The sequence below is a fragment of the Ammonicoccus luteus genome, from assembly GCF_050880385.1.
Taxonomy (GTDB): domain Bacteria; phylum Actinomycetota; class Actinomycetes; order Propionibacteriales; family Propionibacteriaceae; genus Enemella.
The window spans coordinates 115,344-170,561 of the sequence record NZ_JBNZCI010000003.1 but is presented as its reverse complement, the minus strand read 5'-3'; the positions used below and the strand labels follow the sequence as shown (position 1 = coordinate 170,561).

Genomic DNA, 55,218 nt, shown 5'->3' with positions numbered 1-55,218 from the left:
GGACGACCCGCTCGCGGCCGCTAACGCCATGACCGCTCTCCACGCGACCGAGCCGCCCTCCGTGCACCTCGCGGTCGCAGCGCGGGTGCAGGGCGCCACCGTCGAGGCAGTGGAGCAATCGCTCTATGCAGACCGCTCGATCGTGAAGCAGCTCGCGATGCGGCGCACCCTGTTCGCCGTCCCCCGCGACCTCCTGCCCGCGCTGCTCGGGAGCTCCTCTGCGCGGGTCGCCGCGCAACAGCGTGCGGTCATCACGAAGGACCTCGAGAAGCACGGGGTCGCGGTCGATGGCGCCGCGTGGATCTCGCGCGCGTCGGCCGCAGTGCTGGACCGGCTCGCGGACGGCACGGCACTGAGCGCCAAGCAGCTGCGCGCGGAGTTGCCCGAGCTCGAAGGCCGCACGACCCCGGACCCGAACGCGAAGCGCTGGGACGTGCCGACCTCGTTCGCACCGCGCCTCCTCACGCTGCTCGGGGCGGAGGGGCTCATCGTGCGGGGCGGGAACGAGGGGCACTGGCGCACCTCCCGCCCCACGTGGACCCGCATGGAGCGGTGGCTGGGTGCCGCGCCTGAGCGGCTGACAGCGCGCGTCGGCTGGGCGGAGTTGGTGCGCCGGTATCTCGCGTCGTTCGGCCCCGCGACGGAGGCGGACATCGTCTGGTGGTTGGGGTCGACGAAGGGGGCGGTGCGCCAGGCGCTCGCCGACATCGCCGCGACGACGGTCGAACTGGAATCGGGATCGGCCGGCTTCGTGTTGCCCGGTGACGAAACCGAGGACGCCGACACACTGGACGAGTGGGCGGCACTGCTTCCGGTGCTCGACCCGACGGTGATGGGCTGGAAGGAGCGCGGCTTCTATCTCGAACCGGCGCACGCGCCCTATCTTTTCGACACCAACGGCAACGGCGGCACCACCGCCTGGCTCGACGGGCGGATCGTCGGGTGCTGGGTGCAGGCGGACGACGGTCGGGTCCGCGTGATCCCGACGGAGGCGCTGACCGCCCGCGACCTCTCCCGGCTCCAGGTGGAGGCCGACCGGTTGACCGAGTTCTTCGACGGCGTCGTGATCAGCTCTGTGTACAAGTCTCAGCAGATGAAGGGCCAGCGCCTGCCCTGAAGCGCTGTTCGCCCTGCCCCGCGATCAGGCAGCTGCCATGCCCTGCTTAACTGGTTTGTCGACAAAGGAGACACCATGGCCAAGAACGGCAGCGGCACCCGACGCGTCCTCGCACTCGTCACGAACACCGCGGACTACGAACAGGTCGGCTATCGCACCGGGCTCTGGCTCGGTGAACTGACCCACTTCCAGGACGTCCTCGAGGAAGCGGGCTACGAAGTCGAGATCGCAAGCCCCCGGGGCGGCTACGTCCCGATCGATCCGGTGAGCCTGTCCACCATGATGCTCAAGATGGGCGGAACGGAGAAGCGGTACGCCGACCCGGCGTACATGGCCACGCTGCAGGAATCGCTGTCGGTGACCGAGATCCGCGTCGAAGACTATGACGCCATCTATCTCACCGGCGGCCACGGCACGATGTTCGACTTCCGCGAACCGGAGGTCGCGCAGCTGGTCGGCCAGTTCGCGGATGCCGGCAAGGTCGTCGCGGCGGTCTGTCACGGCCCCGTCGGGCTGCTCGACGTCACTCTTGCGGATGGCACTCCGCTGCTCGCGGGCCGCAAGGTCACCGGATTCTCGTGGCGTGAGGAGAAGATGGCCGATCGCCGCGACGCAGTGCCCTTCAACCTGGAGAAGGAACTGGGTCGGCGGGGGAAGTACGACAAGGCCGCCCTCCCGATGAAACCGAACGTGGTGGTGGACGGCACTCTGGTGACGGGTCAGAACCCGACCTCCGCCAAGGGCGTGGGCAAGGCCGTCGTCAAACTGTTGAAGAAGGCCGCCAAGAGAGGCTGACCGGGCGGCCCGCTCGCTGCCTGTGCCACAGTGGCCTCGTGAGGCAGGGACCGCAAGACGACTGGACGATCCGTCCCGTCACCGCAGCAGACGGTCTGATCGGATCGCTCGGCCGCGCGGGTTTCCTGCTGGCCGCCGAGACCGCCGACGGCACCCCTCTCGGCATGGCGCGCGTCCTGGAGTCGGATGGTCTCTATCACCTGCTCGACGTCTCGGTCCTCCCCGGACGGCGCCGTGGCGGCATCGGCACAGCGCTGGTGGCGGCCGTCGAGTCAGAAGTCGTCGAGCGTGGCGCTTCGGCGCTGACGCTGGCGGCACCCACACCCGAGGATGTGCGCTTCTTCGCACGGCTCAGGTTCACCGAGGTCCCCCGGCTGCCCGTCGCCCTGCGGTCGTCGGCTTGGGACCCCGGTGGAACCGGCACGTCGACGTCCCCCCACCGCCTCGTGGCCATGGGCAAATCATTGGCGCCCGACGTGACACCCCGACCGGCGGTGAGCGTGATCCCGCTGCGGGACGGCGCCGATGGGCTCGAAGTGTTCGCTCAGCACCGCGTGGCCACGATGGACTTCGCAGCCGGGGCTGTGGTGTTCCCCGGTGGGCGAGTCGACGAGGAGGATTACGCAACAACACTCAAACCACCCACCGACCACCAGGAAGCCTGGGCGCAGACGTTCCTCCCCTCCGCGAATGCGCTCGTCGCGGCCGCCATCCGAGAGGTCGCCGAGGAGTGCGGCGTGGTGCTCGATCCAGTTGCACTCGTCCCCTGGGACAACTGGGTCACCCCACCCGGTGGCCGGCGGCGCTTCGATGTCGCGTTCTTCGTCACCGCGGTCGGGGCTGCGGATTCCGAACGCTGGGGCAATACGACGACCGAGGCCGTTCGCTCCGTCTGGGAGCCGGTCGCCGGCCTGCTCGCCGCAGAAACGACCGGCACGATCCGGCTCATGACACCGACGAAGGCCCTGCTCACCGAACTCGCGGAGTTCGCGACCAGCACCGATGTCCTGGCCCATTCACCACTCATCACCGCCGTGCTGAATGACGAATCGCCAAGGCCACGCCCGCCGGGACGTCCCAGCGCAGACCGGTGACTGTCGCCGGTTCGGACGCGTCATCGCGACGCGTGGGAGGATGCCGCTCAACCTACGGAGGCGAGAAACGTGAAGATCACCATCATCGGCGGATCGAGGGGCACGGGTGGGAAGCTGGCTGAGATCGCACGCGATGCCGGCCATCAGGTCACCGTTGTCTCGCGGAGTCATTCCGAGCTCGACGGTGTCGAGCGAGTCATCGGCAGCGCGCTGGCCCCTGCGATCGCCCGGCAGTCCGTCGCCGGCGCGGATGCCGTGGTGGTGACCGTCGGAGGGGCGAAAGGCGTACCGAAGCAGCGGGCGGAGATCACCCGGAACGTGATCGCGGCGATGCAGGCGGAGGGCGTGCGTCGACTCGTCGTGCAGTCATCGGTGGGCGCAGGCGACTCGGCATCACAATTGCCCGTTCCCCTGCGCCTGCTCATGTCGGTCCTCCTCGCCAAACCGGTGGCCGATCACACCGAGCAGGAGGCCGCCGCGAATGCGTCCGGCCTCGACTGGACCATCGTTCGGCCGACGGGTCTGACCGACAAACCAGGCGCCGGCACGTGGCGCGCGCTCGAGGTCTCCGATGCCGGCCACCTGCGCGGCTCCATTCCGCGGGCGGATCTGGCCGCGTGTCTTCTCAGAGTGCTCGAGGATGACGCGACGATCGGCAAGGCGATCGGCGTCAGCAGCGCATAAGTGCGCTAACTCCCACTCCCACGTCGGGTGCCCGCGCTGGTTCGTCCCCTCAGCAGGAGTCGGACCAGGATCACGAGACCGATGACGGCGGTGATGAGCCCCAACCCACCGAAACCGGGCGAATCATCCGCTTCTCCGAGCAGAATGACGAAGCCACCGAAGACGACCAGATACAACCCCGCGAGCACCGACAGAACGACCCACCAACGATTCAACCTTCATCCCTCCACCTGTACGCCGCCCTTGTCCCGGACTGGTGCTCGGGCCGCGCGGATGTCTACATTCGCCCCATGGCACCCGAACGCAACAAAACAGCACTGCTGACCATTGTGACCGGAGCGCTCGGTGCCGCGGCGCTCGGTCTGTGGCTCGGGAAGATGAACCTGTGGCTGGGCATCGTCGCGGCGCTCCTCGTGCTGCTGGGTGTGGGCGCCCTGGTGCGGCGGGTCCTGCAGCCCGGCCGGCACACCCCTTGGGCCGAGGCCCGGACCCGGTTGGCGCCCGGCCACGCGGTCGTGCTGTGGAAGCCGACCTGCGCGTACTGCGAGCAACTCCTCCGCGCCGTCGGTGACGATTCCCGTGTCACCTGGGTCAACGTCTGGGCGGATCCCGCGGCGAATCGAGCAGTCCGGGACGTCAACGACGGCAACGAACTGACCCCGACCGCCCTCGTGGGATCCGGGGTCATGCGCAATCCATCCCGCGCCGAGCTCATGACCGCACTCGCCGACCATTGCTAGATTCCGCCCGGGATCGGTCAACGGGTTCGTCTGGGCCCGGACCTTGTCCGTCGTCCCGGCTGCGGTCCACGCTGTTGCTTGCCCTTGCCCCGGTTGTCGTCCCGTTGCTGCGGTGCGCGAGCATCACGTTCGCGGGTGGTGCGGGAACTGTTGGCGGTGCGCCCACGCACGATGCCGATGAACTCCTCGATCAGCGGGTGCTCGTTGTCCTGGCGCCAGGCCAGCACCATCTGAGCCGGCTCCGCGTCACTGACCGGTCGATGCACCAGGTCCCGCCGGCTGGCTTCCCTGGCCACGGACAGCGGGACGAGCAGCACCGCCCCGGCGTTGACGCGGTCGATCGCGACCTGGTCCACCTCGCGCAGCACGGTCTCGTCCGCCAGGTCCGACGACGTGATGGCATCGAAGGCGGCGATGGGATGGTCCTTGCTGACCCACGCGACCATCACCTCCTCGTACAGCGGGATGGCGTGCAAACCCTCGCGCTCGAACGGCAGCCGGACGAAACACAGGTCCACCTCGTCAGCGTCGAGAGAGTGACGGGCGTCCGCCTGGGCGACCTCCGCCACCTCGAGGCGGGCGGTGAGGCGTTCGGCCCACCGCGTCCGCCACTTCGTCAGCGTGACACCGGGGACGTGCCCGACGCACAGAACGTCGGGGGCTGAGGAGTCGCTCACCCCGGCACGCTATCGCGGAGGGCTACGCTGCGTCTGTGAGTCAATCGATGAAGCCGGCAACCGCGGCGAGCAAACTGGGCATCCTGCTCTCGGCGGCCCCGGACGAGTTCCAGTCCACGCCGATCACCCGCGCAGAGTTGGACGCCCTTCGAGCCGACCCACCCGAATGGCTCGTCGAGCTGCGGCGCAACGGCCCATTCCCGCGCGACGTCGTGGCCGCCAAGCTGGGCGTCTCCAAGTCTGGGTTGGCGCGTGGTGGTCTGACCGACCCGCTCGACGCGGATCAGATCGGTGAGCTCCTCACCGATCCGCCCGAGTGGCTCGTCCGCGAGCGCGAAACCCAGCGCAACACCATCGCGGAGAACCAGCGACTCAAGGGCCGCGCCGATCAAGGCTGACCGTCGGCGGCAACGCACGCGGCCGCAGCCGCCCGGTCGTCCCCGGCCGGATGGCCCTAAGTTGGAGGCATGATCATTCGGCCCCTCCTCGCGCGAGGGTTCTGGGCGTTGGCCCGCTATCGGTTGCGATCCGAAGGGCCACCCGCTACGGGGTCCGCGGTGTTGATCGGAGCGCCGCACACCTCCAACTGGGATTTCGCCATGATGCTGGCGATCGCGTGGAGTCACCGGTTCTCGCCGCGATGGCTGGGGAAGCACACCTTGTTCAAGTTTCCGTTCGGGGCCGTCATGCGCGCGTTGGGCGGCATCCCCGTCGATCGTGCGAATCCGGCGGGCTTGGTGGATGAGATCGTACGCCGCATCGGCGAGGGCAAGCGGCTCCTCCTCGTCGTCACGCCAGAGGGCACCCGGCAGCGTGGCACCCACTGGAAGTCCGGCTTCTATCGCATCGCCCGAACTGCGGGCCTCCCTCTGGTGCTCGGGTATGTCGATTCAGCCACCCGCACAGCAGGGTTCGGCCCGACGATCCATCTCACCGGCGATGTCACCGCGGACATGGACAAGTTGCGAGCGTTCTATGCGGACAAGCGCGGGCTCCGACCCGGCGATTTCACTCCCCCGCGGCTCCGGGAGGAGCAGGTGCCGGACGGAACCGAATAGCGCGAGCCATGGGCAGTTCAAGAACGGTGTGGGCGTGGGGATGAGCTCTCCACTGGATGCGCGCCTGACTGCCGCGTACCAAACGTTTCTCGACCAGCGGCCGCCGGGCGCCGATGAGGACGTGCACATGCTGCCGGCGGTGGTGGACCACGTCATCGAACGGTGCAGCAACCCCGGTGATGTGGTGTTCGACCCCTTCGCCGGGTTCGGCACCACCCTCAGCCGGGCGCTCACCCTCGGGCGGCGGGCCCTGGGCATCGAGTTGCTGCCGGAGCGGGTCGACCACATCCGGCGGCACATCCCCGGAGCGGACATCATCGAAGGCGATGCGCGCGAGCTCCGGCGGATCCTGGCCGGGGTGGCCAGCCAACCGGTCGATCTGGTGCTGACATCGCCGCCCTATATGACCGCCACTCATCACCCGGCCGATCCGCTGACGGCATATGAGCAGGAGGGCGGGGATTACGCCCGCTATCTGCACGAACTCGGGCAGGTCGCCGCGCAGTGCGCGCAGGTGATCAAGCCGGGCGGGTTCGTGGTCTGGAATGTGGCCGATATCCACCATCGTGGCGTCACCACGGAACTCATCTCCGACTGTGTACGCGTGCTCTGCGCGCACCTCACGTTCGTCGCGACCGTCCCGATCGAATGGGGCCGACTGCCGCACGATCTGGTCGCGGATGCCCTGCTGGTGTTCCAGCGACCGACGGAAGCACCGTCATCGGCGGCGCAGTAGCGCAACGCAGGCCTGATAGCCCGGAACGCTCAGGTCGACAAGGTCGACCGCGTTCGGGTCGGCGTCCGTGGTGGCAGAGTCGGCGGCCAGGCGTACCCGCGACGGCTCGACGCTCAGCCCAATCCCCCACGCTTTGAGCGCGGCTTCCTTGCGCACCCAGGCCTGCGTACGCCCGACCGCGTCCGTGGGCACCGACTCGCCGGGGTGCAGCAGAACCTCATCGAGGGCCACATCCGCGGCCGCACCAGCACTCTCCACATCGACGCCGAGGCCGGCCAACCTCCCCCAGCCCGCGATCACGATCCCGGCCGCCCGGGACACGCTGACGGCGAGCGGGACGGGTGTGTGCTGGTGGGTCAGCGTGGGTACGCCGTGCTCACCGGCGCCGCAGCGCGGACAGTGATGGGCCATCACCACGGCCGCCGGATCATAACCACACGCAGCGCTGACCGCCCGGATGAGCAGGGCATGAGCATGGCCACGAGCGTCGTCCGGAGCGGGCGCGGCGACGACCGTGACCTCAGGCGTCGAGAGCACTGACCACACGACCGCGACACTACGGTGTTCCCGCGCAGATCGACGCAGGACGCCATCTGCAGAGTCCAGCGGCCGACTCAGCTGTCCACGGCATCTCCACCGGTCAGACCAGTGCTCTCCTTGCCCACATCGGGAGCACGGACGGATTCCTTCGGGGCGCGATAGAACTCGACGGCAAACGTGGCCGGTCCGGCGAACTCCACGTGGTGGGGCCGCTGCGGTGGGATGACCTGGCCCTCGCCCGCGCGAACCGTGATGACGTCATCGGGAGCGTCCTCGAAGATGAAGTTCACCGACCCCTCGCGGACGACCAGCCGACCCCAGACACCTTCGGCCACGCGATGGGCTCGGCCCAGTCCCACCGGCGCGGTCTCAGGGGTCCAGTCGTCGGTGACTCGGGCAAGGACAACGTCATCGGGCAGTTTCAGCATGCTTCGACGATACTTTGCACGCCCTCGGCGCGGTTATGCCGTGAGCACGTACCGCAAAATCTCCACCACTTGGTCGGTGGTCGTGCACCATGCCTGGGCAGCGGCGTCGACCTCCTTGAGCGCGTGGACGATATCGGGCTCGTGAAGGGTCACATAGGGCTTGCCCAAGGCCGCGCAGTAGCCGGCATCGAAAGCGGCGTTCCACTGTTTGTATTTGTCCCCGAAGCGCACCACGACCAGATCACTCTGCTCGATCAGGGTGCGAGTGCGGATGGCGTTGACCTTGGAGGACTGGTGATCACGCCAGAAATCGCTGGCGTTCTCGCCCAAGTGGTCACCGGCGGCGTCGCTCGCGGCATGGTCGGTCACCGGCGCGGTGAACACCACGTCCAGCCCCGCGGCCTCTGCGCCGCGCTGGATCTCGTCACGCCAATCGGTGTGGATTTCGCCGGAAAGATAGACATGGAAACTCAAGGCTCGTGGCTCCTGTTGTGGGATTCGCGGATCAGCGCTTGTCGGGTCCACCATCTCATGGCCCAGCGACAAGCCGGGTCTCGGTGGAGACCCCGGCAGAGGCGGCCGCCAGCGCCGTGCGCGACCTGACTCCGAACTTGGTCATCGCGTGACTGACGTGGCTCTCGACCGTCCGCTCGGAGAGATGCAGACGGTCAGCGATCTGCCCATTGGTCAGCCCGATCACGACGAGGTCGACCACCTCGCTCTCACGCGCTGTCAGGAGCCCGGAGGCACGCGGCTCGAGTTGACCGAGTGAAGCGAGGAGCGGGCTCATGCGGTGCACCTGCGCGACAGCCCTCGCCCGAGCACAGAGCTCGACCCGTGCTCGACTCCCCGCTCCCTCCAGTGAGGCCGACGCCGCGAGCGCCAAGGCGAGGTGGGCGGGTGCGTGGATCGATCGACACTGCTCGATCGCCTCGTGCAGGTGGTCTCGAGCGCGGTCACGCCATCCGAGAGTCGCCGCGAGCCATGCGAGGGCGAGATCCACCGGCCCCTCATAAGGGCTGGTGGCATGCGCGATCGCGTGCTGGCCAGCGAACGGCGACAACATCTCATACAGGCGTGGGGCCGTCTCGCGATCCTCGAGCCGTGCGCACAGATCCGCCATATCCACACCGATCACCAAGAACTCGGCCGCCGACTCCGGAAGTGTGTTGATGTGGAGCGCGAGGGAGTGCCACAGCCCTGCTGCCTCGGCCCGCGCCCCCGACCTGAACAGGACGCCGGCAAGCCAGCCACGGGCAAAGAAGGGTGCCGACTCCACGGCTTCGCGCACAGCGGACACCACCTCTGCCAGCCCTTCGCCGGTCATGACCGCGATCGCGGACCTGTATGGCAGAGCGAGGTACGCCGCGTCGCTGCCGGGCCCGGAGCTCGCCTCGGCACGAGAGAGATGCGCATGGGCGGCGTCCCATCTGCCGTCGGTCATGGCCTGTGAAGCGAGAAGTAGTTGGACGCGAGAGTGTTCTCTACGGGAATCGGCCCGCCAGGCGAGAGCGGCGATTGCATCTAGCAACTGCGCTCTTCGTCCCTCACGCGCGAGTGCGTCGAGGTCAGCGGAATTGAGGTCGCCGGCGTGGAAAGGCTCCGCCGTGGCGGCGTACTGAGCCTCGATCCGGTCACGCAACGCCGTCTCCCTCACCCGCAAACGCGCGGCGGCCGCTAGAGCGTGCAGTCGTGCCCGGGACAGCGGGTCAACAGGACGCTGAATCAGCGTGGCCGCCTCGGTGATGGCGACCTCATCGGCGCTGTCCTGGATGACTGCAGCGGCAAGATCGATCGCGTCGCCGACCCGGTCGTCCGCGACCGCATCGCGCAGGCCTTGCAGGTTGTCCGTGCCCACACACTCAGGATAGAAGAATCGGGGATTCCACGGATGCGTCCGCGGGACGGACTCGACGACCGTTGGCGGTATGACCGCTCGCATGTCCGGCTGGCTCATCGCCGTCGCCTCCCTGTTCGGCGCGATCAGCGCCCTCGTGATCATCGGCTGGCGGCCGGAGGTCACTGAAGCCCGCTACAGCTATCCCTTCGGCCCGACGTCGTTCGTTGTTGCCCAACTCCTTTTCGCCGCCCGCGACGCGGTGGTGCTGGTCGGGCTGATCGGCCTGACGCTCGCTCTTTGGCCGCAGGCACGTCGCACCACCCGGATCGGGCTGCTGGTTGCAGACGCAGGGATGCTGCTCTTCGCCCTCGCCGAGTTGTTCGCGCTGACCGCTCGCAGCGCAGCCACCATCTCGACGGAGGCTGACGCGGCCAACGCCTTCTATGGTGCGCCGATGACGGTTCACGGGATCGGCTTGCTGATCGCGGGCGTCGGCTTGGCCCGCTCGCGACAGCTGCCGGGAGCCCTGGGCCGGTGGATCGTGTTGGCCGCCGGGGTGTATGTCTTTTTCCCCGTCTTCCCCGCGGTCTTCGCGCCGATGGTGTGGGGGCGTCTGGCCATCGGCAGTTGGCTGGTGCTCTGCGCGGGCATCGGAGTCGCCCTCGTTCGGTGGGCCGCCCGAAACGAGTCCCCGTCCGCTGCTGTCCGAGCCGCCGAGTGCAGCGCTATACGTTAAACCTGAACTCGACCACGTCGCCGTCACTCATCACGTAGTCCTTGCCCTCGAGCCGCATCTTGCCCGCGGCCTTGGCCGCCTGCTCGGACCCGGCGGCGACGAGATCGTCGAACGACACGACCTCGGCCTTGATGAAGCCCTTCTGGAAGTCGGTGTGGATGACCCCCGCGGCCTCCGGCGCGGTCGCCCCCTTCGGGATCGTCCAGGCGCGCGCCTCCTTCGGCCCGGCGGTGAGATAGGACTGCAGCCCCAGCGTCGCGTACCCCACCCGCGCCAGCACATCCAGCCCCGGCTCGTCGATGCCCATCTCGGCCAGGAACTCCTTGGCCTCGTCCGGCTCCATCTCCGCCAGCTCCGCCTCGATCTTCGCGTCGAGGAAGATCGCCTCGGCGGGCGCGACAACCTCGCGCATCTTCGCCTTCAGCTCCTCGTCGGCGAGCTCGTCGGTGTCGCAGTTGAACACATAGATGAACGGCTTGGCGGTCAGCAGGAAGAGCTCGCGCAGGTGCTCGAGATCCAGACCCGCAGCGTGCACGCCCTTCCCGGCGTTCAGCGTCTCCAGCGCCTGCTGCCAGGCGGCGAGCTTGGGCTGCGAGTCCTTCTTGATCCGCGCCTCCTTCTCCAGCCGCGGCAGCGCCTTTTCCAGCGTCTGGATGTCGGCGAGGATCAGCTCGGTGGTGATCGTCTCGATGTCGCTGGCGGGGTTGACCTCGCCGTCGACGTGCGTGACATCCGGATCACGGAAGACGCGCGTCACCTGACAGATCGCGTCGGCCTCGCGGATGTTCGCGAGGAACGCGTTGCCCATCCCCTCGCCCTGGGAGGCTCCCTTCACGATGCCCGCGATGTCGACGAACGACACCGTCGCGGGGAGGATCGCCGCGGAGCCATAGATCTCGGCGAGCTTCGCCAGGCGGGGTTCGGGCACGCCCACGACACCGACGTTGGGCTCGATCGTCGCGAACGGATAGTTCGCCGCGAGCACGTTGTTGCGGGTCAGCGCATTGAACAGGGTCGACTTGCCGGCATTGGGGAGACCGACGATTCCGATGGTGAGTGCCACGCTGGCCCACCTTACTGGCCTGACGTCATTTCAACGTCGGTGCCCGAACTCGTCGATCGCCTGCCAGTGACGCCGACCCCGTTATCGCCGCAGCTGCCAGCAGCCCAGGGTGGACGTCGGCCGATAGCCGAGCTGCCGGTTGATCGCCAGCATCCATTCGTTCTCGTCGGCGTTCCACGTGTGGATTCGGCGTACGCCGGGTCGGTGCCGCGCAAGATTGCGGAGGTTCGCGGCCTTGATCCGCAGACCGAGCCGACGCCCGCGGTGATCGGTGCGCACGAGCGTGTCGTCCTGATAGGCAACCTCCGGAAGCCATCCGTCCGGACAGGTCAACAACGTGTGCGCCACCACGTCGCCGCTCGTTCGTTCGACGGCGACGGTCCAGACCTGGGATCGTCCCATCGCAATGACGGCAGCATCCTCGGCAGCTATCCGTGCGGCATCCCAGACCTCCGGCTCCATCGCGACCTCCCCCATCGGGACATCGGTGCTCATCCGCGCGCGCTGCACCGCGAGCGCGTCCCGGAGCTGCGGGGGCGTCGGCCCGGTCCAGGACACGAGGTCATAGCCCGCGCTCGCCGCGGCACCGGCCGACTCCAGCGTCATCGCCCTCGTGAGCGCATCGACCACATCGAGGGTGCTCGCCACCTCGACCTGTTCGAGCTGGAACCCCCGGCCGGTGAGCCAGTCGGTGACGGCGCTGCGCCGCACTGAGCCCGCCCCTGTCTTCGGGGTGAGCGCCTTCCCCGACGGTCGGGAGGCGTGCCACACGATCACCGTATTGCGGGATTCCGCGTGGATCAGATCGGAGATGGCTGACCACAGCGCGTCGAGCACGACCGCGGTCTCCGCGTCGGGAGCGATGCGAAGCTCGACGGCCAACAGATGCCGATTGTCGGTGTCCGGGATCTGCGCGTTCGCCAATCCGATGAGCTTGTCGCGGTCGCGGGCCAGCACCATCACGGAGCGGCTGGTTTCGGTGTCGGCGTACGTCGCCGCCAACTCCCGCGCCGAATAGGCGAAGTCCTTGTGGCCCAACTCCGCGTACTCATCTGTCGCCCACAACTCCGCCGCCTCCACTGCCACGGACGACGGCTCCGCGACCGTCCCCAAGGACGTGTGCACGGTCAGTTGCAGCGAAGGCGGTGCCATGTCGCCAAGATCTCGCGCGCCCGTCCGGACGGCAACCGATTTAGGCTCCGGACCAGTACGCCAGCAGCGCCCTCGTCAGGTGGTACAGGTCGTCAACGCCGCACATCTCGCGGGCGGAATGCATCCCGAGGACGGGTACGCCGACGTCAACCGTCGTGATGCCGAGCCGCGTGGCCGTGAGTGGGCCGATCGTCGAACCACAGGGAATGGCGTTGTTGGAGACGAAGGTCTGGGTGGGTACGCCGGCCACGGCGCATGCCCGCCGCCAGATCATCTCGCCGACCGCATCGGACGCATAGCGCTGGTTGGCGTTGATCTTGAGCAGGGGCCCCTCGTTGATGAGCGGCCGGTTGACGGGGTCATGGGAACCGACATAGTTCGGATGGACCGCGTGACCGGCGTCGGCAGAAATGCAGGACGAACGCGCGAGCATGCGGCGGTATTCGTCCTCGCTCGTCCCCAAGGCCGTCGCGGTGCGCCTGAGCACGTCCTCCAGCAGCGGCCCACTGGCACCGGAACGCGAAGCCGAGCCGACCTCTTCATGATCGAACGCCGCCAGCACCGCGATGTCGCCATCTGTGTCGTCGACGTTGAGCATCGCGATCACGGAGGCATGCACGCTAGACAGGTTGTCGATCTTGGTGCACGCAAGGAACTCGTCGTCCGCGCCGAACAGCTTGGGCCGCGCGGTGTCGAACGCGAAGAGGTCATGACCTGCCACGTCGTCCGCGGTGAGTTCTCCGCCGTCGTCGTCGGTGACGAACGACATCACCAGGTCGAGGACCCGAAGGTCGGGCCGCCGCACCGAGAACAGCGGCGCCATGTGGGCCTGACGGTCAAGCTTGAGACCGTCCTCGTTCACCGATCGATTGAGGTGAATCGCGAGCTGTGGGATCCGCATGACCGCGTCCGTGTGGACCAGGACCTGCTCGCCGCGGGGAGTCACGACGCGGCCGGCGATGCCGAGCTCGCGGTCGGTCCAGGAACCCAACAGCGGACCCCCATAGATCTCGACCCCGACCTGCTGCCAGCCCGCCGCCCCATAGATGGGGTCCGGCTTGAGCTTGAGGCCGGGCGAGTCGGTGTGCGACCCGACGATGCGAAAAGCGGAGTTCTTGCTCGCGTTGGCGGGCACCCACCACGCCATCACGGCTCCGTCCCGCACCAGATAGTGCCCACCTGTCGAGGAATCCCATTCGGCCGACTCGTCCTGCTGGGCCCAGCCGGCCTCCGCCAACAGCCGCGCAACTTCAGCGGCTGCGTGATATGAGCTCGGCGATGCCTGGACGAACGCGGCGAAGTCCTGGACGTGACTTGGGGCTTGGGTGTGCGGCATAGCCCCATCCAACCACTGGCGGCGCGGTTCCGACAGGCCCGGCAGCCTTGTGGAACGACCCCTTGACCAATCGCCGTGCACCAATATCATCGCTATATGTCGATGCATCATCGTGCCGGCAGAGACTTGGTGCCGGATGTCACTGCAGCGGCCGAATTGCTCCGCGCACTGGCCGATCCGGGCCGGCTCACGATCCTCGCGCACCTGTTCACTGGTGAGCACAACGTCCGCGAACTGACCGAGCACCTAGGGCTGGCACAGTCGACGGTGAGCTCGCATCTGGCGAGCCTCAAGTCGTGCGGGTTGGTCACGGCGCGGCAGGAGGGGCGCTCGTCGATGTACGCGGTCGCTCATCCGCGACGCACCCGTGAGCTCCTGTCGTCGGTCGGCGAGTTGCTGAGCAACATCGACAAGAACGGTGGCGCGACATGAGCGCGGGACACGGCCACGGCCATCACCACGACCACTCCACCACGAACCGGACGCGCCTGGCGATTGCCTTCGGCCTCACGGTTGCGGTGCTCATCGTCGAGGTGATCATGGCGTTCGTCACGGGCAGCCTCGCGCTGCTGGTGGATGCCGCCCACATGCTGACCGACGCGACAGGGCTTGCGATCGCGCTCTTCGCAGCCTCGCTCATGGCTCGACCGCCCACCTCCAAACGCACGTGGGGATTCGCCCGCATGGAGGTGCTGGCGGCGGGAGCACAGGCGACGATCCTGCTTGCGGTCGGCATTTTCGCGTTCATCGAGGGCATCCGGCGTCTCATCTCCCCGCCCGAGGTGCAGGGCGTGGGCATGCTCGTCATCGGCATCGTGGGCCTGCTGGCGAATGTGATTGCACTGATGGTTCTCGCCGGCGGGCGGAGCGCCAACCTCAACATGCGGGCCGCGTTCCTCGAGGTCGTGAACGACGCGCTCGGTTCGGTCGCCGTCATTATCGGCGCGATCGTGATCACGCTGACTGGCTGGACCCGTGCAGATGCGATCGCGGGCATGCTGATCGCCGCCCTCATCGCCCCCCGGGCGGTGATGATCCTCCGCGAGGCGAGTTCGGTGCTCATGGAAACGGTCCCGACGGGCATCGATCTCCATGAAGTGCGCGCACATCTTGAATCGAAGCCGCACGTGCGGAGCGTGCACGATCTCCACATCTCGCGGATCAGCACTGGTCTGCCCGTGCTGACCGCCCACGTTGTGGTCGAGGAGGCCTGCTTCACGGCAGGCTGCACACCGCAGTTGCTCCAGGACCTGCAGACCTGCGTGGCCGAGCATTTCGATATCTCGATCGCACATTCGACTTTTCAGATCGAGCCGCCGCACCACCATCACGGCGAGTTTCAGTTGCACGACTGACCTGAGCCGACCGGACGGATCGACGAGTCAGCCCGGGACGCCGGCCACGCTTCCGGTGAGGAACCTCGAGATCTCGTCGGAGAACCAGTCCGGCTCCAACACGGGGTCGAGGTGCCCGCCATCGAAGGAGTGCAGCCAGGACGGTGTGATCTCCTGGTGCAGCACCTGGGAGTTGATGAACGGGACCATCGGATCGTCGGTGCCGGCCAGAATCAGGGTCGGTTGATGAATCAGCCACGCCATCGGCAGGGTCGTCCAACTCATGGCCGCCATGAGTTGGTGCGGCAGTCCCGCCCCGGGGTCCTCGAAGTCGGGCGCGAGGGTCCGGCGGACATCATGCGGGCGGCGCCGGGCGCACCCGCCATAGAGGCGCCCGATCGTCTTGTCGTCGGTGTGCAGGAGCTGTGCGGCCTCCGGGCTGAACATCATCGCCATCGACAGCATCTTGCCCGGCACGGAGAGCGAACCGGTGTTGGTGGAGATCAGCACCATCCGACGGACCCGCCGGTCGGCCTGCAGCGCCATCTGTTGGGCGACCACACCGCCCCACGAATAGCCGATGACGTCGACTTCCTCATGCCCGAGCTGATCCAGCAGCCGCAGCACCCACCAAGCCATCTGCGGCATCCCGTAGGGCAGGAAACCAACCGGGCTCCGTCCGATGCCCGGCGGATCGAGCCGGATGACTTCCAACGATGGGTCGAATCCGTGGACCAGATCGTCAAGCACATCGGCGCGGCAACCGATCCCATTGAGGAACACAACCGGTCGCGCCGGCTCGGTGGTGGCACGCCGGATCAGGACACGAAACTTCTGGCCGCACACGCGCAGCCATCGCTCTTCGGACCCCGCAGCCCGGGCCGGGGCTTCTTCGGCCGTCATCTGATCAGAATACTCATTCCAGCTTTTCCTGTGCTGCAAAGCGATCAAGCTCACAACAGCATAGCTCGCCCAGTCCGCCGGAGTGCCTGATCAATAATGTCGGAGCCCTCCGGCAGAGTCGGAGGCATGGAGACCACCGCCATCCTCGTCCTCGTCCTCGGCCTGCTCATCGGGTTCGCGCTCGGTGCCGTGCTGCTCTGGTTCCTCGCCCGCTCCAGAGCCGAAACCGCGGACGCCCGGCTGGCGACCGAGCTCGCCCAGGCCAAATCGGAGTTGGCCCAAGCCCAGGCACAAGCGGCGGACGCTCGGGCGCAGGCGGCCGACGCCCGCGCGGACGCCGCCCAGTCGCGCGGCGAGGTTGCCCGGACTCAGACGGATGTGGCGCGTCAACAAACCCACCTTGCCGAGGCACGCAGCGAGGTCGCCGAGGCCCGTTCCGTGATGGCGGAGGCCAAAGCGGAAGCCGCGGAGGTCGGGGCGCGTCTGGCCGGGGCGTTGGCCGCGCGGGATGCGGCGGTGGCCCGAGCTGCCGAGTTGGCGGCCGACCGGGAATCCCTCGCCAATCAGTTCAAGGTTCTGTCGTCCGAGACGCTCGAGCGGCAGGGCAAAGCGGTCGACGCGGCCACGGCCGACCGGCTGGAGCAGACCAAGGCCGCCCTCCAGCCGCTGACGACTCTGATGAACCAGTTCTCGACTCGATTGACCGAGATCGAGAAGGAGCGCGTGGCGATGTCCACCGATCTCCGCAACCACGTGCGGGCAGTGCAAAACACCGGCGAACATCTGCGTCGCGAAACCCATGCGCTCGCCACAGCGCTGCGCAAGCCGCAGGTGCGGGGCCACTGGGGCGAGATGCAGCTGCGGCGGGTTGCGGAATACGCCGGCATGGTCGAGCGGTGTGACTTCGAGCTGCAGACCACCACGCAGACGAGTGCCGACCGCACGATCCGCCCCGACATGCGCGTGGAGCTGTCCGACGGCAAGTTCGTGTTCGTCGACGCCAAGGTGCCCCTGAGCGCATTCCTGGAAGCCCACGAGACCGACGATGAGCGCACGCGCGACGAAAAGCTCAAGCTGTTCGGACGCAACGTCAAGACGCACGTGGAGCAGCTGTCGGGGAAGCAATATTGGAAGGCCGACGCCGGCACGCCGGAGTTCACCGTCCTGTTCCTGCCCAACGAGATGTTCCTCTCCTCCGCTTCCGAGATCGTGCCGGACCTGCACGAGTTCGCGGCCCGGAAGGACGTGGTGCTCGCCACGCCCACCACGCTGATCGCCCTGCTCCGGGCGGTGTCCTATGGCTGGAAGCAAGCGGCTCTGGCAGAGAGCGCGGCGGAAGTCTTCGCGCTCGGTCGTGAGCTTTATGACCGCTTGGGGACCATGGGCGAGCACGTCGACAAGACCGGCCGCTCGCTCACGTCGGCGATGCTCGCCTACAACAAGATGGTCGGGTCGTTCGAGACACGGGTGTTGCCGATGGCCCGCCGGTTCCGTGATCTCCAGGTCACCGACAAGGAGCTCGAAGCTCCCAAACCGGTGGTCGAGTCGACACGGACGATCACGGCTCCCGAGCTCGTGGAGGACGCCGCCAAGGTCGAGCCGATGATCGGTCGGACGCGCCGCCAGGATGGCGGACAGGAACTCCCGGAGCGGGCCGAGTTGACCCGAGGCGAGCCCGACCTGCTGGACTTGATGGACGAGCCGACCCTTCCAGTTCGCAAGCGCGGCAACACCGCATGATCCCCCGGTCCGTTCCACCCACGACTCCCATGGGATGCGTGGGTGTGGCCAACGGATGGATACTGCTCCAGTGGACCGCATAACCTCCGCCGACATCGCCTTGGCCGCCGCCCGCCTGCGAGGGGTCGTGACAGAGACGCCGCTGCAGCTCAACGAACGCCTGAGCGAGCGGACAGGCGCGGAGATCTGGCTCAAGCGCGAGGATCTCCAACCCGTCCGGTCCTACAAGATCCGGGGCGCCCACAACCTGATCAGCCAGCTCTCCGAGCAGGAGCGGCACGCGGGCGTCATCTGCGCGTCGGCGGGCAACCACGGCCAGGGTGTGGCCTATGCGTGCGCCCGCCTCGGCATTCAGGGGCGGATCTATGTCCCCTCCACTACGCCACGGCAGAAGCGCGACCGGATGCGTCAGCTCGGCGGTGAGCACGTGAGCCTGATCGTCATCGGTGACACCTATGACGAAGCCGCTCAGGCCGCCTACGCCGCCGCCTGGGAATCCGGCGCGACCATGGTGCCGGCCTTCGATGATCCCCGCACGATTGCGGGACAGGGGACGCTCGCGGTCGAGATAGTCCACCAGCTCGGCAGGGCGCCCGACGTCCTGGTGGTGCCCGTCGGCGGCGGTGGCATGCTCGCGGGTTGCCTGACCTGGATGGCCGATCACCATCCGGAGTGTCGGGTGGTCGCTGTCGAACCTGCCGGCGCGCCATGCCTGGCGGCCGCGCTCGAGGCGGGCGGGCCCGTCACCCTGGAGTCCATCGACACCTTCGTCGATGGTGCCGCGGTCCGGCGGTGCGGCGAGCTCACGCACGCGATCGCGGCGGCGCGCGATCCGCACATGCTGACCGTGCCAGAGGGCCAGCTCTGCAGTGAGATGCTCGACCTTTATCAGACCGACGGGATCATCGCCGAGCCCGCAGGCGCGTTGGCGCCCGCCGCGATCGGCCACCAACTCGACATTCAGCCCGGCCAGAGCGTCGTGGCGATCCTGTCCGGCGGCAACAACGACGTGTCCCGCTATTCGGAGATCGTCGAGCGATCCTTGGTGCACGAGGGCCGCAAGCACTATTTCCTGGTCAACTTCCCGCAGGAGCCGGGTGCGCTCCGTCGCTTCCTCGACGAGGTCCTCGGTCCCGACGACGACATCACGCTGTTCGAATATGTGAAACGATCGAACCGGGAGCTCGGTCCTGCCCTCGTCGGGGTGGAGTTGGGCACCCCGGAGGATCTCGCCGGTCTGATGGCGCGGATGAACCGCTCCCCCATGACTGTCGAGCCGGTCCTGCCCGACAGTCCGTTCTATCGATTCCTGGTCTAGCCCTGCCGCAGCCGGAGAAGGGAACCTCATGCGCGTCGCCCTGGCACAGATCTGCTCCGGTCCCGAGGTCGAGGACAATCTCGCCCAAGTGCGCGAGCAGGTGGCCAAGGCTGCCGCGCTGGGCGCTCGCCTCGTCGTGTTCCCGGAGGCGACGATGCGAGCGTTCGGTCACAACCTGGCGTCCGTCGCCGAGCCTCTCGACGGGCCCTTCGCCACGGCGATCGGCGACTTGGCGACTGAGTTCGGCCTCACGGTGGCGGCCGGCATGTTCACTCCGGCACGTTCCTCCCAGGACGGATCTCGGGTCCGCAACACCCTCGTGGTGGCTGTCCCGACCGGCCCCGCCGGCGGGGGCCGGCCTGCCCGGGTGCAGGGCTACGACAAGATCCATCTGTTCGATGCGTTCGGGTTCTCGGAGTCCGACACAGTCGAGGCGGGCGACGACGAGCTCCGCGTCGAGGTCGACGGCACGACCGTGGGTGTCGCGATCTGCTATGACATCCGCTTCCCGCAGCTGTTCATCAATCACGCCCGCGCCGGTGCCAAGGTGATCCTGGTCCCCGCCTCGTGGGGCTCCGGGCCGGGCAAACTCGACCAATGGCAGGTCCTCGCGCGGGCGCGGGCCCTCGACTCGACAAGTTGGATCCTGGCCTGCGGGCAGGCGGACCCGAAAGCCTCCGGCGTCGAGGCCAAGCCCGACGCGCCCACCGGCATCGGTCATTCGATGGTGGTGTCGCCGACCGGCGCGGTGGTGGCCGCCGCCGGGTCGGGGCCGGAGCTGGTGATCGCCGATCTGGTGCCCGGCTCATCGGACCGGGCCCGACGCGACATCCCCGTGCTCACGAATGCCCGGCTGAGCTGACATGCGCGCTTGGTTGGTGTGGGGCATCGGCGTCGCCGTCTATCTCGTCACGATCTGCCACCGCACCTCGCTCGGCGTCGCGAGTCCGCAGGCCACGGTCCGCTTCGACACCAGCGCGAGTGTCATCGCGCTGTTCGTGGTGCTGCAGGTGGGCATGTATGCCGGCATGCAACTCCCCTCCGGCATGCTCCTCGACCGCTTCGGGTCACGCAAGATGCTCACGACCGGCGCCTTGGTGATGGCAACGGGCCAGTTGCTCATGGCGATCGCCGACACACTGCCGCTCGCGGTCGTGGCGCGCATGCTCACCGGCACGGGCGACGCTGCCTGCTTCATCTCTGCGCTGCGGCTCATCCCGGCCTGGTTCCCCGGCCATCGGATCCCGGTCCTGACCCAGGTGACGGGCGTCATCGGCCAGTCCGGACAGATCCTGAGCGCAGTCCCGTTCGTCTGGCTCCTCCACCGCTGGGGCTGGACCCCCAGCTTCCTGACCCTCGCGGGCCTCGGACTGGTCATGGGCCTGCTCGCCCTCACCGTTGTCCGTGACAGCCCGACCGGCCCGCTGCGGCGCGACAGCCACGTCGCTGAGCGTTTCGTCAGCCAGATCGCGGCCACGTTCCGCGAACCGGGGAACAGGATGGGCATGTTCGTCCATGCGACGGCGTGCTTCGGCGCGCTGGCCTTCGGCCTGATGTGGGGGTTTCCCTATCTGGTGGAGGCCGAGGGCAGGTCTCCGGCCACCGCAGGCGGTCTCTTCACGCTGTTCGTCCTCGGGTCGGTGGTCGCCGGCCCCATCATCGGTCATCTGACCCGGCAACACCCTTTGCGACGCACCACGTTGACGATGCTGGTGTCCCTGACCGGCATCGTGCCCTGGCTGGTGATCTTCGTGTGGCCGGGCCCGGCACCCCTCTGGTTGCTGATCGCGCTCGTCACGGGGCTGGCGATCTCCGGTCCGGCGTCGCTGATCGGGCTCGATCAGGTCCGGACGTTCAATCCGCAGAACCGGCTCGGCACGGCGAGCGGGATGGTCGTGATGTTCGGGTTCGCCATGGCCCTGGTGACGATCCTGCTGATCGGCATCGTCCTGGACCTCGCGGCCGAAGGGAGTACGCCCGGCCTCGGCGACTATCGGACCGCGATGGCCGTCCAGATCCCGCTGTGGATCGGCTGTTACGTCGGCCTGATCGTCTCCCGCCGCCAGGCCCTGCGCCTGCACGGCGTCACGCTGCGGCCGTGGAAGGAAGTCTGGCGGGACCGGCGCAGCACGCGCCGCTGAGCCGCGCCCTTACCCCCGACCGATGAATGGCATGCCCGCAGCCATCACCATCAGTTCTGGCACGGCCACCTCATTCGGCAGCGCGACGATGTCGGCCACCAACCGGGCAACGTGCGCGGGATCGAACGTCGGCTCCGCCTTCCGCGAACCGTCCGCCTGGAGCGCGTTCACGAACGATCCGGTCATGTCGGTCGCGGCGTTGCCGATATCCAGGCGGGTTGCGGTGATGTTGTGCGCCCGCCCATCGAGCAGGATCGACCGCGTCAGGCCGGCGATCGCGTGCTTCGTGGTTGTGTATGCCACCGACTCCGGCCGCGGCACGTGCGCCGAGATCGACGCATTGTTGATGATCCGACCGCCTCCGGTTGCCTTCATCATCCGCACCGCCTCACGGGCGCACCAGACCGAGCCGGTCACGTTGACCTGCCAGGCCGCATGCCAGGTGTCGTCGTCGATCGTGTCGACCGTCTGGCCGATAGGAAAAATGCCGGCGTTGTTGAACAGAACGTCGACCCGTCCATGCGCCTCCGCCACCCTGTCGAAGAGCGCGCGGACCGACGCGGAGTCCGTCACGTCGGTCGGGACGGTGAGGACATCCGCGTGGCCCTTCGCCGTCTCCGCCAGCAACTCCGGCCGCCGACCGGCCAGGACGACGCGGTGTCCCCGGCCCAACAGTTCCCGGGCGACGGTGCGCCCGATCCCGGATCCACCGCCTGTCACGACCACGACCCGCGGCAGGCTGGCGCTCACCGCTTCGCCGCCCCGCTGCGGACCGCCTTGCGCAGTTCGGGCGGGAGCGCGAACGTCAGGTTCTCTTCCGTCAGACGTTCCTCCACGACATCGTTGAAGCCATCCTCGGCCAGCCGCGCGATGACGCCCTCGACCAGCACCTCCGGCACCGAGGCCCCCGAGGTCACTCCCACCGACGAGACCCCCTCCAGCCAGGCCGGGTCGATCTCGTTCGCGTGGTCGACCCGGTGGGCCGCCTTCGCGCCGGCGTCGAGCGCGACCTCGACGAGGCGTACCGAATTCGACGAGTTCGCCGAGCCCACCACGATCATCAGATCGGAGTGTTCGGCGATCTGCTTGACGGCCGCCTGTCGGTTGGTCGTCGCATAACAGATGTCGTCCGACGGCGGATCGATCAGGTTCGGGAAGCGCTCCTTGAGGCGACGCACGATCTGCATGGTCTCGTCGACGCTCAGCGTCGTCTGGGACAGCCACGCGACCCGGTCGGGATCGGGCACCTCGACGGTCTCCGCGTCGGCCGGCGATTGGACGAGAATGGTCCGCTCCGGAGCCTCTCCCGCCGTGCCCTCGACTTCTTCGTGGCCCGCGTGGCCGATCAGCAGGATCGTCAGATCCTCCGCGGCGAATCGCTGGGCTTCCTTGTGCACCTTGGTCACCAAGGGACAGGTCGCATCGATGGTCTGCAGGACTCGGCGCTTGGCCTCGGCATGCACCATTGGCGACACCCCGTGCGCGGAGAACACGGTGATCGACCCCTCGGGCACCTCGTCGAGTTCCTCGACGAAGATCGCGCCGCGTTCGGTCAATGTCTCCACGACGTGCTTGTTGTGCACGATCTGCTTGCGGACATAGACCGGCGCGCCATAGTGCTCAAGCGCCTTCTCCACCGTCACCACCGCGCGGTCCACACCGGCGCAATAGCCGCGCGGCGCTGCGACCACTATTCGCTTCTCACCAGATCCAGTCATGCCGCACAGTCTAGGAGTCCCGTCCGGAGGGCCAAGACCGTCGTACCGTCCGTCGTCCGGGAATGTCGGACCAGCCGCATAGGGTGTCCCACGTGTCCATGCAGTCCTCCCCGGAGTCCCCGCAGCCCCTCGGCAAGGTCGTCACCGCCGTCAAAGGCTGGGTCGAGCGCTGCGGTCAGGTGTGGGTCGAAGGACAGCTGATCGAGCTGAAGCGGCGCCAGAACAGCCAGTGGCACTGGCTGACGCTGCGGGATCGGTACGCGGAGGTGTCCGCGTCGGTCTCGGTCCCCGCCGAAGTGCTGGAGGCAGCGGGTCCGGTGTCGGCGGGCATGACGGTGACGTGTCTGCTGAGCCCCCAGGTGTGGACCAAGACCGGCAGCCTGTCGTTCGCCTGCGCGGACCTGCGGCCCTCGGGCGAGGGGCGTCTGCTCGCGCAACTGGAACAGCGCAAGCGCCAACTCCAGGCCGAGGGCCTGTTCGACCGCGCGCTCAAGAAACGGCTCCCGGTCCTGCCCGCGGCCATCGGCCTGATCACCGGTGCCGGGTCGGCGGCCGAGCGGGACGTGGTCGAGAACGTGCGCCGACGCTGGCCCGGCGCGGTCCTCGAGGTCCGGCACACGCTGGTGCAGGGTCCGCAGGCGGCAGAGCAGGTCATGGCCGCACTCACGTCGCTGGATGCGCTGGAGCAGGTGCAGGTGATCGTGATCGCCCGCGGCGGCGGATCTCTGGAAGATCTCCTGCCGTTCTCCGACGAGGGCCTCGTCCGGGCGGTGTTCGCGGCGCGCACGCCGGTCGTCAGCGCAATTGGTCACGAAACCGACATGCCGATCCTCGACCTCGTCGCGGATCTGCGGGCCTCGACGCCAACGGACGCGGCCAAGCGCGTGGTGCCGGACGTGGCGGAGGAATACGTCCGCGTCGGACAGGCCCGGGACCAGATGCGGCGCGCCGTGCTCGGCTTGGTGGAGCGCGAGCAGCACCGTCTCGACCAGCTCCGCAACCGCCCGTGCCTGATCGACCCGCTCTATGCGTTCACGCTCAAACACCGCGAGATCGACGACCTCCACCAGCGCGCGGGGCGCGCGGCCAACGCACTGTTGGATCGGGAGACGACCGGTGTGCGCCACGCCCTCGAACGGATCCGGGCGATGTCACCGAAACAGACCTTGGATCGGGGCTATGCGATTCTGCTCGACGGATCGGGCCAAGCGGTGTCGTCGGTCGGTCAGGTCGACGAGGGCGATGGGCTGCAGGCCCGTCTGGCGGACGGACAGCTGGTGGTGGAAGTGCACGAGGTGACCCGCGCCGACGGCCGGGACGCGCACGAGGAATGGGAGGACTTCGATGAGTGAAGAACCGCGGGGCGACGAGCTCAGCTATGAGGCGGCTCGCGACGAGTTGATCGAGGTGGTCCGCAGGCTCGAGGCGGGCGGTGCCTCCCTGGCCGAGTCGATGCAATTGTGGGAGCGCGGGGAAAAGCTCGCGGAGATCTGTCAGCGGTGGCTCGACGGCGCCCGGGCAAAGGTCGAAGAGTCCCGACGCGCTGCGGCGCAGGAGGCCAACGAGTGAGCGGCTATTCCGCTGTGATCTTCGATCTCGACGGGACGATCCTGGATTCCTCACCGATCATCTGCCGCGCCATGTCGCTGGCGTCCGCGGAATTCGGGCATCCACGCGATCCCGAGGTGTTCCGGCCATATATCGGGCCGCCGCCGTGGCACACGTTCGCCGAGGTCACCGGCGAGCCGATGGAAGTCGTGGAGCGCATCGTCCCCCGCTATCGCGAGATCTATGACGAGCTGATGGCCGACACCCCCAGCTATCCGGGCATGCCCGGACTCGTCGACGCGCTCGCAGCAGCGGGCACGCCGCTCGCCGTCGCCACTTCCAAGTTGCGCTCGGCAGCCATCACGCTGCTCGAGGGAGTCGGGCTGGCCGACCGGTTCGTCACGATCCAGGGCGCCGGTCAGGATCCGGCGAGCGCGGTGAAGGCCACGGTGATCGGCACGGCCGTTGCCGACCTCCGGGCCGCCGGGGTCGACACCTCCCGGATGGTGATGGTCGGTGACCGCCACCACGATCTCGACGGGGCAGCCGAGTTCGGCGTCCCCACAATCATGGTCGCGTGGGGCTACGGTCTTGCCGGCGAGGAGGAAGGCGCGCTCGCGCACGTGCACACCCCGGCCGAGTTGGCGACGGCGCTCGGCCTGTCGCACCCCGTGGGCGTCGCCTGACGATCCAGCGGGTCGTGGACGCACCGGTGCCGGCCCACCAGTTCAGGAGGCCCGCAACGTGCGTGCGAACTGCTGCAGATCGATGAACTCGGCGTCCGAGGTGACCAGCGTCGCCGTGTGTTCGTCCCGGAGCACCAGCGACTGCGTACGCCCGTCCCGCGACTCCCAGCGCTCCCACTCGCGGCCCTCGATCGGCTCCGCGCCGACGCGAGTGCCCTCTCGGGTGACCTCGCGGACGAACTGGTCCAAGCGGTCGTCGCCCTGGTTGATCTCGTAGTACATCTTGTCCGGCGACAGATAGCCGAGCCGCCAATGGTTCCGCGGCGACGCACCTCCGCCCACCGTGGCATCCCCGGTGCGCAGCCAGCTCACCCGCGACGGCACCCAGGGGTCCCGGCCCTCCTCCGGCAGCCCCTCGGGCGCCCACAACGGCCAGTCGACCTCCGCGCGAGCCACGTCCGCGACCGGTCGCCAGTCGACTCGCTCGACGGGATAGTCATCGAGGTTGTTCGTCAACAGCCAGGTCAACAGGAGGATCGGGATCATGATCACCGCCAGCGAGCGGAGCATGTCCGCGGCGGTGGCCTTGCGCTGCTTGTCTGCCACCGGCCCATCCTCACACGCCCGCGGCGGTTTCCCGGTCGCGGCTCAGAGGGGGGTACGCGGATTCCGTGCGGGGAGAGTTCACCTCGACGTCACCTCGTCATCATCCGGACCCGACAGGTTGGCCGCGATCCCCCGCGTCCTCGTTTTCGAAAGGTACTCCTCGTGCTCCGACGCCTCGCCGCACTCGCTGTCGCCACCTCAGCCTGCGCCGCCCTCACCGTCCCGGCGCTCGCCGTGACCGAGCCCATCGTCCATTCCGCTCCCGACGCCGCGCTGAGCGTGACGCCGCTGGGCACCTACGCCACCGGCGTCTTCGCCCAGTCCGCCGCCGAGATCGTCGCTTTCCACGCCAAGACGCAGCGCCTGTTCGTGGTGAACGCCGCTGCCGGCCAGGTCGACGTTCTCGACGGCCGCGATGCCGCCGCCCCCACCAAGCTCTTCGACCTGCAGACCGCGGAGGTGCAGTCCGAAGACGGTTCGGTCATCCCGGCGGGTGCGGTCGCCAACTCCGTCGCGATCCGCCCGGACGGTCTCGGGGTCATCGCGGTGGAGGCACCGGACAAGACCGACAACGGCTGGGTCGTGTTCTTCGACGCGACCGCCGACCGGAACGCGACCCTGGGCGCGGTCCGCGTGGGCGCGCTGCCGGACATGCTCACCTTCACCCCCGACGGCAAGCAGATCCTCGTCGCCAACGAGGGGGAGCCGGCGGAGGATTATTCGGTGGACCCCGAGGGTTCGATCTCGGTGATCAAGGCGCCGCCGCAGGTCCGTGCGGGCAAGCAGAACCAGGTCAAGACCGCCGACTTCCGCGCGTTCGAGGGCAAGCTGCCCGCGGGAGTCCGCATCTTCGGCCCCGCGGGCACCGACGCGCAGAACCTCGAGCCGGAATACATCACCGTTGACGGGCGCTCCAAGAAGGCCTACGTCACTCTGCAGGAGAACAACGCGATCGCGGTGGTCAATCTCGACCAAGCCCGCGTCGAGCGGATCCTCCCCCTCGGCACGCAGGACCTCGCCCAGGTGGCGATGGATGTCTCGGACCGTGACCAGGCAATCAACATCGCGACCTGGCCGGGTGTGGAGTCCTTCCTGCTGCCCGATGCGATCGCCTCCTACGAGGTGGGCGGCCGGACCTATCTGGTCACCGCCAACGAGGGGGATGCCCGCGACTGGGACGCCTTCTCCGAGGAGGCGCGGGTCAAGGACCTCGGCAAGGACGGCCTCAAGCCGATCTGCGCGGACGCCCCCGCGTACGCCCATCGCACCGACGCCGAACTCGGCCGCCTGACGATCACTACGACGGCGGGCCTCAACGCCGAGGGCACCTGCTACGAAACCCTGTACGCCTTCGGCGGGCGTTCGTTCTCCATCTTCGACACCGACGGCAACCGGGTCTTCGATTCCGGCTCGCAGTTCGAGGAGATCACCGCGGCGGCGATCCCGGAGTTCTTCAACTACAACCACGAGGAGAACGCCTTCGACAACCGCTCCGACAACAAGGGCCCCGAGCCCGAGGGTGTCGTGGTCGGCGAGGTCGACGGTCGGACCTATGCGTTCATCGGGTTCGAGCGCATCGGGGGCGTGATCGTCTATGACGTCACCGATCCGCGCGCCGCGGAGTTCGTCACCTATGTGAACAACCGCGACTTCTCGGCGGACCCGGAAACCGCGGCCGCCGGTGATCTCGGTCCCGAGGGCCTCGCCTTGGTCCCGGCCTCGGATTCCCCCACCGGCCGGCCGATGCTGGTGATCGGCAACGAGGTGTCGGGCACGACAACGACGTTCGACATTCGCTGACCGCCTGATCCACCCGGTGCGCGCCCGCGGCCCCGGCACTCTGCCCGGGCGCGCCCCGACCCCCTTGCACCGCCACGCGAGACGGCAAAGGCCCCCGACCGGAACGGTCGAGGGCCTTGGTGAAGCCGTTGGGAATCAGTCGACGATGTCGAACATCCCGGTCGCCTCGGCGAGCTTGGCGAGCGAATCACGGCCGGGCACGCCGTCCGCGTCGCTGCCGGAATAGCCGAGGTGGCCCTGCCAACGGGAATAGGACTCGAGGAACATCGTCCCCAGCGAGCCGTCATCGGTGTTGCGGTTCGGCAGGCCGGCCTGATCGAGAGCACGACGCAGTGCGGTCTCGAGGAGCATGCCGAGCTCCTTGTCCATGCCCTCACCGGTCGGGGTGCTGGGGCTCGAGTCATGGGCGACGACCTCGCGGACGCGGCCGACGGACAGGCGAGGCTTGGCAGCCGCGCGCTCCTCCTCGGCGCGGCGCGCCTCCTCGGCCTGCCGGGCCTCGTCCTGCGCACGCAGCTCGGCGGCCGCGGCCTCGGCCTGGGCGGCTGCCTCGGCGTCGACCTGGGCCTGGCGCTCGGCCTCGGCACGGTCGGCGGCGTCGCGGTCGGCGGCCTCACGGGCCTCCGCCTCGTCGCGGGCCTTCGTCGCCTGCTCGGCCTGGGCCTTCTCGGCGGCCTCCTTCAGGCGATCGGCGGTCTCCTGGGCTTCCTTCGCCTTGTCCTTGTCGCCGCCACTGAAGGCGTCCTTGATCTTGTCGAAAACACTCATGGGAAGTCCTCTCTGTCCCTTGTTGGGGAGTTCAGGTGGCCCGCAACGGAGCCAGGAACATCCTAGGACCCGCCGGGTGTGTGCTGAACGCACGTGGACTGACATGGTGGAGGCATGCGCAACGATGAGCAGGCACCCTTGATCCTGGCCCTGGGTGAGGCCGTTCCCGACATTGACGAGTCCGCTTTCCTGGCGCCGGGGTGCGCCGTCGTGGGCGAGGTGATCGTGAACGCGGAGGCGTCGGTGTGGTATGGCGCAGCACTCCGCGGTGACTATGTCCCAGTGTCGATCGGTGCCCGAAGCAATGTGCAGGACAACGCAACCCTGCACGCGGATCCGGGCTTCCCGTGCGAAGTCGGTGAGGACGTCACGATCGGTCACAACGCGGTGGTGCACGGCTGCACGATCGAGGCGGGCTGCGTGATCGGGATGGGGTCGGTGATCATGAACGGCGCTGTCATCGGGGCGGGCAGCCTCGTCGCCGGTGGCGCGGTCGTGATGCCGGGAACGAAGGTGCCGCCCGGAAGCTTGGTCGCGGGCACGCCCGGAAAGGTGCGTCGCCCCACCTCCGATGCCGAACGAGAACAGTTCCTCAAGAGCGCAGCGACCTATGTGGCGAATGCCAAGCGCCACAAGGCCGCGTGGGAAGGCGCCGGCGAATCCTGAGGACACAGGTGGGCGGGGAAGGGGACCACCTGTCTCCCCTCCCCGCCCACGCCTGCGGGGTTGGCACGCGCCTCAGCCGGCGTGGTCCTCCAACATCTCGGTGACCAGGGCCGCAATCGGTGACCGTTCGGAACGGTTCAGCGTCACGTGCGCGAAGAGAGGGTGGCCCTTCAATTTCTCCACGACGGCGACCACTCCGTCGTGTCGGCCAACGCGGAGATTGTCGCGTTGGGCGACATCGTGCGTCAAGACCACCCGCGAGTTCTGTCCGATTCTGCTGAGCACGGTGAGCAGGACGCCACGTTCGAGTGACTGTGCCTCATCGACGATGACGAAAGCATCGTGCAGTGACCGCCCCCTGATGTGGGTGAGCGGCAGGACCTCGAGCAGTCCGCGGTCGAGCACTTCGTCGATCACATTGCGGTTCGTGACAGCGCCCAGCGTGTCGAACACCGCCTGTGCCCACGGCGCCATCTTCTCGTGCTCGCTGCCGGGCAGATAACCGAGTTCCTGCCCACCCACGGCGAACAAGGGCCGGAACACGACGACCTTGGAGTGCTGACGCCTTTCGAGCACGGCCTCGAGGCCTGCGCAAAGCGCCAGCGCGGACTTTCCGGTGCCGGCACGACCGCCGAGCGACACGATGCCGACTTCCGAGTCCAGCAGGATGTCGAGCGCTACCCGCTGTTCTGCCGATCGCCCATGCAACCCGAAGGCTTCACGGTCCGAGCGGATGAGGCGTACCCTCTTGTCCGCCCCCACGCGACCCAGCGCCGACGATCCACCGCCCAGCAACACGATGCCCGTGTTGCACGGCAGATCGCGTGCGTCGTCGACGTCGGCGACGCCATCGTTGTAAAGCGCGTCGATCACCTGGGGATGGACCCCGAGTTCCGCCATGCCGGTATACCCGGATGTCACCACCGCATCCGCCCGGTATTCCTCCGCCGCCAGACCCACCGCGGACGCTTTGACCCGCATCGGCAGGTCCTTGGAAACGAGCACGACGTCCGCACCCTCGGCCTGATAGTTGATAGCGACCGAAAGGATTCGCGAGTCGTTGTCACCGAGCCGAAAGCCGCTGGGCAGTCGTGCGGGATCGGTGTGGTTGAGCTCGACCAGCAGCGTGCCGCCCTCGTCATTGATGGGCAGCGGCGCGTCGAGGCGGCCGTGATCGGTGCGGAGGTCATCGAGATGCCGCAGGGCCGTGCGGGCGAAATAGCCGAGCTCGGGATGATGCCGTTTGGCCTCGAGTTCGGTGATCACCACGATCGGCAGCACTACGGCGTGTTCGGCGAACCGCTTCAGAGCATGCGGGTCGCTGAGGAGCACGGAGGTGTCGATCACATAGGTGCGGCGGGAGCTTTCGGTCAGCGTCACGTCAGATCCTTCTGCGTGGGACCGTTCACCACCAGTTCCCGGTCCCACCTGGTGCTCAGGTTTGGGACCGTGCTCCGTCGGGGACTGGTGTGATCCCCCATCGCCCGCTCCGAGGAGAGGTTGGATGCATGGACATTGCCTCCGGTCGCGAGCGGCTTCCCCTCCGCCCGTTGAAAGTGACGCTAGGCCCCGGACCCGCCAATTCGCGACTGCCCCGCCGAGACGTCACTGGCTTGTTTCCGGGCGTTGCGGAGAGTTCACGTGGATTTCAGGTACGCGGGGTTTCGCGTGGGCGGCGATCTCCTTCGACCTCACTTGCCGAAGCGTCGCTCCCGTTGCGCATAGGACCGCAGAGCCCGGATGAAATCGACGCGGCGGAAGTCCGGCCAGAGCGCCTCACAGAAATAGAACTCGCTGTGGGCGGACTGCCAGATCAGGAAGCCCGAAAGACGCTGTTCACCGGAGGTTCGGATCACCAGGTCCGGGTCCGGCTGGCCCGCCGTGTAGAGATGGGCGGCAATATCCTCCATCTCGACGGTCTCGGCGAGCTCGGCGAGGCTCGTGCCCTTGGCCGCCTCGGCGGCCAGCAGGGACCGGACGGCATCACGCAGCTCGTGTCGGCCGCCGTAGGAGACGGCGACGTTGACGTGCATCCCTTCGTTGTTCTTGGTGAACTCCCCCGCCCGTCGGAGCCGACCGGCCGTTTCCGACGGCAGCAGGTCCAGCGCCCCCACGGGCTGGACACGCCAGCGCCCGGTCGCCGCGAGCGCATCCACCATCTGTTCGATGACCTCGAGGAGAGGCTTGAGTTCTGCCGCATCGCTGCGTTTGAAGTTGTCGGTGGAGAGGACCCACAACGTCACGACCTCGATGCCGACCTCGTCGCACCAGGCCACGAACTGTTCGAGCTTGTCCGCGCCGGCGCGATAGCCGGTCACCAAGGGCTCGCCGGGCGCGTTCAGCCGTGCCCACCGACGGTTTCCATCCGCCATCACCGCGATGTGCTTGGGCAGTTTGTCCGGCGGGATCTCCGCCATGAGGCGCTGTTCATAGGTCGTGTAGAGCAGCCCGGTCGGGTGCAGCCGGTCCGCCCACTCGCGGAACCGATCACGTTGCGCCATGACCGGCACCCTATCGCTTCGACAGGAGGCGTCCGAAGAAACCTCCGCCGCGGCCATTCACGGTCCCGACCCCCTGGGCGCGCCCGGAGACCCAGCGGCGACACTGTTGGTTCAGCACGGATGTTGCACGAGCGGGGGCAGCGCCCTACCGTGAACCTACGGTACCGTAACTTACGGCACCGTAGGAAGGAGTGAAACGTGTCAGTCGACCATCAGCCCTCCCCCAACGAAGCATCCGACCTGGGGCAGCGTCTCGCGGAAACACTCCACCCCCTCAAGCCGAAGCTCCGCGGCTGGCTTCACGCCGGCTGGACACCACTCGCCCTCATCGGCGGACTCGTGCTGGTTATCGGCGCACCGACCACACTCGGGCGCATCGGTGGCGCCATCTTCATGATCGGCTCCCTCCTGCTCTTCGGGACCAGTGCGATCTATCACCGGTTCACCTGGAGCCCGAAGGCCGACGCGGTCCTCCGGCGGATCGACCACTCGAACATCTTCTTGTTCATCGCGGCCACCTACACACCCCTTTCCCTCCTGCTCCTCTCCGGCGGCTCCCGCATCGCTCTGCTCACTCTGATCTGGATCGCGGCCGCCTGCGGTCTGCTGTTTCGGGTGTTGTGGCTGTCGGCACCGCGCTGGCTCTACACCGCGCTCTATCTCGTCATGGGCTGGGCTGCGCTCGGTTGGCTCTGGCAGTTCTGGACGGCAGGTGGGCCGATCGTGTTCGCGCTCATCGTTGCCGGCGGGCTCTGCTACACGGCCGGGGCGATCGTGTACGCCCGAAAGCGACCCGATCCCTCGCCTCGCTGGTTCGGGTTCCACGAGATCTTCCACGTCGCCACGATTCTCGGTTCGGCCTGCCACTACGCCGCCATCGCGACCGCAACTTTCTGATCCCTGGCGTCCATCGGGGAAAACCGCCCCGCCGGTTCGGCACGCGACCCGCCCGGGCGCAATAGACTCGGTTCCGACATGGATGTCGAGCTGACCGAGGTTCTGGATTTCCTGGCCTCACACGAGCCGTTCTCGGATCTGCCCAGCGAGGTGCTGCGCACGCTGCCGAGTCAGTTGACCGCGCGCTATTACCGCCGCGGTTCGGTGCTCTGCGCGCTCGGCGAGCACAGCGAGAACCTCTTCATCCTCCGCTCCGGCGCGGTCGATCTCCACGACAACCAGGGGACGCTGATCGAGCGGTGCGAAGAGGGCAAGAGCATGGGCATCACCGCGCTGCTCGACCGCGAACCCTCCGTCTATAGCTTCACCGCCCGCGAGGATTCCTTGGTGCTGCTCATGCCGGCCCAGCTTTTCCGTCGACTGTGCGCGGATGAGCCGGTGTTCCAGCAGTACTATCTGCGCCGCAAGAACCGCGTGCGCGAAGGCGTGGAGGCGCTGCACGCGGGTCGCGGCGGGGCCATCCTCAAGACGCATGTCCGGGAGATCCTGCCGTCCCCGATGGTCGCCACCGAGCCGGACACCTCGGTCATGGAGGCGGTGCAGATCATGGCCGACCACACGGTGTCCGGACTGCTCATCGTCGAGGACAACCAACTCGTCGGCGTCTTCACCGACCACGATCTCCGGGTCCATGTCGTCGCTGCCGGACACTCCCTCTCACTGCCTGTCCGCATCTTCATGACGGAGAACCCCATCTTCGTCACGGAGGAGGCACTCGCTTTCGAGGCACTGCTGGAGATGGTCAGCCGCAACATCGATCACTTGCCGGTCACCCGCAACGGCGTCCCTGTCGGCATGGTCACATCGCGGGACCTGATGCGGCTCGAACACACCAACCCGATCTATCTGGCGGGTGACATCGCCAAGCAACGGGACGTGGAGGGCCTCGTGACGGTCAGCCACCGGCGCAACAAGGTCGTCGAACAGCTTGTGGCCCAGGACGCGAGCGCCGACGACATCGGGCGCGTCGCCACCGCGATCGGCGATCAGATCACTCGTCGTCTGCTCCAACTTGCCGAGGCCGAACTGGGCGAACCACCCGTGCCCTATTGCTGGATCGCGCTCGGCTCCCAGGGGCGTCTCGAGCAGGGTCCCGCGAGCGACCAGGACAACGGCCTGATCCTCGATGACGCGGCACGCCCTGAGGACGCCCACTATTTCTCGCAACTGGCCGACTTCGTCGTGCAGGGCCTCGCTGCCGCGGGCTATCCGTTGTGTCCCGGTGACGTGATGGCGACCAACCCCCGGTGGCGCCGCCCGTTGGCGATGTGGCGCCAACAGTTCCGCCACTGGATCGTCGCTCCCGAGTCGGAGGCCCTGCTGAGCGCTCAGACCTTCTTCGACCTCCGCCCGGTCCACGGTGCGCTGCGCCTCGGGCAGACGCTGATCGAACAGATCGCGCGCGAGGCCCGACATCATCCCCGCTTCCTCACCCATCTGGCCGCGCACGCAGTTGACCGCCAGCCCCCCCTCGGCTTCTTCCGCAAGTTCGTCGTGGAAAAGGAGGGCCAGCACGCGGCCACGTTCGACATCAAGGCCTTCGGGATCGGCCCGATCGTGGAGATCGCCCGTGTGCTGTCGCTGTCGAGGGGGTTGCCCCAGGTGAACACCAAGGAACGTCTGTTGGCGGCCCGCGGCGCAGGCGCGCTGAACGAGGAGAACGCGCAGGACCTGCTCGACGCCTGGGAGTTCATCAGCTATGCCCGGCTCCAGCACCAGGCCACCCAGATGGCACGCGGGCAGGCGCCGGACAACTATATTCCGCCCGCTGAGCTCGGTTCCTTCGATCGCCGCCTGCTGCGCGACGCGTTCCAGGTGGTCCGCAAGCAGCAGCAGGCCCTGGCCTATCTCCACAGGACGCACCTCACATGATCACCCGTTTGTTCGGAGATCGCGTCGATGCCCAGCGGCGGCAGGCAACCAGGCAGGCGCGCGGCCCGCTGCTTGATTGCCTCACCACGCCCCTGCCGGACCGCGCCCTCCCTGCCGCCCGCGTTCCGATGCTCGCGGTCGACTTCGAGACCACCGGTTTGAACCCGGACACGGACGATCTGCTGAGTGTGGGCTATGTGGCCGTCAACGGCCTCGAGATCGACTTCAGCACAGCCGGCCAGTTCGTGATCCGGGGGGCCCAGGAAGTCGGCCAGAGCGCGACCGTGCACGGCCTCACGGACGATACCGTCGCCGCAGGGGTCACTCTGCACAAGGCGATCACGGCCATCGTCAAGGCGCTGCGGGGCCGTGTCATGCTGGCGCACTTCGCCGACATCGAGGAGAAGTTTCTCGACCGTGCCTGCCGCGACCTCTTCGGTGCCGGGCTGCCCCTGCTGTCCGTGGACACCATGATGTTGCAGCACCACGTCCTGGCCCACAGCAATACCCACCACGGCAGCGTGCGGTTGTGGGGTGCTCGGGAACGATACGGCCTGCCCGTCTATCGGGCTCATGAGGCGCTGACGGATGCCGTCGCCTGTGCCGAGCTCTTCCTGGCCCAAGTCGCCGAGATCGGCCCGACCACGCCGCTGCGCAAGTTGGTCCGCTGGTCCGCCTGATCTCCCGGCCGTCCGCTGAGTCACCGAAAGTGCCCTGTGGACAACTCGGCCGGGCGGCCCCACGGGCTGTCCGTCTTCTCCAAGCTTGTCGGCATGAGCTTTGAAGACCTGCCCCCGAATTGGCCCTCGATGTCCCTCCGAAATCCCGACCTGGCCGCCGATGTCGTCGACCTCGTCGTCAGCCATCGCGATCGGCTGAGCAACTCTCTGTCGCTGCTGCTCTGCGACCACCTCGGCTGCATGATCCAGCCGGTCACCATCAACGGGATGAAATGGGGGTGCACCGATCCGGAACGACAACGGCCGTTCGACATGCTCGGTCCGCTCATGGACGAGGAGCAGTTCGCCGAGATCTCCGGCGTGGTCGTGGCGATCGCCCACCGCCAGCCCCGGGTGCGCATGAGCGACCACGAATGGGCGCGGACCGCGCGGAGCCGCCTTGACCGCCTCGGGTTGGATCTCTTCGGTTGTTTCGTCGCCCACAGCCGGGGCGTCCTGATGATTCCGGACGGTTTGGAGACGCGTCGTGCTGACGCGAGCTGAGATTGAGGGGCGTACGCTCGGGGACGTGCCCAGCCCTTCCTCGCCCGCTTGCCCGTGGCCAGGGGCGCATCCGGACTATCGGGCCTATCACGACGATGAATGGGGTCGCCCGGTCCGCGACGATCAGCGGCTCTTCGAGAAGCTCGTGCTCGAGGGGTTCCAGTCTGGTTTGTCGTGGTTGACGATCCTGCGCAAGAGGCCGGCCTTCCGCGCGGCGTTCATGGGATTCGACCCCGCGCGTGTTGCTGTGTTCGGCGATGACGACCTTGCACGGCTGATGTCGGATGCCGGGATCGTCCGCAATCGACGAAAGATCGAGGCTGCCATCGCCAACGCCCGCACGGTGCTCACGCTCGCCGACGCACATGGATCGTTCGCCGACTTCGTGTGGCGTTTCGCCCCCGACCAGCACACCCGGCCGGCCACCATGGCGGACGTTCCTCCCCACTCAGCGGAGTCGACCGCGTTGGCCAAGGAGCTGAAGGAGGCCGGGGCACGGTTCGTCGGTCCCACGACGGTCTACGCGTTCATGCAGGCCATGGGCTTGGTCAATGATCATCTGGTCGGGTGCCCGGCCGGAGATGCGATCGGCACCGGCTGAGCGATCGTGCCTCAGTCCCGAGGAGTGCGGAGGGCTTCGACGACCGCGGCAAGGTCGTGAACCCCTGCCGCCTGCTCGGGGCTGAGCCCGCCCAGCTGAGTTCGGTGAGCGGCCTCGAAAACCCGGGCGATCGAGTCATACAGTTCCGCACCCCAGCCTGCGGCTTCCTGGGTGGCGGCGATCTCCCGCATCTCGTCCGGGAAACGATCGGACTTGCTCACGGCAACAGCGATGCGATTCGGCCCAGCGGCTCCCAGCGGACCGAGCATGTCGCCCCAGTCCGCCGCCACGAAATCGGCCACACCATGCGCGTCCGCCGTTCGCAGAGACTGGATCATGAGCGCCGTGAGGCCCTTATAGACGGCGGCGGTGCACATCTTGATCGCCGACGCTTGGCCGGGCTCGGCGCCGACCACGATCGATCGCAAACCTTCGGTGTCGAAATCGGCCAGGACCGAGGCCGCTGCTCCGGAGAGATAGACCCGGGTGGAATCGTCGGCGTCGGGCCGTGGCGGGTTGCCGCTGATCGAGCCATCGACGACCGGGCAGCCGACCTCGGTGAGGACGGCGCCGACCCGGTCCATGGTGGGCAGCGAGACTGCGTTGAGGTCAGCGACGATGGGGCGCACCCCTTTGCGCCGCGCTGCGTCAGCGATCTGCTCGGCATTCGACACCACTTGGGCCGGTGGCACCACGCTGACCACCACCTCCGCCTCGGCCACGACATCGTCGACCGAGTCGAGCCAGTCCAAGCCGTTGGCCAATTCCCGGGTCCGGGCCGACCGACCGGCCACCGTGGTGACAACGCGGGCGCCACCCCGTTGCCAGGCCCGGCCCAACGCGGCGCCCATGGCCCCCGGGGAGAGCACGCCGATCGTGGTCATCTCAGCTCCGCGGTTCCGGTGTCTTCCCGTCGACAGAGGCCGAAGCAGGCCGGGCGGACCGCGCCGCCGAGTCCTGACGGGGCTCACGACGCGTCGGGATGCCTTCCTCAGGAATGTCGATCTTGCGCATCTGCTTGCGCAGGCTCCGATAGAGCAGGAACATCACGAACCCGAGGGCAAGCGTGAGCACGAGCGGAATCCAGCCGGCCACCACTGAATTGGGGTCGGGTGCGACAGCAAACGGGATCATGAACAAAGACTCTACGCCTCGCAGCCCAGCCGATCGACCGCTCGGACATCCGCGGCAATTCCGGCGAACAGGTCATCCTCCGGCAGCGGAACACCGATCCGGTCGATCACGAGCTCGAAATCCTCCGTGGGCCAGACCCTGCGCTGGAGTTCCAGAGGGATGCGGAACCAGAGGCCGTCGGGATCGATCTGGGTCGCGTGTGCGAGAAGCGCCCGGTCGCGGATATGGAAATGGTCTGCGCAATAGACCGATGTCGTGACCCGGTTGGGCGCCGAGGCGATATCAGCCTCCGTCTTGCCGACCAGCCAGCCGGCGAACGGCGACTCGTCCCCCCGGGCGAGCACCGCCTGATGCATCGCCCACGCCCGGGCCATGTTGAACGTGTGGTCGAAATAGACCTTGGACACGGCCCAGGCAGGTCCGTGCTCCGGCCAGGCATCAGGATCGGCAGCGGCTTCGACTGCCGCCATCGTCACCTTGTGACACATGATGTGGTCCGGATGGGGATAGCCCCCGTTCTCGTCATAGGTGGTGACCACCTGGGGCCGGAACTCGCGCAGGACCCGCACCAAGGGACCCGCGGCAATCGCCGGATCCTGCAGCGCAAAGCAGCCTTCCGGCAGCGGCGGAAGGGGATCGCCCTCGGGAAGGCCGGAGTCGACGAACCCGAGCCACGTCTGTTCGATCCCGAGGATCTCGCGGGCCCGGTCCATCTCCTGCGCTCGCACCGCGGCCAGATTCGCCTCGATGTCAGGCCGTTCCATGGCGGGGTTCAGGATCGACCCCCGCTCACCGCCGGTGCACGTGGCCACCATCACCCGCACGCCCTCCGACACATAGCGCGCCGTCGTCGCGGCCCCCTTGCTGGACTCGTCGTCGGGGTGGGCGTGGACATGCAGCAGCCGCAGCGGTTGGCCCGCAGCATCGGTCCGCACCGGCGGTCGATCGGTCATCAAATCTCCGCAACGCTCAGGGATGGAACGGACGTCAGCATAGGCCGGACTCGACCGACCCTTTGCACACTCGGGCATAGGGTGGCGAGGTGACCATCTCCGACATTGACCGCCGCCGCATTGCGGAGCGTTATCCGGAACGCCGTCGCCCCTGGCTCGTGCCGGTGATCGCCGCTCCCCTGCTCGCCCTGGTGGTGTTCTGGTTGTGGATCTCGGCCTTCCACTCCAATCCGGCCCTGAGCGCGGATGTCGCGGCCTTCGAGGTGACGTCGGATTCGGAGATCAAGGTCAAGGTCATGATCGACCGATCCAAGCCCGAGGTGACCGGTCACTGCTTGGTCTATGCCCAAGCCCCCGACTTCGAACGTGTTGGCGAGGTTCAGGTGCCCGTTGCGGCTTCGGACCGCAAGGTCGAGCAGGTCGAGGTGACGATCCGCACGTTCAGACGTTCCACGAGCGCTTCCGTGGATCGGTGCACCGCCGATTGAAACCCGCCTGTCAGGCGGAGTTGGTAGGCTCTTGCGATGGCAGAAACCGACACCAACACGATTTGGCTGACCCAGGACGCGTTCGACAAGCTCAACGAGGAACTGGAGCAGCTGACGAACGAGGGCCGCGCTGAAATCGCGGCCCGGATTGCGGCTGCGCGCGAAGAGGGCGACCTGAAGGAGAACGGCGGATACCACGCCGCGCGCGAGGAACAGGGCAAGCAGGAGGCACGCATCGTCCAACTCCAGGACATGCTGCGCCGCGCTCAGGTCGGTGACCCACCGGCCTCGACCGACACTGCGGTGCCCGGCACGAAGATCACCATCGCCTTCTTCGGCGACCATGACGACACCGACACGTTCCTCCTCGGCTCCCGCGAGGTCATGGGCGTCGACGAGGCGGCGGACGACCTGAACGTCTATAGCCCCCAGTCCCCATTGGGCGCAGCGATCCTCGACCACAAGGTCGGCGACACGGTCAGCTATGAGACCCCCAACGGCAAGACAGTTTCCGTCGAGATCCTCAAGGTCGAGGTCTTCCAGGGCTGATCACCGGGTTTCCGCCATAAAGCGAACCGCCCCGGGTCCAACCGGGGCGGTTCGCTTTTGGCTGTTCGAGGACTAGCCCAGATCGGCCAGCGCCTTCTGCGCTTCCTCAGGCGACAACTCCCCGGCTGCGACCTGCGCCAGGATCTCGTCGCGCGACAACCTCGGCGCGGGTGCCTCGTTGTCCGCCTCCCCCGAGAGCCCGAGTCGCATCAGCAACTGGGTGAGGCGAAGCCGGGCGGTCGGATAGGAGACCCCCAAGTGCTTCTCGACCTCGCGCAGATTTCCTCTGGACGCGAGGAACACCCGCAGCGTCTCGATCTCCGAAGGGTTGAGTGCGCAGAACTCACACGTGTGGAAGACCCCGGCGAGTTCAGTGCCGCACGAGGTGCAGCCGAGCCGCGTGACGTGGAGCTGGTCACCGCAGACCGGACAATCGCTCGGCGCGCGGTGCGGTTCATCGTGATGGTGCGTGGCAGACATCAGGCCTCCTGACGGGGCTCGGTGCCGACTCGGACGGTGGCGTGGCCCATGACGACCCCGACATCGAGGCGCGCCGCCCCATTGCCCATGACGACCTCATCACCGGCACCGGAGTGCCCGCCCGCCCACGCGACCTTGCCGAGTTGGGACTCCGCGCGAACCGTGACGTTGGAGTCGTCATCCAGTTCCACGACGAGCGACCCCGACTCACAGCGCAGCCGTGACCGGCCGGTTGCGATGCGCCCCTTCACGGTCGCCTGGCCCGCCTGCACGAGCACGTCGTGCGCCTCTTCGATCCCGGTCAGCTTGGCGCCACCGGCCGTGACGCGGACCTTCCCCAGGAACCGCACGTCTTCGGTCGTGAGCGAACCGGCCGTGAGCTCGACATCGACGATCAAGTTCGGATTCACTCGGATGAACAGTTCCTTGCCGAGCCCCAGATTGCGCACATCCTCAAGGCTGCGCGGCGGCCGCAGCAGAGTGAAGCCATCGATCGATGCCCCGAGCTCACCGTCACTGGAAATCTCGAGCACCGAGCCCGTGCGCCGCAGCACGTGTGCTCCGTCAACCGACGCTGTCGCCACCCTCGGCTCGCTCGCAATCCGGACCCGCCGACCCACCGCCCGGACGGAGACGCGATCAACACCCTTGGTGTTGGTGGTCCGTCGGTCCGCCGGTGGCACGTCGTCGTCGACACCGGCCGCCGCCGGGCGCTCGGACGCGGCTGGCTTCGGATCCGGATCAGCAGCCCGATGCTCACCCTTCGGCTGGTCACCGGTCACATAACTGGCTGCGCGATTGAAGGTCTCGCGCGCATAGGTCTGCCAGCGGGGTTCGGCCTTGGGCTCCTCCGCGCTGCTCGCGCCGGCGTCACCGTCACTTCGGTGATCATCAGCGGCCGCGGGGCCGGAATCGAAGCGCGGCGGCTCGGTGGTGTCGCCGGTCGCGGCGCCGTCCTCAGCGGTGGACGGCTGCTCCTGGGCGGCCTTCAACGCGTCAATGCGCCGACTGGCCTCAGCCGCATCGATGCGGCCAGCGGCGAGCTCCTCAAGGATGGGGGTCAGGTCAGGACTGCTCATGCCTCAAATCTAAATTCGACCTAGCTCATTTGAAAGAGTGGTTTTCCATTCCTTTACCCTGAGCCATCCCCGGCCCGCCTATTGGACCGACTGGTTGCGCCATGCACGCATTCATCAATATGGTTGCATGGTGCAAGCAAACGACCCTCGCGGGGAGGCCTCAGCCCAGATCCTCGAGTCCCTCCTGACCATCGGCCGCGCCGCCCGCAAGCGCCTGGACAGCGGCTCGGACCAAGTCGGCTATTGGGTCGTCCACATGCTTTCCCAACTCGGACCCACCCGGAACCGCGATCTCGCTGCGGCGTGCGGACTGGACGCGTCGACCGTGTCCCGACAGGTGCGGAGCCTGGAGGAGGCCCAGCTCATCGACCGCTGCCCGGATCCGGCCGACGGCCGGGCCCACCTGGTGTCACTTTCCTCCGAGGGCAGCCGTCGCGTCGCAGAGGCCAAGGCCCGCCGGCTCGGCATCGTGACCGAGCGGCTCGCCGACTGGTCCCCCGATGACGTCATCACGCTGGCCGCGCTGCTCTCGCGCCTGGCGCGGGAGATCGCGCCCGTGGACGGGCTCGGACCCGAGCAGCGGGACTCTGCGTACTCCTCCGACCACAACCGACAGGACTGACCCCGTGGCCAAATCCCTCCCCGCACCGGCACCCGAGGCGAAGCCGAGCTTCCAGCTCGACCCGGCTGGCCGCAGGGTCTTCATCGGCCTCATGCTCGGCATGCTGGTCGCCTCGATCAGCCAGACGATCGTGGGCCCGGCGATGCCGCGGATCGTGGCCGAACTCGGCGGCATGGACCACTATTCGTGGTTGGCGACCGCCGCGATGCTGGTCTCCGCCATCACCGTCCCGATCGCCGGCAAGCTCTCGGACCTCTATGGCCGACGCCCCTTCTATATCGCCGGGCTCGCCATCTTCTTGCTCGGCTCGCTGCTGTCCGGCCTCGCCCCGAACTTCTGGATGCTCGTCGCCGCTCGAGGCATCCAGGGCCTCGGCATGGGCACCCTGATGCCGCTCTCCCAGACGATCATCGGCGACATCGTGCCGGCACGGTTCCGCGGGAAATACCAGGCGGTCATGGGCGCCGTCTTCGGCGTCACATCGATCGTCGGCCCACTTGCCGGCGGCTTCATCACCGACTTCTGGGGTTGGCGCTGGCTCTTCTTCGTCAGCCTGCCGATCGGCGTCGCCGCGCTCGTGGTGATCACCCGCTTCCTCCACCTCCCGCACACCAGGCGCGAGGTGCGCATCGACTATGCGGGCATGGTCACGCTCGCCGTCGCGCTCACCAGCATCCTTCTGGCGACATCGTTCGGTGGCACGACGTGGCCTTGGGCTTCCCCGCAGATCCTGGGGCTGTACGCCGTCGGCGCCGTCTTCACCGTCGCGTTCATCATCATCGAGACCCGGGCGGAGGAGCCTGTCCTTCCGTTGCGCCTCTTCCGCAGCTCGATCTTCACGCTCTCCAACCTCGCCAGCTTCGGCGTGGCGATGATGATGTTCGGTGCGATCATCTATATCCCGGTCTATGCCCAGGGCGTGATGGGCGTGAACGCCGCCCAGTCCGGTCTGATTCTGATGCCGCTGATGCTCGGCATGATCGTGATGGGCATGATCGCGGGATTCATCGTGACGAAAACCGGGCGCTACAAGGAAGTCATCCTGGGCGGGGCGGTGCTCATGATTGCCGGCTATGGCTGGCTCTTCCGCCTCAGCTATGGCGCGCACCCGTTGGAGCTGACCGGAGCCATGACCGTGTTCGGCATCGGTTTGGGTCTGGCGATGCAGCAGTACACCCTCGTGGTCCAGAACAATGCCCGTCGCCAGGACCTCGGAGTGGCCACCTCGTCGATCCAGTTCTTCCGGAACGTGGGGTCGACCGTCGGCATCGCCATCTTCGGCACCGTCATGACGACCTCGCTGCCCGGCGCGATCGCCCGACATCTGCCCCCGGGGACGACCGGAGAGACCGGCCCGATGGATGCCGGGTCGGTGCTCGATCCCGCCGTTCTCAGCGGCCTGCCGGCACCGGTGGCCGAGGCCATCCGGATGGGCCTGGCCGAATCACTGCACAACACGTTCCTGATCGGCCTGCCGCTGGGCCTGTTCGTGCTGGTCACGTCGTTCTTCATCAAGGCCATTCCGTTGCGGGAGACCATCCAGTCCTCCGAGGAGGCCGGGCGCGAAATACTCGACGCGATGGCCCAGTCGAGCCACCACGCGAACGACCTGGTGCCGTTGCTCAACGAGACCAGCCGCACCCGCGAGCGCATCACCGGCCTCCAGTTCAGCATCCTCGCCGAGCGCGCCCGGCAGGGCCAATATCCCCTGCTGCTGCAAGCCGTCACCGACCTCGGCGGGGGCGACCCGGAGCGCGGCATCGCGCTGCTCGAGCGCACCGCCACCATGCTGTCGACGGAGAACGACCGACAGATGGCGGAATTGGAGGAGTACGCCGCAGAGGTCGCGGCGTATGGCTCGAAGGACGGCGGCGTGCTCAGCCCAGAACTGCGCCGCCGCCTCGCGGTGCTCGCCGCCCAACGCGACAAGGAGACCGTGCTCAGCGAGTTGGAGCCGACGGTCAGCAAGCGCTTCGACGCGGTCAACGTCCGCGACCTGCAGACGGTCGGCAACGACCTCAACGCGGCGCTGCTGGTCGATCTCAGCATTACCGGACTGCCCGATGCCTGGTCGTCCGCACCGGACTCCGACGAGCGCTAACCGGCCGGGGCCACTCCGGCCTCGTCGGATTCCTTGGTCCGGCCGGTGGCGGCGTACCCGATGAACGACTTCGCGAACGCCATCAGCGGGACGACCAGCAACGCACCGACGATGCCGGCCACGCTGATGCCGATCGTGATGCCGAAGATCACAGCAAGCGGATGCAGGGACACCGCTTTGCCGAGAAGCATCGGCTGCAACACGTTGCCCTCGATCTGGTTCACCGCGACGATCACGCCGAGCATGATGAGCGCCTGGACCGGGCCGACCGTCACCAGGGTGATGAGGGTGACGATCGCGCCGGAGACCAGGATGCCGACGATGGGCACGAAGGCCGAGATGAACAACAGCGCGCCGAGCGCCGGTGCCATCGGCACGCCCATGATGACGGCGGCGATCAGGGGAAAGATTGCGTCCACGGCTGCGACGATCACGGTGGCGCGCACGTATTCCATGAGTGAGTTCCAGCCGGATTTCCCGCCGCCGTCGACCCGGTCGCGGGCGGCGCTGGGCACGAGCCGCAACAGCCATTTCCAGATCATCGGCCCGTCATAGAGCATGAAGAACATCGCGAAGAGCGCGAGGATCAGCCCGGCGAGAAAGTTGCCGATGGCACCCGCCCCGGTCGTGGCATAGCGGGCGATGGTGGCCTGTTGTTCCCGCAGGTACTTCGTGAGCTGGTCCATCCAGCCGTTGATCTGCTCCTGGCTGATCTGCAGGGGCCCGCTGTTGAGCCAGGCCATCAACTGGTGGAAGCCCTCCATCGCGCGCTGCCCGAGTTCGTCCGCCTGACCGGCGATCTGGCTGATGATCAGGGTCAGCATGCCGCTCACCACCAGGAGGCCACCGACCAGCGTGATCACCGCGGCGATGGGCCGGGGGACGCCCCACGTCATCAACCGGGACGCAATGGGCACCAGGCCCGCCGCCAGCATGATCCCGATGGCGAGCGGAATGGTGACGGCCGAGAGCCGGGCCGCGAGCCAGCCGATCCCCGCGACCAGTGCGGCGATCAGCAGCAGCCGCCAGCTCCAGGAAGCGGCGATCTGGATGCCGCGGGGCACGGCCCTGTCGAACTCGGCAGATCGTCGGCGCTGGAGGTCCAGGTCGGTGCGGATGTCCTCGTCGGCGTCCCGGGAGCGTGCGAGCTCCTGCCGAATCCCATCCAGCGTGCCCTCGAGTTCGCCCCGCGTGCGTCGTGTCCAGAACATCCACCCTCCTCGTCGCCGCGTGACACTCTATGGGGTGCCACGGGGCAGAAATCGGAAATCATGCCCCCTGGGGTATGAGTTAGGGTTCCCGCATGAGTAAAAGTCCCGCGTCCACGCGATCGCTGGCCGCCCTCGTCGTCGGCAATGTCCTCGGCGGCATCGGCGTCGCTTCCGGCATTGCGGTCGGCGCCCTGTTGGTGGCGTCGATGGGCGGCGTGGAACTCGCCGGCTTCGGCCAGGCCCTCAGCGTGCTCGGAGCGGCGCTGCTCGCCGTGCCCCTGGCCAACCTCGCGGCGCGCCGCGGGCGCCGTCGGTCCCTCGCCACGGGGTACGCGGTCGCGGCGCTGGGTGCGCTGATCGTCCTGGTGGGCGCGTGGCTCGGGTGGTTCTGGTTGCTCCTCCTCGGCCTGCTGGCGTTCGGTTCGGCTCAGGCGACCAATCTCCAGACGCGGTACGCCGCCTCGGAGCTCGCCACCCCTGAGCGCCGCGCGACCATCATGTCGATCGTCATCTGGGCCACCACGATCGGTTCGGTGCTCGGCCCGAACCTGTCGAGCGTGGGCGCCGCGGTCGGCCGCCGGATAGCGCTGCCGGATCTCGCCGGCCCCTATCTGTTCAGCCTCACCGGGTTCGTCCTGGCGGGCCTGGTCATCGTCCTGCTGTTCGCGGCACGCCGGGCACCGCTCACCGGACCGGAGCCCGGCCCCGCCCCCGCCAAACCGGCCAAGACCGTCGGTGCCCTCGCTGCGCTGCGCTGGGCCAGTCACCACCCGGTCGCCCGTTTCGCGGTGCTGCTGATCGTCGTCGGCCACGCCGTCATGGTCGGGATCATGTCGATGACGCCGGTGCAGCTCGGACATCACGGCCACGGGCTGCAGGCGGTCGGGCTCGTCATCAGCCTCCACATCCTGGGCATGTATGCCCTCAGTCCCCTCGTCGGCTGGCTCGCCGACCGGTTCGGCGCGATGCGCACATCGCTCGTGGGGCTGATCCTGCTCGGCCTGTCGGCCGTCGTCATCCTCGCGGCGCCGAGCGCTTTCGTCTCTGTCACGATCGCGCTCGTGCTCCTCGGCGTGGGCTGGTCCTTCACGACCATCTCCGGTTCCGCGCTCCTCGCCCGCGTCGATGCCGGCGAGGTCCGCGTTCCCCTGCAGGGCGCGACGGATGCGCTCATGAACTACGGCGCCGCGACCGCCGCGCTCCTGGGTGGCCCGCTGCTGGCCTGGATCGGCTTCGGCGGGCTCGCGATCGCGGCGGGCGCGTTGATCCTCCCGGCCGCTGCGGTCGGCTGGTACGCCCGACGCCACCGGGACGCTGCTTTCGCTGGCAGCGACCAGCGATGAGTATGGTGCGGACGTGACTGTCGGATTGAAGGCATGGGTGCGCCGGCGCGTCACCGTTCCACGGGACGTGATCGTGCTGGGCATCATCGCGTTCTGTGTCGCGGTCGGGTTCGGCGTGGTCGTCCCGGTCCTGCCGGTGTTCGCGAAATCGTTCGAGGTCACGAACTTCCAGGTCGCGATGGTCGTGTCCGCGTTCGCCTTCCTGCGCCTGCTGACCAGCCCGCTCTGCGGCCGCATCTCCGACTGGCTGGGTGAGCGCGCCACGCTGGCCGTGGGCATCTTCATCGTCGCGGCATCGAGCGTGGTCGCCGGCCTGTCCACCAGCTATCTGATGCTCCTGCTGTCGCGGGGACTCGGTGGCATCGGCTCAGCGATGTTCACCGTCTCGGCCATGACCCTGCTGTTGAAATCGGCTCCCCCGGCCATGCGCGGACGGGCGGCGGGATTCTTCCAGAGCGGTTTCCTGATCGGCGGCATGACCGGCCCCGCGATCGGCGGCCTGCTCACCCACATCGCGCTGACCGCGCCCTTCTTCTTCTATGCCGCGACCCTCGCGGTCGCCGGCACGGTCGGTCTGCTCCTGCTCTCTCGACCCGATCGGTCGGTCGACACCAAGTCCCACGCAGCGGTGCTGCCGATGCGCACGGTCGCCGCCGATCCCCGCTATCAAGCCGCGGTGGTCTCGAACCTGGCCCAGGGCTGGAACAACTTCGGTGTCCGCAATGCCCTCATCCCGATCCTCGTCGTCGAAAGCCTCCACCGGAATCCGGCCGAGACGGGGTATGCGTTCGCGATCGCCGCGATCGTCCAGACCCTCGCGCTCGGCCCGGTCGGCAAGTTCGTCGACTCCGTCGGCCGCAAGCCCGCCATGATTTCCGGCGGCATTCTCGGCGCGCTGGTCATGCTGGCGGTGCCGCTGGTGCCGAACTTCTGGCTCCTCGTGGTCGTGTTGTGTCTCGGTGGCGTCGCGGCAGCGGCCCTCGGCACGGCACCCGCAGCCTCGGTCGGCGACGCGGCCGGCGCCAGAAGCGGCACACCCGTCGCGGTGTTCTCCATGGCCTCCGATCTCGGCGCGATCGTCGGCCCCCTCGTCGCGGGCCTGCTCGCCGACACCGTCTCGATGACCGTGGGCTTCGCGGTGGGCGCGGCGCTCTTTGCGCTGGGGGCGCTGGTGTCGGTGCGCATGCCCAGTGGCGTACCCAACGCGAAGTCCCCCGCCCCGACCCCGACCGAGCCGCCGACGACCCAACTGGCCAATCCCGAGGACCTGAAGTGACCCCGCTCCCCCTGTCGGAGATCATCGCGCCGGACTGGGCGGAGGCGCTTTCCCCGGTGGCGTCCGACATCAGTCGGATGGGCGACTTCCTGCGGGCCGAGAATGCGGCCGGACGGGGCTACTTGCCCGCCGGCGCCGATGTGCTGCGTGCGTTCACGCTGCCGCTCGCGCAGGTGCGCGTGCTGATCGTGGGCCAGGACCCCTATCCGACACCGGGCCACCCGGTCGGGCTCTCGTTCTCTGTCGGCCCCGACGTCCGGCCCCTGCCGAAGTCTCTCATCAACATCTATCGGGAGCTGCAGGACGACCTGGGAATCCAGCCGGCGACCTCCGGCGACCTGACGCCGTGGTTCGACCAGGGCGTGCTCCTGCTCAATCGGGTCCTCACCGTCCGACCGGGCAAGTCCGGCTCGCACCGCGGCAAGGGCTGGGAGATCGTCACCCAGCGCGCGATCGAGGCGCTCGCCGAGCGCGGCGGCCCCTTGGTCGCGATCCTCTGGGGTCGTGACGCCCAATCGGTGACCCAGTGGCTGGGGAACACCGCCCACATCGCCTCCGCCCACCCCTCTCCCCTGTCGGCCCACAGCGGGTTCTTCGGCTCCCGACCGTTCTCGCGGGCCAATGTCCTCCTCACGGAGCAGGGCGCAACCCCCATAGATTGGAACCTCAACAACCGCTGAGGAAGCAGGAATCATGTACATCGTTTCCAACCGCATCAACGTCGGCGCCGACGGCGCCGGGGCGTTCGAGAAGGTGTTCACCGAGAGCATGCGGACAACGCTCGCCGGTGTCCCGGGTCTCCACCGCGTGACGCTGCAGCGTCCTGCCCGCCCCGGGCTCCCCTATGTCTCGACGATGGAGTTCGACAGCGCCGACGACTTCAAGGCGTGGCTCGGCTCCGACTCGTTCAAGAAGTCCCACTCCGACGACCAGGCACCCGGCATGCAGGCGCCGTCGGAGGTCGAGATGCACGAGTTGATCGAGGACATTTCGTTCTGACGCATACTGGCCCCATGTTCTTCGGACGCAAGCCAGTCATGGTCTCCGCTGCGGAGGCGCTCCCGGGGCGGAATGTCCCGGTCTATCCGGTCGGGCTCCGCCACGAGGTCTTCGGCATCCCCATCGACTCCACCCCCGAGGGCACCGAGGTCGCCTATTTCGCACTCGGCTGCTTCTGGGGCGAGGAGAAGATGTTCTGGAACACCGAGGGCGTGCGGAACACGGCCGTCGGCTATCAGGGCGGTTTCACGCCGAACCCCACCTACGAGGAAGTCTGCTCCGGCCTGACCGGGCACACCGAGACCGTGCGGGTGTGCTTCGACCCGACGGTCGTCTCCTATGCGGAGTTGGTCCGGCAGTTCTTCGAGGCCCATGACCCGACCCAGGGGTTCCGGCAGGGCAACGACGTCGGCACGCAATATCGGTCAGCGCTGTTCGTCTCCGCCGACCAGGAGCCGATCGCGCGCGCCGGCGCGGAGACGGCCCAAGCGGCCTATTCGGCAGCCGGTTTCGGGCAACTCACCACCGAGATCGCCGACGGCGGGGAGTTCTTCTTCGCCGAGGACTATCACCAGCAATACCTGCTGAAGAATCCCGCCGGTTATTGCCCGGTGCACGCCACGGGGGTGGCGTGCGGCTGAGCGATACGGTGCGGGGGTGAGCAGCGCAGACCACGCCCCGCCGACGTGGCGGACGCCCGCCGGAGTGATTGTCGGTCGACGGGACGGCAGGGTCGTGCGGGCGACCGGGATTCGGTACGCGCGGGCCGCGCGGTTCGAACGTCCGGTTCCCGAGCCCGGTTCGCCGACACCGATCGACGCAACCGAGCCCGGTCCCGCGTGTCCGCAGGCGCGCTCACCGCTGCTCGAGGGTCTGCTCGCCAACCCGCTCGGCGATCTCCCGCACGACGAGGACTGCCTGCGTCTGTCGGTCACCGCCCCCGCAGGTGCGCAGCCGGGCGACCGACTTCCGGTGATCTTCTGGATCCACGGCGGTGCTTATATCTGGGGCGCCGGCGATGCGCCGGTGTTCGATCCCGTCGCGCTGGTGGGCGAGCAGCGCGTGATCGTCGTGAACGTCACCTATCGGCTCGGCATTTTCGGCTATCTCCGCACGCGGCTCAGCCCTGCGAACCTCGGGCTCCTCGACCAACTCGAGGCACTGCGCTGGGTCAAAGAGAACATCCATGGCTTCGGCGGCGACCCGGACAACATCACCGCCTCGGGCCAGTCGGCCGGCGCGGACGCCGTTGCGCACCTGATGATCGCCGACGGTGCCGAGGGCCTGTTCCGGCGTGCGGTGCTCGCGAGCCCGCCGTTCGGCGTCCTGCCGAATCGCACCCGCATGACCGCCGCCATGGCCAAGGCCGCTGACCGGATTCCCGCCGACCTCGACGCGGCCGACCTGGTCGCTGCCCAGCGCCGCGTCCACGCGAGCGTGCAGCGCTTCGGGCTGAAGGCGGCGATGGCGTTCGGCGTGCAATACGCGCACGATCCCCTCCCCCACGAACGCGACCGGGACGAAGCCTGGCGCGCGGTCGCCCGCCGGGTCGATGTGCTGCTGGGGTGGACGGCCCGCGAGGGCTCGTTGTTCACCGTCGAGGCGCTCGCCCGGCTGACCCGCACGCCCGCGCTGGGCCCGCTGACCCAACGGGCGGCCGTCGAGTGGGTGTCGCGGGTGATCTATTCGGCGCCCGGCCGTGCGTTCGGCGTACGCCACCGCGCCGCCGGTGGGCGAGGCTACCGTTACGTGCTCGACTTCGGCGGACCCGGCAACCCCTATCGGGCTGCGCACATGATCGACGGTGCGCTCATGTTCTGGCGACCCGATGTCTGGGCCGACTCACCGCTGCTCGCCGGCCTCAGCCGGCAGCAGATCGACGAGGCCGGGCATCACCTGCGCGCCATCTGGGGCGACTTCGCCCGCACGGGAACCGTGGCGCCGGTCCACCGTGCGGGCATCATCCGGCTCGATCCGCTCTGAGGCGGAGCGGAGCTCAGTTGCCATATGGGTTCTGGCCGCTCGGCGGCTGCCCCGGGCCCCACTGCTGCTGCCCCGGGCCCCACTGCTGCTGCCCCGGGCCCCACTGCTGTTGCCCCGGGCCCCACTGCTGGGGTGCTTGGCCCGGCTGCACGCCGCCATAGCCCGGGGCCCCGAAAGCATTGACGAGTTCGTTGCGGCGGAGCTGGTCGACATACATGACCGTGACATAGCTCGCCAGGAACGGTGTCGCGAGCAGCTGCACGGCGATCTGCAACACGGTGATCACGGCCATGAACGGGAGCATCGCCAAGAAGACCCCAGCGCCGTCACCGGATTGTTCGGCGCTCTGCAGCGCAGGAGTCATGGCCATTTGCGGGATGATCTGCACGACATAGCTGATCGCCCCGACGATCAGGCTGGCGACGAGGTAATAGCCGAGCGTGCGCAACACGTTGCCCTTGGTCAACGCCCACGACCGCTTGAGACCCTCGATGGCCGAACGGTCCTCGACGGCGAGGGCGGGGATCAAATAGAGGAAGCGGATCTGCAGATAGACCGCGGCAATGCCGAGCACCAGCATGACCACGACGAAGAGCAGGGTCACACCCACGACGGCGCCGACTGCATCACCCGGGCTGCTGCTCCGGCCGGCACTCAGGACGACGCCGAAGAAGAGCCCGAAGAAAGCTCCAAAGACGACGAAGATCGCGGCAACGAGCGCCAGAGCGAGCACCAGCACGCGGAGAGCAACCCCGGCGGTCCGTCGGAACAATTCGCCCAAGGAACTGGACCGCCCGTGGATGGCGTCGTGCGCCCCGAGCACCAGCATCGACTGCGCCTTGATCTGGATCAGGAACGCACCGAACGTCGCGACGAAGATCGCGATGATGCCCAGGATCAGCATGGCAGCCGCGGAGCGCTGCTGGATCGAGCTGAAGATGCCGACGATGAACAGCGCAACTGCGCCGAACACCAGGATCGCGGTCAGGACTCCTTGCAGAAGCGCGATCACGACGAACGTGCTCAACCTCTGCTTGAGCACGCGGACAGCGCCGCTGAGGGTCGCGCCGAGATCCAGCGGGCTCGGTCGGAGAACTTCGGGGGATGGGATAGCCATGTCCCCCACTGTAAGGAGACGATGGGCCGGGTCCGGTCGGTGTTCATGTGACGTCCGGCATGCCGTGGTCGGGCCTTGCTGCCCGCATGCGGTGCGCTCGAGCATCGACGAGGCCGAGGCAGCGCAGACATTGGCCATGGCTCCCCGCAGTCACCGGTTGATGCGGCACGATGAGCCTGTGCATCGTGACAGGCCGAGTTGTTTCACCGCAGTCCCCGTCCGCGCATTCGCCATGCGCCCCGACACCTGGGCCGCGGCGCAGTGGGCCTTGGGCGCAACGTTCCGGGCTTTCGAGCAGGCGACGACATTCGCCGTGCACGCGCCCGCCGCGACCCGGGTTGTCCTCGAGATCTATGCGGCTGCCGCCGGCCACGTCGCTGCCGCGGCGTTCACGATGGACCGGGGTGAGGACGGCGTCTGGCGGGCGAAGCTCGGCAATGCCGGCCCGGGCACCCTCTATGCGTTCCGCTGCTGGGGCCTGAACTGGCCCTTCGATCCGGCCTGGACGCGGCACGGGTCGGCCGCCGGATTCATCGCCGACGTCGACGGGTCAGGGAACCGGTTCAACCCCAACAAGGTGCTCTTCGATCCCTACGCCTTGGAGATCTCCCACAACCTGCTGGCCCCCGAGATCCAGCGGACCGGCGGGGATCCGATCATCTTCGCCACCGGCGGCGCCCTCCACCGTGGACGTCCCCGACGGGAGATCGACACCGGGCTCTGGGCCCCGAAAGGCGTGGTCGTCGCCGACAACGCCACCACCGGCGTGCGACCGCGGCTGCCGGCCGAGGATGCCGTGATCTACGAGGCCCACGTCGGGAATCTGACCCGCCACCCGAGCGCGCTCAGGCTCTCGCAGATCCTCTCGGGCGAGCCGGGCTTCGAGGAGGTGGTCGACATCCCGGACTTCCTGCAGGGGACGTACGCGGGCGCGGGTCTGCTGGCGCCCTATCTCAGGGCGCTCGGCGTGACAACCATCGAACTGCTGCCGATCCACGAGACCAACAGCTCTCCGCGGGCCCGGGACCGTGCTGCCGTGAACCACTGGGGCTATCAGACGATGGGCTACTTCGCGCCCAATCGGGCGTACTCCTCGGACCGCTCCCGCGGCGGCCCCACCCGCGAGTTCAAGCGCATGGTGCGCGACTTCCACGCCGCCGGGATCGAGGTCTATCTGGACGTCGTCTACAACCACACCGCGGAGGGCGGCAACTGGGGCGGCGACCGGGACTCGACCGGGTTCACGTCGTTGGGCGGGTTCGCGGTGAACGATTACTACGTCCAGACCAACGACCACCTGCTGATCGACGGTGCGACCGGCAGCTCGAACCAGCTCAACCACTCCTCCGCCGCCACGCAGCAACTGGTGCTGGACTCCCTCACCCACTGGATCAACGAGTTCGGCATCGACGGCTTTCGGTTCGATCTGGCACCGGTGCTGGGCCGCACCCCGAACGCGTTCGAGCGGGAGCACTGGGAGGACCAGAAGAGGTTCTTCAGCACCCATCCGCTGCTCGCCGCGGTCGCGGACCTCGCCGAGTCGAAGCACGTCGAGGTCATCGCCGAGGCATGGGACCTGTGGGGCTATGAGGTGGGCAACTTCCCCTGCGGCTGGGGTGAATGGAACGGCCGCTATCGCGACGCGGTCCGGGCGTTCCTGAAAGGCGACGGCAACACCCACGAGTTCATGGAGATGGTCAACGGCGACTACCACAACTTCAACGACCAGGGCGGGCCGCAGCGGTCGATCAACTTCGTCACCGCCCATGACGGCTTCTGTTTGATGGACCTGGTGTCCTTCATCACTCCGGTGAACGATCAGCCGTGGCCGTTCGGGCCGTCCGACGGGGGCTGCTTCGACAACCTCGCCTGGGACTCCGGCGGCGACCACGCCCTGCGGCGCACGCGGCTGCGCAACTTCCTGACGGTGCTTGTGCTCTCGCGCGGGGTGCCGATGTTCACGTCCGGCGACGAATACGGTCGCACGCAGAACGGCAACAACAACCCGTGGTCGCTGAACGCCATCGGCATGTGGAACAACTGGGCCCAGGCCGTGTCACCCACGCCGACGCAACTCCCGGTGGATCCGTCCGCGCCGGACGATGCGGCGTACTTCGACGTGTTCGGCACCGCACCCACCGACCACAACCCGGTCTTCCGGTTCACCCGCGCCCTGCTGCAGCTGCGAGCCGCGCGGCATTCCCTGCGCCAGCGGAACTACGGCAACCAGATCCTGGATGACGACGATGTCTCCTATTTCTTCGCGCGACCCGATGGCGGGCGAGTGCGGAACGGCGACCGGAGCGTACGCCTCCACATCGATTCCTCCGGCGTCGGCGAGCCCGACCTGCTGGTGCTCATCAACCAGACGCCGGGGGTCGTGTCGTTCGCGACTCTTCCGGACCACCGGTGGGCCCGCCTCATCGACACCGCGGCCTGGGCCGAGGCGCACGACAACGTGTGGACGGCAGACGGGGAGCTGATTCCGGCGACGTACGCGGTGCGGCCCTGGTCGATCGCCGTGCTCGTCGACACGACCGAGCGGACCTGACCTCAGCTGTGGCGCACCGACGCCACCGCGCGATCGATCAACGGTCCCGCCTCGCTGCCCGGGCGCTGGAAGGTGATCAGCTGGGCCCATTTGTTGCCCTGCTCGGCATCGATGACATAGATGTCGACGACCAGGGGCGCCGGGGCGCTGGCGCCGGTGTATTCGACCCGCGTGTGAAACGTGGGCATCCCGCCGAGGGTCGTCCGCGTCGTGGTCGGCGCACCGGCCCGGGTCGGCTCATCCACGGACAGGGTCCCTTCGAGGCACGCGGCGGTGAGCGCGCCGGCCGTGCTCTGGTCGGCGAAACCGTTTTCGAACCGGATGCCGCCGAGCGTGATCCCGGCCTCGTTGTCCGCGCCATCGAGGCGGATCGCCCCCAGGGAGACGTGGTCGTCCATCCAGGTCCAATAGCCGGGGTCGAACGAGAACGTCCACTCCGGCACGGCGTCATAGACGACACCGGTCGACTGCGGCTGGGGCTGCGAGCGGCGGTTGAACACGGCGTTGCCACCGCTGCAGTCCAACTCCGCCTCCTCACCGGGCGGCATGGTCGGGGCGTTCGTCGCGCCGCCGCCCGATGGGGGCACGGGCTGCATCGTCCGTGGTCGCGGGGTCTCGGCTGTCTGCGGTGCAGCGTTCCGGGTCGTGACGAGGAATCCGCCCACCCCGATGAGCACGAGCACCAGCGCCGCAGCGACCGCGACGATCACGCCGGCCCGCGGGCGGGCCGGGCCCGGGGGCGCGGGAGTGGGCCGGCCCGTGGGACCCGAGGGCGGGGGTCCCGACGGCATCGGCCACGGCGTTCGCGGATGGCTCGTGGTGGCGGTGGTCCAGGCGTGGCCATTCCAGAACCTGAATCGTCCGGGCTCGCCGCTCGGGTCGGTGTACCACCCCGGTTGCTGCATGTGCACGACCTCCTCGCGGGGCGACGCTACTGCGTCACAAGGCCGGATC

General features: G+C 67.9%; 61 protein-coding genes (2 of these 61 running past the window's edge). 36 read left to right on the top strand and 25 right to left on the bottom strand.

The window, feature by feature from the left end:
- From ACQ260_RS08570 to ACQ260_RS08555, 4 genes are all read left to right on the top strand, one after another.
- A protein-coding gene (locus tag ACQ260_RS08570) for a winged helix DNA-binding domain-containing protein (RefSeq protein WP_432559012.1) crosses the window boundary here: on the top strand, positions 1-1,117 show its 3' portion. Its footprint begins 71 nt before the window's first position; only the last 1,117 of its 1,188 coding nucleotides appear in the window; the start codon falls outside the window, past its left edge; its stop codon occupies positions 1,115-1,117.
- Positions 1,118-1,192: 75 nt separating this feature from the next.
- Positions 1,193-1,912, top strand: a complete 720-nt coding sequence (locus ACQ260_RS08565) for a type 1 glutamine amidotransferase domain-containing protein (protein ID WP_432559011.1) — start codon at positions 1,193-1,195, stop codon at positions 1,910-1,912.
- A gap of 38 nt (positions 1,913-1,950) precedes the next feature.
- Positions 1,951-3,006 (top strand): GNAT family N-acetyltransferase, encoded by a 1,056-nt coding sequence (locus ACQ260_RS08560; protein WP_432559010.1) that lies wholly within the window; start codon positions 1,951-1,953, stop codon positions 3,004-3,006.
- Between the two features lie 69 nt (positions 3,007-3,075).
- Complete coding sequence (locus ACQ260_RS08555; RefSeq protein ID WP_432559009.1) at positions 3,076-3,690, top strand: NAD(P)-dependent oxidoreductase; 615 nt, start codon at positions 3,076-3,078, stop codon at positions 3,688-3,690.
- A 5-nt stretch (positions 3,691-3,695) separates the two neighbouring features.
- Here ACQ260_RS08555 and ACQ260_RS08550 read toward each other — a convergent pair whose 3' ends face one another.
- Complete coding sequence (locus ACQ260_RS08550; RefSeq protein WP_432559008.1) at positions 3,696-3,905, bottom strand: hypothetical protein; 210 nt, start codon at positions 3,903-3,905, stop codon at positions 3,696-3,698.
- A gap of 75 nt (positions 3,906-3,980) precedes the next feature.
- Here ACQ260_RS08550 and ACQ260_RS08545 point away from each other — a divergent pair, with 75 nt between their 5' ends.
- Positions 3,981-4,430: a glutaredoxin family protein gene (locus tag ACQ260_RS08545; RefSeq protein WP_432559007.1), complete on the top strand. Its 450-nt coding sequence runs from the start codon at positions 3,981-3,983 to the stop codon at positions 4,428-4,430.
- A 17-nt stretch (positions 4,431-4,447) separates the two neighbouring features.
- Here the strand turns inward: ACQ260_RS08545 and ACQ260_RS08540 are convergent, their stop codons facing one another.
- Entirely contained in the window at positions 4,448-5,107 is a 660-nt protein-coding gene (locus ACQ260_RS08540) for a LysR family transcriptional regulator substrate-binding protein (protein ID WP_432559006.1), read from the bottom strand.
- Between the two features lie 35 nt (positions 5,108-5,142).
- Between ACQ260_RS08540 and ACQ260_RS08535 the strand changes: the two genes are divergently transcribed.
- From ACQ260_RS08535 to ACQ260_RS08525, 3 genes are all read left to right on the top strand, one after another.
- The gene (locus ACQ260_RS08535; RefSeq protein WP_432559005.1) at positions 5,143-5,505 is read left to right on the top strand and encodes a DUF5997 family protein; all 363 of its coding nucleotides are present in this window, start codon (positions 5,143-5,145) and stop codon (positions 5,503-5,505) included.
- A gap of 69 nt (positions 5,506-5,574) precedes the next feature.
- Positions 5,575-6,165, top strand: coding sequence for a 1-acyl-sn-glycerol-3-phosphate acyltransferase (locus ACQ260_RS08530; RefSeq protein WP_432559004.1), 591 nt, complete (start codon positions 5,575-5,577; stop codon positions 6,163-6,165).
- 40 nt (positions 6,166-6,205) lie between these two features.
- Positions 6,206-6,901 carry a TRM11 family SAM-dependent methyltransferase gene (locus ACQ260_RS08525; RefSeq protein ID WP_432559003.1) on the top strand — a complete coding sequence of 232 codons (696 nt, stop codon included), beginning with the start codon at positions 6,206-6,208 and terminating at the stop codon, positions 6,899-6,901.
- Here ACQ260_RS08525 and ACQ260_RS08520 read toward each other — a convergent pair.
- From ACQ260_RS08520 to ACQ260_RS08505, 4 genes are all read right to left on the bottom strand, one after another.
- Positions 6,884-7,447, bottom strand: a complete 564-nt coding sequence (locus ACQ260_RS08520) for a 4'-phosphopantetheinyl transferase family protein (RefSeq protein WP_432559002.1) — start codon at positions 7,445-7,447, stop codon at positions 6,884-6,886. The genes ACQ260_RS08525 and ACQ260_RS08520 overlap by 18 nt on opposite strands.
- Positions 7,448-7,515: 68 nt before the next feature.
- A complete protein-coding gene (locus ACQ260_RS08515) occupies positions 7,516-7,869 on the bottom strand; it encodes a TehB family protein (protein WP_432559001.1) in 354 nt (117 codons plus the stop codon).
- A gap of 33 nt (positions 7,870-7,902) precedes the next feature.
- Positions 7,903-8,343: a YtoQ family protein gene (locus ACQ260_RS08510; protein WP_432559000.1), complete on the bottom strand. Its 441-nt coding sequence runs from the start codon at positions 8,341-8,343 to the stop codon at positions 7,903-7,905.
- A 55-nt stretch (positions 8,344-8,398) separates the two neighbouring features.
- Positions 8,399-9,727, bottom strand: coding sequence for a helix-turn-helix transcriptional regulator (locus ACQ260_RS08505; protein WP_432558999.1), 1,329 nt, complete (start codon positions 9,725-9,727; stop codon positions 8,399-8,401).
- 70 nt (positions 9,728-9,797) lie between these two features.
- Between ACQ260_RS08505 and ACQ260_RS08500 the strand changes: the two genes are divergently transcribed.
- Positions 9,798-10,445, top strand: a complete 648-nt coding sequence (locus ACQ260_RS08500) for a hypothetical protein (protein WP_432558998.1) — start codon at positions 9,798-9,800, stop codon at positions 10,443-10,445.
- On the opposite strand, the gene ychF is transcribed toward ACQ260_RS08500, so the two are convergent.
- From ychF to ACQ260_RS08485, 3 genes are all read right to left on the bottom strand, one after another.
- Complete coding sequence (gene ychF / locus ACQ260_RS08495) at positions 10,435-11,508, bottom strand: redox-regulated ATPase YchF (RefSeq protein ID WP_432558997.1); 1,074 nt, start codon at positions 11,506-11,508, stop codon at positions 10,435-10,437. The two genes, ACQ260_RS08500 and ychF, sit on opposite strands and share 11 nt — an antisense overlap.
- Positions 11,509-11,589: 81 nt before the next feature.
- Complete coding sequence (locus ACQ260_RS08490; protein WP_432558996.1) at positions 11,590-12,660, bottom strand: hypothetical protein; 1,071 nt, start codon at positions 12,658-12,660, stop codon at positions 11,590-11,592.
- A gap of 40 nt (positions 12,661-12,700) precedes the next feature.
- Positions 12,701-13,996: a M18 family aminopeptidase gene (locus tag ACQ260_RS08485; RefSeq protein WP_432558995.1), complete on the bottom strand. Its 1,296-nt coding sequence runs from the start codon at positions 13,994-13,996 to the stop codon at positions 12,701-12,703.
- Positions 13,997-14,092: 96 nt separating this feature from the next.
- On the opposite strand from ACQ260_RS08485, the gene ACQ260_RS08480 reads away from it, so the two are divergent.
- Both ACQ260_RS08480 and ACQ260_RS08475 read left to right on the top strand, forming a co-directional pair.
- Positions 14,093-14,428 carry an ArsR/SmtB family transcription factor gene (locus ACQ260_RS08480; RefSeq protein WP_432558994.1) on the top strand — a complete coding sequence of 112 codons (336 nt, stop codon included), beginning with the start codon at positions 14,093-14,095 and terminating at the stop codon, positions 14,426-14,428.
- Complete coding sequence (locus ACQ260_RS08475) at positions 14,425-15,351, top strand: cation diffusion facilitator family transporter (protein WP_432558993.1); 927 nt, start codon at positions 14,425-14,427, stop codon at positions 15,349-15,351. The genes ACQ260_RS08480 and ACQ260_RS08475 overlap by 4 nt, the downstream gene beginning before the upstream one ends.
- Before the next feature lie 27 nt (positions 15,352-15,378).
- On the opposite strand, the gene ACQ260_RS08470 is transcribed toward ACQ260_RS08475, so the two are convergent.
- On the bottom strand, positions 15,379-16,233 hold the full coding sequence (locus tag ACQ260_RS08470) for an alpha/beta fold hydrolase (protein ID WP_432558992.1): 855 nt from the start codon (positions 16,231-16,233) through the stop codon (positions 15,379-15,381).
- Positions 16,234-16,359: 126 nt separating this feature from the next.
- On the opposite strand from ACQ260_RS08470, the gene ACQ260_RS08465 reads away from it, so the two are divergent.
- From ACQ260_RS08465 to ACQ260_RS08450, 4 genes are read left to right on the top strand one after another with little or no spacing between them, the layout of a single operon-like run.
- Complete coding sequence (locus ACQ260_RS08465) at positions 16,360-17,973, top strand: DNA recombination protein RmuC (protein ID WP_432558991.1); 1,614 nt, start codon at positions 16,360-16,362, stop codon at positions 17,971-17,973.
- 55 nt (positions 17,974-18,028) lie between these two features.
- Positions 18,029-19,291 (top strand): threonine ammonia-lyase IlvA, encoded by a 1,263-nt coding sequence (gene ilvA, locus ACQ260_RS08460; RefSeq protein ID WP_432558990.1) that lies wholly within the window; start codon positions 18,029-18,031, stop codon positions 19,289-19,291.
- A gap of 28 nt (positions 19,292-19,319) precedes the next feature.
- Positions 19,320-20,153, top strand: a complete 834-nt coding sequence (locus tag ACQ260_RS08455) for a carbon-nitrogen hydrolase family protein (RefSeq protein WP_432558989.1) — start codon at positions 19,320-19,322, stop codon at positions 20,151-20,153.
- Between the two features lies 1 nt (position 20,154).
- Positions 20,155-21,432 carry an MFS transporter gene (locus ACQ260_RS08450; protein ID WP_432558988.1) on the top strand — a complete coding sequence of 426 codons (1,278 nt, stop codon included), beginning with the start codon at positions 20,155-20,157 and terminating at the stop codon, positions 21,430-21,432.
- A gap of 9 nt (positions 21,433-21,441) precedes the next feature.
- On the opposite strand, the gene ACQ260_RS08445 is transcribed toward ACQ260_RS08450, so the two are convergent.
- Together ACQ260_RS08445 and ACQ260_RS08440 are read right to left on the bottom strand one after the other, a co-directional pair.
- Positions 21,442-22,182, bottom strand: a complete 741-nt coding sequence (locus ACQ260_RS08445) for an SDR family oxidoreductase (protein ID WP_432558987.1) — start codon at positions 22,180-22,182, stop codon at positions 21,442-21,444.
- Positions 22,179-23,150 (bottom strand): 4-hydroxy-3-methylbut-2-enyl diphosphate reductase, encoded by a 972-nt coding sequence (locus ACQ260_RS08440; RefSeq protein ID WP_432558986.1) that lies wholly within the window; start codon positions 23,148-23,150, stop codon positions 22,179-22,181. The genes ACQ260_RS08445 and ACQ260_RS08440 overlap by 4 nt, the downstream gene beginning before the upstream one ends.
- A 98-nt stretch (positions 23,151-23,248) precedes the next feature.
- On the opposite strand from ACQ260_RS08440, the gene xseA reads away from it, so the two are divergent.
- From xseA to ACQ260_RS08425, 3 genes are read left to right on the top strand one after another with little or no spacing between them, the layout of a single operon-like run.
- Positions 23,249-24,502, top strand: a complete 1,254-nt coding sequence (xseA, locus tag ACQ260_RS08435; RefSeq protein WP_432559281.1) for an exodeoxyribonuclease VII large subunit — start codon at positions 23,249-23,251, stop codon at positions 24,500-24,502.
- On the top strand, positions 24,495-24,719 hold the full coding sequence (locus tag ACQ260_RS08430) for an exodeoxyribonuclease VII small subunit (protein ID WP_432558985.1): 225 nt from the start codon (positions 24,495-24,497) through the stop codon (positions 24,717-24,719). Before xseA ends, ACQ260_RS08430 begins: the two co-directional genes overlap by 8 nt.
- Positions 24,716-25,384: an HAD family hydrolase gene (locus tag ACQ260_RS08425; protein ID WP_432558984.1), complete on the top strand. Its 669-nt coding sequence runs from the start codon at positions 24,716-24,718 to the stop codon at positions 25,382-25,384. The genes ACQ260_RS08430 and ACQ260_RS08425 overlap by 4 nt, the downstream gene beginning before the upstream one ends.
- Before the next feature lie 42 nt (positions 25,385-25,426).
- On the opposite strand, the gene ACQ260_RS08420 is transcribed toward ACQ260_RS08425, so the two are convergent.
- Positions 25,427-25,990 (bottom strand): DUF4245 domain-containing protein, encoded by a 564-nt coding sequence (locus tag ACQ260_RS08420; protein WP_432558983.1) that lies wholly within the window; start codon positions 25,988-25,990, stop codon positions 25,427-25,429.
- 162 nt (positions 25,991-26,152) lie between these two features.
- On the opposite strand from ACQ260_RS08420, the gene ACQ260_RS08415 reads away from it, so the two are divergent.
- Positions 26,153-27,790, top strand: coding sequence for a choice-of-anchor I family protein (locus ACQ260_RS08415; RefSeq protein ID WP_432558982.1), 1,638 nt, complete (start codon positions 26,153-26,155; stop codon positions 27,788-27,790).
- A 135-nt stretch (positions 27,791-27,925) separates the two neighbouring features.
- On the opposite strand, the gene ACQ260_RS08410 is transcribed toward ACQ260_RS08415, so the two are convergent.
- On the bottom strand, positions 27,926-28,558 hold the full coding sequence (locus ACQ260_RS08410; protein ID WP_432558981.1) for a hypothetical protein: 633 nt from the start codon (positions 28,556-28,558) through the stop codon (positions 27,926-27,928).
- Between the two features lie 114 nt (positions 28,559-28,672).
- Here ACQ260_RS08410 and ACQ260_RS08405 point away from each other — a divergent pair, with 114 nt between their 5' ends.
- Entirely contained in the window at positions 28,673-29,224 is a 552-nt protein-coding gene (locus ACQ260_RS08405) for a gamma carbonic anhydrase family protein (protein WP_432558980.1), read from the top strand.
- 72 nt (positions 29,225-29,296) lie between these two features.
- Here ACQ260_RS08405 and phoH2 read toward each other — a convergent pair whose 3' ends face one another.
- Both phoH2 and ACQ260_RS08395 read right to left on the bottom strand, forming a co-directional pair.
- Complete coding sequence (phoH2, locus tag ACQ260_RS08400; protein ID WP_432558979.1) at positions 29,297-30,604, bottom strand: RNA 5'-3' helicase PhoH2; 1,308 nt, start codon at positions 30,602-30,604, stop codon at positions 29,297-29,299.
- 311 nt (positions 30,605-30,915) lie between these two features.
- Entirely contained in the window at positions 30,916-31,725 is an 810-nt protein-coding gene (locus tag ACQ260_RS08395) for an isoprenyl transferase (protein WP_432558978.1), read from the bottom strand.
- Positions 31,726-31,923: 198 nt separating this feature from the next.
- On the opposite strand from ACQ260_RS08395, the gene trhA reads away from it, so the two are divergent.
- The 5 genes from trhA (at position 31,924) to ACQ260_RS08370 (ending at position 36,378) form a co-directional block, all read left to right on the top strand.
- Positions 31,924-32,622 (top strand): PAQR family membrane homeostasis protein TrhA, encoded by a 699-nt coding sequence (gene trhA, locus ACQ260_RS08390; RefSeq protein WP_432558977.1) that lies wholly within the window; start codon positions 31,924-31,926, stop codon positions 32,620-32,622.
- 78 nt (positions 32,623-32,700) lie between these two features.
- A complete protein-coding gene (locus tag ACQ260_RS08385; RefSeq protein WP_432558976.1) occupies positions 32,701-34,554 on the top strand; it encodes a DUF294 nucleotidyltransferase-like domain-containing protein in 1,854 nt (617 codons plus the stop codon).
- A complete protein-coding gene (locus tag ACQ260_RS08380) occupies positions 34,551-35,234 on the top strand; it encodes an exonuclease domain-containing protein (RefSeq protein WP_432558975.1) in 684 nt (227 codons plus the stop codon). The genes ACQ260_RS08385 and ACQ260_RS08380 overlap by 4 nt, the downstream gene beginning before the upstream one ends.
- Before the next feature lie 93 nt (positions 35,235-35,327).
- Complete coding sequence (locus ACQ260_RS08375; protein ID WP_432558974.1) at positions 35,328-35,777, top strand: hypothetical protein; 450 nt, start codon at positions 35,328-35,330, stop codon at positions 35,775-35,777.
- Between the two features lie 25 nt (positions 35,778-35,802).
- Positions 35,803-36,378, top strand: a complete 576-nt coding sequence (locus ACQ260_RS08370) for a DNA-3-methyladenine glycosylase I (RefSeq protein ID WP_432558973.1) — start codon at positions 35,803-35,805, stop codon at positions 36,376-36,378.
- Positions 36,379-36,389: 11 nt separating this feature from the next.
- Here the strand turns inward: ACQ260_RS08370 and ACQ260_RS08365 are convergent, their stop codons facing one another.
- From ACQ260_RS08365 to mca, 3 genes are read right to left on the bottom strand one after another with little or no spacing between them, the layout of a single operon-like run.
- Positions 36,390-37,262 carry a DUF1932 domain-containing protein gene (locus tag ACQ260_RS08365; protein WP_432558972.1) on the bottom strand — a complete coding sequence of 291 codons (873 nt, stop codon included), beginning with the start codon at positions 37,260-37,262 and terminating at the stop codon, positions 36,390-36,392.
- 1 nt (position 37,263) lies between these two features.
- On the bottom strand, positions 37,264-37,512 hold the full coding sequence (locus ACQ260_RS08360; RefSeq protein ID WP_432558971.1) for a hypothetical protein: 249 nt from the start codon (positions 37,510-37,512) through the stop codon (positions 37,264-37,266).
- 11 nt (positions 37,513-37,523) lie between these two features.
- Complete coding sequence (gene mca / locus ACQ260_RS08355; protein WP_432558970.1) at positions 37,524-38,465, bottom strand: mycothiol conjugate amidase Mca; 942 nt, start codon at positions 38,463-38,465, stop codon at positions 37,524-37,526.
- Positions 38,466-38,554: 89 nt separating this feature from the next.
- Between mca and ACQ260_RS08350 the strand changes: the two genes are divergently transcribed.
- A complete protein-coding gene (locus tag ACQ260_RS08350; RefSeq protein ID WP_432558969.1) occupies positions 38,555-38,953 on the top strand; it encodes a DUF4307 domain-containing protein in 399 nt (132 codons plus the stop codon).
- A gap of 36 nt (positions 38,954-38,989) precedes the next feature.
- Positions 38,990-39,502 carry a transcription elongation factor GreA gene (gene greA, locus ACQ260_RS08345; protein WP_432558968.1) on the top strand — a complete coding sequence of 171 codons (513 nt, stop codon included), beginning with the start codon at positions 38,990-38,992 and terminating at the stop codon, positions 39,500-39,502.
- 72 nt (positions 39,503-39,574) lie between these two features.
- Here greA and ACQ260_RS08340 read toward each other — a convergent pair whose 3' ends face one another.
- Together ACQ260_RS08340 and ACQ260_RS08335 are read right to left on the bottom strand one after the other, a co-directional pair.
- Complete coding sequence (locus tag ACQ260_RS08340; protein WP_432558967.1) at positions 39,575-39,982, bottom strand: DUF2089 domain-containing protein; 408 nt, start codon at positions 39,980-39,982, stop codon at positions 39,575-39,577.
- The gene (locus tag ACQ260_RS08335) at positions 39,982-41,061 is read right to left on the bottom strand and encodes a hypothetical protein (protein ID WP_432558966.1); all 1,080 of its coding nucleotides are present in this window, start codon (positions 41,059-41,061) and stop codon (positions 39,982-39,984) included. The genes ACQ260_RS08340 and ACQ260_RS08335 overlap by 1 nt, the downstream gene beginning before the upstream one ends.
- A gap of 127 nt (positions 41,062-41,188) precedes the next feature.
- Here ACQ260_RS08335 and ACQ260_RS08330 point away from each other — a divergent pair, with 127 nt between their 5' ends.
- Positions 41,189-41,683 carry a MarR family winged helix-turn-helix transcriptional regulator gene (locus ACQ260_RS08330; RefSeq protein WP_432558965.1) on the top strand — a complete coding sequence of 165 codons (495 nt, stop codon included), beginning with the start codon at positions 41,189-41,191 and terminating at the stop codon, positions 41,681-41,683.
- A 4-nt stretch (positions 41,684-41,687) separates the two neighbouring features.
- Complete coding sequence (locus tag ACQ260_RS08325; protein ID WP_432558964.1) at positions 41,688-43,784, top strand: DHA2 family efflux MFS transporter permease subunit; 2,097 nt, start codon at positions 41,688-41,690, stop codon at positions 43,782-43,784.
- Here ACQ260_RS08325 and ACQ260_RS08320 read toward each other — a convergent pair.
- Complete coding sequence (locus tag ACQ260_RS08320) at positions 43,781-44,995, bottom strand: AI-2E family transporter (RefSeq protein WP_432558963.1); 1,215 nt, start codon at positions 44,993-44,995, stop codon at positions 43,781-43,783. The two genes, ACQ260_RS08325 and ACQ260_RS08320, sit on opposite strands and share 4 nt — an antisense overlap.
- 92 nt (positions 44,996-45,087) lie before the next feature.
- Between ACQ260_RS08320 and ACQ260_RS08315 the strand changes: the two genes are divergently transcribed.
- Genes ACQ260_RS08315 through ACQ260_RS08290 form a run of 6 tightly spaced genes read left to right on the top strand, consistent with a single transcriptional unit; the run spans position 45,088 to position 50,596 of the window.
- Entirely contained in the window at positions 45,088-46,338 is a 1,251-nt protein-coding gene (locus tag ACQ260_RS08315; RefSeq protein WP_432558962.1) for an MFS transporter, read from the top strand.
- Positions 46,339-46,351: 13 nt separating this feature from the next.
- Positions 46,352-47,614: an MFS transporter gene (locus tag ACQ260_RS08310; RefSeq protein ID WP_432558961.1), complete on the top strand. Its 1,263-nt coding sequence runs from the start codon at positions 46,352-46,354 to the stop codon at positions 47,612-47,614.
- Positions 47,611-48,294, top strand: coding sequence for a uracil-DNA glycosylase (locus ACQ260_RS08305; protein ID WP_432558960.1), 684 nt, complete (start codon positions 47,611-47,613; stop codon positions 48,292-48,294). Before ACQ260_RS08310 ends, ACQ260_RS08305 begins: the two co-directional genes overlap by 4 nt.
- Positions 48,295-48,307: 13 nt before the next feature.
- Positions 48,308-48,613 carry an antibiotic biosynthesis monooxygenase family protein gene (locus ACQ260_RS08300; protein WP_432558959.1) on the top strand — a complete coding sequence of 102 codons (306 nt, stop codon included), beginning with the start codon at positions 48,308-48,310 and terminating at the stop codon, positions 48,611-48,613.
- A gap of 14 nt (positions 48,614-48,627) precedes the next feature.
- Complete coding sequence (msrA, locus tag ACQ260_RS08295; RefSeq protein ID WP_432558958.1) at positions 48,628-49,254, top strand: peptide-methionine (S)-S-oxide reductase MsrA; 627 nt, start codon at positions 48,628-48,630, stop codon at positions 49,252-49,254.
- Between the two features lie 16 nt (positions 49,255-49,270).
- Positions 49,271-50,596 carry a carboxylesterase family protein gene (locus tag ACQ260_RS08290; RefSeq protein WP_432558957.1) on the top strand — a complete coding sequence of 442 codons (1,326 nt, stop codon included), beginning with the start codon at positions 49,271-49,273 and terminating at the stop codon, positions 50,594-50,596.
- Between the two features lie 13 nt (positions 50,597-50,609).
- Here ACQ260_RS08290 and ACQ260_RS08285 read toward each other — a convergent pair whose 3' ends face one another.
- Positions 50,610-51,713, bottom strand: coding sequence for a DUF7847 domain-containing protein (locus ACQ260_RS08285; RefSeq protein ID WP_432558956.1), 1,104 nt, complete (start codon positions 51,711-51,713; stop codon positions 50,610-50,612).
- A 232-nt stretch (positions 51,714-51,945) separates the two neighbouring features.
- Between ACQ260_RS08285 and ACQ260_RS08280 the strand changes: the two genes are divergently transcribed.
- Positions 51,946-54,264, top strand: coding sequence for an alpha-amylase family glycosyl hydrolase (locus ACQ260_RS08280; RefSeq protein WP_432558955.1), 2,319 nt, complete (start codon positions 51,946-51,948; stop codon positions 54,262-54,264).
- A gap of 2 nt (positions 54,265-54,266) precedes the next feature.
- Here the strand turns inward: ACQ260_RS08280 and ACQ260_RS08275 are convergent, their stop codons facing one another.
- Both ACQ260_RS08275 and ACQ260_RS08270 read right to left on the bottom strand, forming a co-directional pair.
- On the bottom strand, positions 54,267-55,169 hold the full coding sequence (locus ACQ260_RS08275; RefSeq protein WP_432558954.1) for a DUF2510 domain-containing protein: 903 nt from the start codon (positions 55,167-55,169) through the stop codon (positions 54,267-54,269).
- 34 nt (positions 55,170-55,203) lie between these two features.
- Positions 55,204-55,218 carry the 3' end of a DNA-3-methyladenine glycosylase gene (locus ACQ260_RS08270; RefSeq protein WP_432558953.1) on the bottom strand. The gene runs 576 nt beyond the window's last position, so 15 of the gene's 591 nt are visible here — the last part of the coding sequence; its start codon lies off the right edge, out of view; it ends in the stop codon at positions 55,204-55,206.

Bases quoted from the DNA above. Each gene is read 5' to 3' on its own strand.
- ACQ260_RS08340 (WP_432558967.1), bottom strand. From the start codon at position 39,982: ATGTCTGCCACGCACCATCACGATGAACCGCACCGCGCGCCGAGCGAT.
- ACQ260_RS08405 (WP_432558980.1), top strand. From the start codon at position 28,673: ATGCGCAACGATGAGCAGGCACCCTTGATCCTGGCCCTGGGTGAGGCC.
- ACQ260_RS08500 (WP_432558998.1), top strand. From the start codon at position 9,798: ATGACCGCTCGCATGTCCGGCTGGCTCATCGCCGTCGCCTCCCTGTTC.
- ACQ260_RS08465 (WP_432558991.1), top strand. From the start codon at position 16,360: ATGGAGACCACCGCCATCCTCGTCCTCGTCCTCGGCCTGCTCATCGGG.
- ACQ260_RS08360 (WP_432558971.1), bottom strand. From the start codon at position 37,512: ATGATCCCGTTTGCTGTCGCACCCGACCCCAATTCAGTGGTGGCCGGC.
- msrA (WP_432558958.1), top strand. From the start codon at position 48,628: ATGTTCTTCGGACGCAAGCCAGTCATGGTCTCCGCTGCGGAGGCGCTC.
- ACQ260_RS08545 (WP_432559007.1), top strand. From the start codon at position 3,981: ATGGCACCCGAACGCAACAAAACAGCACTGCTGACCATTGTGACCGGA.
- ACQ260_RS08375 (WP_432558974.1), top strand. From the start codon at position 35,328: ATGAGCTTTGAAGACCTGCCCCCGAATTGGCCCTCGATGTCCCTCCGA.
- ACQ260_RS08515 (WP_432559001.1), bottom strand. From the start codon at position 7,869: ATGCTGAAACTGCCCGATGACGTTGTCCTTGCCCGAGTCACCGACGAC.
- ACQ260_RS08275 (WP_432558954.1), bottom strand. From the start codon at position 55,169: ATGCAGCAACCGGGGTGGTACACCGACCCGAGCGGCGAGCCCGGACGA.
- ACQ260_RS08470 (WP_432558992.1), bottom strand. From the start codon at position 16,233: ATGACGGCCGAAGAAGCCCCGGCCCGGGCTGCGGGGTCCGAAGAGCGA.
- ACQ260_RS08440 (WP_432558986.1), bottom strand. From the start codon at position 23,150: ATGACTGGATCTGGTGAGAAGCGAATAGTGGTCGCAGCGCCGCGCGGC.
- xseA (WP_432559281.1), top strand. From the start codon at position 23,249: ATGCAGTCCTCCCCGGAGTCCCCGCAGCCCCTCGGCAAGGTCGTCACC.
- ACQ260_RS08530 (WP_432559004.1), top strand. From the start codon at position 5,575: ATGATCATTCGGCCCCTCCTCGCGCGAGGGTTCTGGGCGTTGGCCCGC.
- ACQ260_RS08450 (WP_432558988.1), top strand. From the start codon at position 20,155: ATGCGCGCTTGGTTGGTGTGGGGCATCGGCGTCGCCGTCTATCTCGTC.
- ACQ260_RS08380 (WP_432558975.1), top strand. From the start codon at position 34,551: ATGATCACCCGTTTGTTCGGAGATCGCGTCGATGCCCAGCGGCGGCAG.
- ACQ260_RS08485 (WP_432558995.1), bottom strand. From the start codon at position 13,996: ATGCCGCACACCCAAGCCCCAAGTCACGTCCAGGACTTCGCCGCGTTC.
- ACQ260_RS08395 (WP_432558978.1), bottom strand. From the start codon at position 31,725: ATGGCGCAACGTGATCGGTTCCGCGAGTGGGCGGACCGGCTGCACCCG.
- ACQ260_RS08280 (WP_432558955.1), top strand. From the start codon at position 51,946: ATGCGCCCCGACACCTGGGCCGCGGCGCAGTGGGCCTTGGGCGCAACG.
- ACQ260_RS08300 (WP_432558959.1), top strand. From the start codon at position 48,308: ATGTACATCGTTTCCAACCGCATCAACGTCGGCGCCGACGGCGCCGGG.
- ACQ260_RS08335 (WP_432558966.1), bottom strand. From the start codon at position 41,061: ATGAGCAGTCCTGACCTGACCCCCATCCTTGAGGAGCTCGCCGCTGGC.
- greA (WP_432558968.1), top strand. From the start codon at position 38,990: ATGGCAGAAACCGACACCAACACGATTTGGCTGACCCAGGACGCGTTC.
- ACQ260_RS08565 (WP_432559011.1), top strand. From the start codon at position 1,193: ATGGCCAAGAACGGCAGCGGCACCCGACGCGTCCTCGCACTCGTCACG.
- ACQ260_RS08490 (WP_432558996.1), bottom strand. From the start codon at position 12,660: ATGGCACCGCCTTCGCTGCAACTGACCGTGCACACGTCCTTGGGGACG.
- mca (WP_432558970.1), bottom strand. From the start codon at position 38,465: ATGACCGATCGACCGCCGGTGCGGACCGATGCTGCGGGCCAACCGCTG.
- ACQ260_RS08320 (WP_432558963.1), bottom strand. From the start codon at position 44,995: ATGTTCTGGACACGACGCACGCGGGGCGAACTCGAGGGCACGCTGGAT.
- ACQ260_RS08365 (WP_432558972.1), bottom strand. From the start codon at position 37,262: ATGACCACGATCGGCGTGCTCTCCCCGGGGGCCATGGGCGCCGCGTTG.
- ACQ260_RS08410 (WP_432558981.1), bottom strand. From the start codon at position 28,558: ATGAGTGTTTTCGACAAGATCAAGGACGCCTTCAGTGGCGGCGACAAG.
- ACQ260_RS08475 (WP_432558993.1), top strand. From the start codon at position 14,425: ATGAGCGCGGGACACGGCCACGGCCATCACCACGACCACTCCACCACG.
- ACQ260_RS08330 (WP_432558965.1), top strand. From the start codon at position 41,189: ATGGTGCAAGCAAACGACCCTCGCGGGGAGGCCTCAGCCCAGATCCTC.
- ACQ260_RS08525 (WP_432559003.1), top strand. From the start codon at position 6,206: ATGAGCTCTCCACTGGATGCGCGCCTGACTGCCGCGTACCAAACGTTT.
- ACQ260_RS08430 (WP_432558985.1), top strand. From the start codon at position 24,495: ATGAGTGAAGAACCGCGGGGCGACGAGCTCAGCTATGAGGCGGCTCGC.
- ilvA (WP_432558990.1), top strand. From the start codon at position 18,029: ATGGATACTGCTCCAGTGGACCGCATAACCTCCGCCGACATCGCCTTG.
- ACQ260_RS08455 (WP_432558989.1), top strand. From the start codon at position 19,320: ATGCGCGTCGCCCTGGCACAGATCTGCTCCGGTCCCGAGGTCGAGGAC.
- ACQ260_RS08315 (WP_432558962.1), top strand. From the start codon at position 45,088: ATGAGTAAAAGTCCCGCGTCCACGCGATCGCTGGCCGCCCTCGTCGTC.
- ACQ260_RS08285 (WP_432558956.1), bottom strand. From the start codon at position 51,713: ATGGCTATCCCATCCCCCGAAGTTCTCCGACCGAGCCCGCTGGATCTC.
- ACQ260_RS08385 (WP_432558976.1), top strand. From the start codon at position 32,701: ATGGATGTCGAGCTGACCGAGGTTCTGGATTTCCTGGCCTCACACGAG.
- ACQ260_RS08480 (WP_432558994.1), top strand. From the start codon at position 14,093: ATGTCGATGCATCATCGTGCCGGCAGAGACTTGGTGCCGGATGTCACT.